Annotated in this window: 54 protein-coding genes and 1 tRNA gene (2 of these 55 only partly in view); 34 read left to right on the top strand and 21 right to left on the bottom strand. The window is 38.8% G+C overall.

What is annotated here, in order from left to right; translation table 11 throughout:
* Together purN and JK629_RS05440 are read left to right on the top strand one after the other, a co-directional pair.
* On the top strand, window positions 1-316 hold the 3' portion of the coding sequence (gene purN / locus JK629_RS05435; RefSeq protein ID WP_202337597.1) for a phosphoribosylglycinamide formyltransferase. It extends 257 nt beyond the left edge of the window; only the last 316 of its 573 coding nucleotides appear in the window; the start codon falls outside the window, past its left edge; the stop codon is at window positions 314-316.
* Complete coding sequence (locus JK629_RS05440) at window positions 309-941, top strand: ribonuclease H1 domain-containing protein (protein ID WP_202337598.1); 633 nt, start codon at window positions 309-311, stop codon at window positions 939-941. Before purN ends, JK629_RS05440 begins: the two co-directional genes overlap by 8 nt.
* Window positions 942-944: 3 nt before the next feature.
* Here JK629_RS05440 and JK629_RS05445 read toward each other — a convergent pair whose 3' ends face one another.
* The gene (locus JK629_RS05445) at window positions 945-2,510 is read right to left on the bottom strand and encodes a hypothetical protein (RefSeq protein WP_202337599.1); all 1,566 of its coding nucleotides are present in this window, start codon (window positions 2,508-2,510) and stop codon (window positions 945-947) included.
* Window positions 2,511-2,658: 148 nt separating this feature from the next.
* Between JK629_RS05445 and JK629_RS05450 the strand changes: the two genes are divergently transcribed.
* Together JK629_RS05450 and JK629_RS05455 are read left to right on the top strand one after the other, a co-directional pair.
* Window positions 2,659-3,582 (top strand): PfkB family carbohydrate kinase, encoded by a 924-nt coding sequence (locus tag JK629_RS05450; protein ID WP_202337600.1) that lies wholly within the window; start codon window positions 2,659-2,661, stop codon window positions 3,580-3,582.
* Window positions 3,583-3,640: 58 nt separating this feature from the next.
* Window positions 3,641-5,539: an amidophosphoribosyltransferase gene (locus tag JK629_RS05455; protein ID WP_202337601.1), complete on the top strand. Its 1,899-nt coding sequence runs from the start codon at window positions 3,641-3,643 to the stop codon at window positions 5,537-5,539.
* Between the two features lie 649 nt (window positions 5,540-6,188).
* On the opposite strand, the gene JK629_RS05460 is transcribed toward JK629_RS05455, so the two are convergent.
* Entirely contained in the window at window positions 6,189-6,797 is a 609-nt protein-coding gene (locus JK629_RS05460) for a superoxide dismutase (RefSeq protein WP_202337602.1), read from the bottom strand.
* 158 nt (window positions 6,798-6,955) lie between these two features.
* Here JK629_RS05460 and JK629_RS05465 point away from each other — a divergent pair, with 158 nt between their 5' ends.
* From JK629_RS05465 to JK629_RS05485, 5 genes are all read left to right on the top strand, one after another.
* Entirely contained in the window at window positions 6,956-10,096 is a 3,141-nt protein-coding gene (locus JK629_RS05465) for a UvrD-helicase domain-containing protein (protein ID WP_202337603.1), read from the top strand.
* 27 nt (window positions 10,097-10,123) lie between these two features.
* Entirely contained in the window at window positions 10,124-11,320 is a 1,197-nt protein-coding gene (gene kbl, locus JK629_RS05470) for a glycine C-acetyltransferase (protein ID WP_202337604.1), read from the top strand.
* 125 nt (window positions 11,321-11,445) lie between these two features.
* Complete coding sequence (locus JK629_RS05475; RefSeq protein ID WP_202337605.1) at window positions 11,446-12,831, top strand: OmpA family protein; 1,386 nt, start codon at window positions 11,446-11,448, stop codon at window positions 12,829-12,831.
* A gap of 73 nt (window positions 12,832-12,904) precedes the next feature.
* Window positions 12,905-15,634 (top strand): PD-(D/E)XK nuclease family protein, encoded by a 2,730-nt coding sequence (locus JK629_RS05480; RefSeq protein ID WP_202337606.1) that lies wholly within the window; start codon window positions 12,905-12,907, stop codon window positions 15,632-15,634.
* Window positions 15,631-16,470, top strand: coding sequence for an alpha/beta hydrolase family protein (locus JK629_RS05485; RefSeq protein ID WP_202337607.1), 840 nt, complete (start codon window positions 15,631-15,633; stop codon window positions 16,468-16,470). The genes JK629_RS05480 and JK629_RS05485 overlap by 4 nt, the downstream gene beginning before the upstream one ends.
* A 29-nt stretch (window positions 16,471-16,499) precedes the next feature.
* On the opposite strand, the gene JK629_RS05490 is transcribed toward JK629_RS05485, so the two are convergent.
* Both JK629_RS05490 and JK629_RS05495 read right to left on the bottom strand, forming a co-directional pair.
* Window positions 16,500-16,573 (bottom strand) — tRNA-Ala (locus JK629_RS05490).
* Window positions 16,574-16,641: 68 nt separating this feature from the next.
* Entirely contained in the window at window positions 16,642-17,436 is a 795-nt protein-coding gene (locus JK629_RS05495) for a universal stress protein (protein WP_202337608.1), read from the bottom strand.
* Between the two features lie 148 nt (window positions 17,437-17,584).
* Between JK629_RS05495 and JK629_RS05500 the strand changes: the two genes are divergently transcribed.
* On the top strand, window positions 17,585-18,919 hold the full coding sequence (locus tag JK629_RS05500) for an MATE family efflux transporter (protein WP_202337609.1): 1,335 nt from the start codon (window positions 17,585-17,587) through the stop codon (window positions 18,917-18,919).
* Window positions 18,920-19,080: 161 nt separating this feature from the next.
* Here JK629_RS05500 and JK629_RS05505 read toward each other — a convergent pair whose 3' ends face one another.
* Window positions 19,081-19,716: a 2OG-Fe(II) oxygenase gene (locus tag JK629_RS05505; protein WP_202337610.1), complete on the bottom strand. Its 636-nt coding sequence runs from the start codon at window positions 19,714-19,716 to the stop codon at window positions 19,081-19,083.
* A gap of 212 nt (window positions 19,717-19,928) precedes the next feature.
* On the opposite strand from JK629_RS05505, the gene JK629_RS05510 reads away from it, so the two are divergent.
* Together JK629_RS05510 and JK629_RS05515 are read left to right on the top strand one after the other, a co-directional pair.
* Window positions 19,929-20,378 carry a 6-pyruvoyl trahydropterin synthase family protein gene (locus JK629_RS05510; RefSeq protein WP_202337611.1) on the top strand — a complete coding sequence of 150 codons (450 nt, stop codon included), beginning with the start codon at window positions 19,929-19,931 and terminating at the stop codon, window positions 20,376-20,378.
* A gap of 26 nt (window positions 20,379-20,404) precedes the next feature.
* The gene (locus JK629_RS05515; RefSeq protein WP_202337612.1) at window positions 20,405-21,166 is read left to right on the top strand and encodes a UDP-2,3-diacylglucosamine diphosphatase; all 762 of its coding nucleotides are present in this window, start codon (window positions 20,405-20,407) and stop codon (window positions 21,164-21,166) included.
* 30 nt (window positions 21,167-21,196) lie between these two features.
* On the opposite strand, the gene recJ is transcribed toward JK629_RS05515, so the two are convergent.
* Entirely contained in the window at window positions 21,197-22,888 is a 1,692-nt protein-coding gene (recJ, locus tag JK629_RS05520) for a single-stranded-DNA-specific exonuclease RecJ (protein WP_202337613.1), read from the bottom strand.
* Between the two features lie 180 nt (window positions 22,889-23,068).
* On the opposite strand from recJ, the gene JK629_RS05525 reads away from it, so the two are divergent.
* The 3 genes from JK629_RS05525 (at window position 23,069) to JK629_RS05535 (ending at window position 25,981) form a co-directional block, all read left to right on the top strand.
* Complete coding sequence (locus JK629_RS05525) at window positions 23,069-24,550, top strand: T9SS type A sorting domain-containing protein (RefSeq protein WP_202337614.1); 1,482 nt, start codon at window positions 23,069-23,071, stop codon at window positions 24,548-24,550.
* Window positions 24,551-24,636: 86 nt separating this feature from the next.
* On the top strand, window positions 24,637-25,227 hold the full coding sequence (locus tag JK629_RS05530; protein ID WP_202337615.1) for a carboxymuconolactone decarboxylase family protein: 591 nt from the start codon (window positions 24,637-24,639) through the stop codon (window positions 25,225-25,227).
* Window positions 25,228-25,240: 13 nt separating this feature from the next.
* Window positions 25,241-25,981 (top strand): toxin-antitoxin system YwqK family antitoxin, encoded by a 741-nt coding sequence (locus JK629_RS05535; protein WP_202337616.1) that lies wholly within the window; start codon window positions 25,241-25,243, stop codon window positions 25,979-25,981.
* Between the two features lie 3 nt (window positions 25,982-25,984).
* Here JK629_RS05535 and rsmI read toward each other — a convergent pair whose 3' ends face one another.
* Genes rsmI through JK629_RS05550 form a run of 3 tightly spaced genes read right to left on the bottom strand, consistent with a single transcriptional unit; the run spans window position 25,985 to window position 27,822 of the window.
* Entirely contained in the window at window positions 25,985-26,659 is a 675-nt protein-coding gene (gene rsmI, locus JK629_RS05540) for a 16S rRNA (cytidine(1402)-2'-O)-methyltransferase (protein WP_202337617.1), read from the bottom strand.
* A 3-nt stretch (window positions 26,660-26,662) separates the two neighbouring features.
* Window positions 26,663-27,019, bottom strand: a complete 357-nt coding sequence (locus JK629_RS05545) for a DoxX family protein (protein ID WP_202337618.1) — start codon at window positions 27,017-27,019, stop codon at window positions 26,663-26,665.
* Between the two features lie 11 nt (window positions 27,020-27,030).
* The gene (locus tag JK629_RS05550) at window positions 27,031-27,822 is read right to left on the bottom strand and encodes a hypothetical protein (protein WP_202337619.1); all 792 of its coding nucleotides are present in this window, start codon (window positions 27,820-27,822) and stop codon (window positions 27,031-27,033) included.
* Window positions 27,823-27,988: 166 nt separating this feature from the next.
* On the opposite strand from JK629_RS05550, the gene JK629_RS05555 reads away from it, so the two are divergent.
* The 6 genes from JK629_RS05555 (at window position 27,989) to JK629_RS05580 (ending at window position 34,141) form a co-directional block, all read left to right on the top strand.
* Window positions 27,989-28,648, top strand: a complete 660-nt coding sequence (locus tag JK629_RS05555; protein WP_202337620.1) for a thymidine kinase — start codon at window positions 27,989-27,991, stop codon at window positions 28,646-28,648.
* A gap of 1 nt (window position 28,649) precedes the next feature.
* Window positions 28,650-29,759, top strand: a complete 1,110-nt coding sequence (alr, locus tag JK629_RS05560) for an alanine racemase (RefSeq protein WP_202337621.1) — start codon at window positions 28,650-28,652, stop codon at window positions 29,757-29,759.
* Between the two features lie 78 nt (window positions 29,760-29,837).
* Window positions 29,838-30,248, top strand: coding sequence for a large conductance mechanosensitive channel protein MscL (mscL, locus tag JK629_RS05565; RefSeq protein WP_045080276.1), 411 nt, complete (start codon window positions 29,838-29,840; stop codon window positions 30,246-30,248).
* 127 nt (window positions 30,249-30,375) lie between these two features.
* Window positions 30,376-31,365 carry an aspartate-semialdehyde dehydrogenase gene (locus JK629_RS05570; protein WP_202337622.1) on the top strand — a complete coding sequence of 330 codons (990 nt, stop codon included), beginning with the start codon at window positions 30,376-30,378 and terminating at the stop codon, window positions 31,363-31,365.
* Window positions 31,366-31,483: 118 nt separating this feature from the next.
* Window positions 31,484-31,864, top strand: a complete 381-nt coding sequence (locus JK629_RS05575) for a DoxX protein (protein WP_202337623.1) — start codon at window positions 31,484-31,486, stop codon at window positions 31,862-31,864.
* A 114-nt stretch (window positions 31,865-31,978) separates the two neighbouring features.
* Window positions 31,979-34,141 carry a prolyl oligopeptidase family serine peptidase gene (locus tag JK629_RS05580; RefSeq protein ID WP_202337624.1) on the top strand — a complete coding sequence of 721 codons (2,163 nt, stop codon included), beginning with the start codon at window positions 31,979-31,981 and terminating at the stop codon, window positions 34,139-34,141.
* A 34-nt stretch (window positions 34,142-34,175) separates the two neighbouring features.
* Here the strand turns inward: JK629_RS05580 and JK629_RS05585 are convergent, their stop codons facing one another.
* The 5 genes from JK629_RS05585 to JK629_RS05605 all read right to left on the bottom strand — a co-directional run bounded on the left by JK629_RS05585 (window position 34,176) and on the right by JK629_RS05605 (window position 38,480).
* Entirely contained in the window at window positions 34,176-35,180 is a 1,005-nt protein-coding gene (locus JK629_RS05585; protein ID WP_202337625.1) for an NAD(P)H-dependent glycerol-3-phosphate dehydrogenase, read from the bottom strand.
* Window positions 35,181-35,418: 238 nt separating this feature from the next.
* Window positions 35,419-36,009 carry a nicotinate (nicotinamide) nucleotide adenylyltransferase gene (gene nadD / locus JK629_RS05590; protein WP_202337626.1) on the bottom strand — a complete coding sequence of 197 codons (591 nt, stop codon included), beginning with the start codon at window positions 36,007-36,009 and terminating at the stop codon, window positions 35,419-35,421.
* Between the two features lie 13 nt (window positions 36,010-36,022).
* Window positions 36,023-36,595, bottom strand: coding sequence for a guanylate kinase (gene gmk / locus JK629_RS05595; protein WP_202337627.1), 573 nt, complete (start codon window positions 36,593-36,595; stop codon window positions 36,023-36,025).
* Window positions 36,596-37,453, bottom strand: a complete 858-nt coding sequence (locus tag JK629_RS05600; RefSeq protein ID WP_202337628.1) for a YicC/YloC family endoribonuclease — start codon at window positions 37,451-37,453, stop codon at window positions 36,596-36,598.
* Between the two features lie 61 nt (window positions 37,454-37,514).
* Window positions 37,515-38,480, bottom strand: coding sequence for a YheT family hydrolase (locus JK629_RS05605; RefSeq protein WP_202337629.1), 966 nt, complete (start codon window positions 38,478-38,480; stop codon window positions 37,515-37,517).
* Window positions 38,481-38,566: 86 nt separating this feature from the next.
* On the opposite strand from JK629_RS05605, the gene JK629_RS05610 reads away from it, so the two are divergent.
* On the top strand, window positions 38,567-39,040 hold the full coding sequence (locus JK629_RS05610) for an acyl-CoA thioesterase (RefSeq protein WP_202337630.1): 474 nt from the start codon (window positions 38,567-38,569) through the stop codon (window positions 39,038-39,040).
* On the opposite strand, the gene JK629_RS05615 is transcribed toward JK629_RS05610, so the two are convergent.
* Genes JK629_RS05615 through JK629_RS05625 form a run of 3 tightly spaced genes read right to left on the bottom strand, consistent with a single transcriptional unit; the run spans window position 39,037 to window position 41,060 of the window.
* Complete coding sequence (locus JK629_RS05615) at window positions 39,037-39,939, bottom strand: DMT family transporter (protein ID WP_202337631.1); 903 nt, start codon at window positions 39,937-39,939, stop codon at window positions 39,037-39,039. The genes JK629_RS05610 and JK629_RS05615 overlap by 4 nt on opposite strands.
* On the bottom strand, window positions 39,936-40,292 hold the full coding sequence (locus tag JK629_RS05620) for an arsenate reductase family protein (RefSeq protein ID WP_202337632.1): 357 nt from the start codon (window positions 40,290-40,292) through the stop codon (window positions 39,936-39,938). The genes JK629_RS05615 and JK629_RS05620 overlap by 4 nt, the downstream gene beginning before the upstream one ends.
* A gap of 9 nt (window positions 40,293-40,301) precedes the next feature.
* Complete coding sequence (locus tag JK629_RS05625; RefSeq protein ID WP_202337633.1) at window positions 40,302-41,060, bottom strand: DUF3298 and DUF4163 domain-containing protein; 759 nt, start codon at window positions 41,058-41,060, stop codon at window positions 40,302-40,304.
* 157 nt (window positions 41,061-41,217) lie between these two features.
* Between JK629_RS05625 and JK629_RS05630 the strand changes: the two genes are divergently transcribed.
* From JK629_RS05630 to JK629_RS05660, 8 genes are all read left to right on the top strand, one after another.
* Window positions 41,218-42,360 (top strand): cystathionine gamma-synthase, encoded by a 1,143-nt coding sequence (locus JK629_RS05630; protein ID WP_202337634.1) that lies wholly within the window; start codon window positions 41,218-41,220, stop codon window positions 42,358-42,360.
* A 131-nt stretch (window positions 42,361-42,491) separates the two neighbouring features.
* A complete protein-coding gene (locus tag JK629_RS05635; RefSeq protein WP_202337635.1) occupies window positions 42,492-42,851 on the top strand; it encodes a hypothetical protein in 360 nt (119 codons plus the stop codon).
* A 38-nt stretch (window positions 42,852-42,889) separates the two neighbouring features.
* The gene (locus tag JK629_RS15485; RefSeq protein ID WP_225626220.1) at window positions 42,890-43,036 is read left to right on the top strand and encodes a T9SS type A sorting domain-containing protein; all 147 of its coding nucleotides are present in this window, start codon (window positions 42,890-42,892) and stop codon (window positions 43,034-43,036) included.
* 94 nt (window positions 43,037-43,130) lie between these two features.
* Complete coding sequence (locus JK629_RS15490) at window positions 43,131-43,295, top strand: hypothetical protein (protein WP_225626155.1); 165 nt, start codon at window positions 43,131-43,133, stop codon at window positions 43,293-43,295.
* Between the two features lie 59 nt (window positions 43,296-43,354).
* Entirely contained in the window at window positions 43,355-43,861 is a 507-nt protein-coding gene (locus JK629_RS05645; RefSeq protein WP_225626157.1) for a hypothetical protein, read from the top strand.
* Between the two features lie 443 nt (window positions 43,862-44,304).
* Window positions 44,305-45,312 carry a recombinase RecA gene (recA, locus tag JK629_RS05650; protein ID WP_202337636.1) on the top strand — a complete coding sequence of 336 codons (1,008 nt, stop codon included), beginning with the start codon at window positions 44,305-44,307 and terminating at the stop codon, window positions 45,310-45,312.
* Between the two features lie 128 nt (window positions 45,313-45,440).
* Window positions 45,441-45,980 carry an RNA polymerase sigma factor gene (locus tag JK629_RS05655; RefSeq protein WP_202337637.1) on the top strand — a complete coding sequence of 180 codons (540 nt, stop codon included), beginning with the start codon at window positions 45,441-45,443 and terminating at the stop codon, window positions 45,978-45,980.
* An 84-nt stretch (window positions 45,981-46,064) separates the two neighbouring features.
* On the top strand, window positions 46,065-47,597 hold the full coding sequence (locus JK629_RS05660; protein WP_202337638.1) for an outer membrane beta-barrel protein: 1,533 nt from the start codon (window positions 46,065-46,067) through the stop codon (window positions 47,595-47,597).
* Between the two features lie 85 nt (window positions 47,598-47,682).
* On the opposite strand, the gene JK629_RS05665 is transcribed toward JK629_RS05660, so the two are convergent.
* Window positions 47,683-48,423 (bottom strand): lysophospholipid acyltransferase family protein, encoded by a 741-nt coding sequence (locus JK629_RS05665; RefSeq protein ID WP_202337639.1) that lies wholly within the window; start codon window positions 48,421-48,423, stop codon window positions 47,683-47,685.
* A gap of 76 nt (window positions 48,424-48,499) precedes the next feature.
* Here JK629_RS05665 and trpS point away from each other — a divergent pair, with 76 nt between their 5' ends.
* Window positions 48,500-49,468 (top strand): tryptophan--tRNA ligase, encoded by a 969-nt coding sequence (gene trpS / locus JK629_RS05670; RefSeq protein WP_202337640.1) that lies wholly within the window; start codon window positions 48,500-48,502, stop codon window positions 49,466-49,468.
* Here trpS and dprA read toward each other — a convergent pair.
* A complete protein-coding gene (dprA, locus tag JK629_RS05675) occupies window positions 49,465-50,568 on the bottom strand; it encodes a DNA-processing protein DprA (RefSeq protein ID WP_202337641.1) in 1,104 nt (367 codons plus the stop codon). The two genes, trpS and dprA, sit on opposite strands and share 4 nt — an antisense overlap.
* A gap of 111 nt (window positions 50,569-50,679) precedes the next feature.
* Here dprA and JK629_RS05680 point away from each other — a divergent pair, with 111 nt between their 5' ends.
* The 3 genes from JK629_RS05680 to JK629_RS05690 all read left to right on the top strand — a co-directional run bounded on the left by JK629_RS05680 (window position 50,680) and on the right by JK629_RS05690 (window position 56,011).
* Entirely contained in the window at window positions 50,680-51,618 is a 939-nt protein-coding gene (locus JK629_RS05680) for an HU domain-containing protein (RefSeq protein WP_202337642.1), read from the top strand.
* An 86-nt stretch (window positions 51,619-51,704) separates the two neighbouring features.
* The gene (locus JK629_RS05685; protein ID WP_202337643.1) at window positions 51,705-52,214 is read left to right on the top strand and encodes an acyl-CoA thioesterase; all 510 of its coding nucleotides are present in this window, start codon (window positions 51,705-51,707) and stop codon (window positions 52,212-52,214) included.
* Window positions 52,215-52,408: 194 nt separating this feature from the next.
* A complete protein-coding gene (locus JK629_RS05690) occupies window positions 52,409-56,011 on the top strand; it encodes a S8 family serine peptidase (RefSeq protein ID WP_202337644.1) in 3,603 nt (1,200 codons plus the stop codon).
* Window positions 56,012-56,045: 34 nt separating this feature from the next.
* Here JK629_RS05690 and JK629_RS05695 read toward each other — a convergent pair whose 3' ends face one another.
* Together JK629_RS05695 and JK629_RS05700 are read right to left on the bottom strand one after the other, a co-directional pair.
* Entirely contained in the window at window positions 56,046-57,338 is a 1,293-nt protein-coding gene (locus tag JK629_RS05695) for a murein hydrolase activator EnvC family protein (protein WP_202337645.1), read from the bottom strand.
* Window positions 57,339-57,671: the 3' end of a DUF4292 domain-containing protein gene (locus JK629_RS05700; protein ID WP_202337646.1), read on the bottom strand. The gene runs 432 nt beyond the window's last position; the window shows 333 of its 765 coding nt (coding positions 433-765); its start codon lies beyond the right edge, outside the window — the gene reads right to left on this strand; the stop codon is at window positions 57,339-57,341. It abuts the gene before it with no gap.

Consider the following 57,671-nt stretch of genomic DNA (forward strand, 5'->3'; position numbering starts at 1 on the left):
GCTGAAATTTCCTGAAATTATTCTGAAGGAATTTCCGAATAAGGTAATCAATATTCACCCGGCATTGCTGCCAAAATACGGCGGAAAAGGAATGTACGGCAACTTTGTGCACGAGGCTGTTGTAAAAAAGAAAGATGCCGAAACAGGAATAACCATCCATTATGTGAATGAAAATTATGACGAGGGCGCAATTATTTCACAAAAAAAAGTAACCCTTTCAGAAAAAGAAACGCCAGAAACCGTTGCTGAAAAGATACATAAATTGGAATACGAGTGGTTTCCGAGGATAATTGAAGAAGTACTTCGCAATGGCTAAAAAACAAAAATTTTACGTAGTCTGGTTCGGAAATCCTGCTGGTATTTTTGGCAGTTGGGAAGAATGTAAGCGTTCCATACAAGGGGTAAAAGGCGCACAGTACAAAAGCTTCGAAACTTTCGCCGAAGCCAAAAAAGCTTACAATAAAGAATACTCAGATTATAAAGGAAAGACTGTAAAAAAAGTACTTTCCAAAGAACAGCTTCAAAAAATAGGCGAACCGAATCTTTATTCCATCGCGGTGGACGCAGCATCCAGCGGCAACCCCGGAAAAATGGAATATCGCGGGGTGGATACCCAAACGCACAAACAACTTTTCCATCAAGGGCCTTTTCAGCAGGGAACCAATAATATAGGCGAGTTTTTAGCTTTGGTTCACGGATTGGCGTTTCTGAAAAAGAACAATAGCGACCGTATTATTTACAGTGATTCGCGAATTGCAATGGGTTGGGTAAAAAGGAAAAAATGCAACACAAAGCTAAAACAATCTGCGAAAAACAAAACGCTTTTTGAATTGGTTGCACGTGCCGAAAACTGGCTCAAAACCAATAAATACGAAACAAAAATAGTGAAATGGGAAACCAAGGCCTGGGGTGAAATTCCTGCGGATTTTGGGCGGAAATAAATTTTACAGATTAATTTTCATTATCCAGATTTCTTTAAAATATTCGAAATATTTATAGGTTTTCCATTTTTCGTAAACAGGTTTCAAAGTATTGTTTTGGGCAACATATACGTAATTCCAGTTATTTCTTGGGTTGATGAAAGTTTGTGGGCTGTAGCTTTTTTCAGTTAAAAATTGTGACCATTTTACAGCATTTTCTTTTACGGAAAATACATTTGTAACCAGGTAATAGCCCGAAGCCAAACCGGGAACTGCCATCGATTGGATTCTGACCTCCTTTTTTATTTTATCCTCTTCTGAAAGAACAATGGGTTTTTTGGCGACTACTTTTTCTTTTTCAAGGGGTTTAATTTCCTTTTTTTCAGTTGAAATAATAGCTATTTTCTTTTCCTCCACAATAGGTTCTGAAACTTCTGTAACTGCAGGGTCACTAACAAGAGGGTCTGAAGCCACATTTATTTTTTCTTCTAAAAAATCCTTGTTAATTTCAGTTTCAAATGCTACAAAAAACAAGTAAAAACGATCTGCTTTTGCTTGAAACCTAAGGTTTGCCTGCGTGCTTGCATTGTCCAAAAGGTCATTGTTTGGGTTTGGGATTTCCATTTTCAATAAATCAAAACCCAATGTGTTGGCGCTGTGTGGGTTTCTATCTGTAAAAAATTCATCACCCATTGTAATAGAACTGTTGAAAAAATTTTTTTCTTTCCTTACTTTATTGCTTAAAGGTTTATAATCTCCAGATTTTTTATCGAATATAAAAAGCTCATCTGTCTTTATTTTCCGGTCACCCTCCATGGCTCCGAGAGCGATGGTAGTATTAACAATGCCTTCTTCTTTGCTTTTAAAACCCTTGAAATCTATATCGATGACTTCTTTATTCACTTCAACCAGGCCATTATAGGTCGTGAAGTATTTTGGGCTTTCCGAAGGGTCCTCATAAATAACATATAAAAGCCAACCGGCAGAGCCGCCGCCCGAAATTTCACCTTCGGTGGCTTTAACGTTGGCAACGGTATAAGTGCCGTTAATAGTTGCAAGATTCTGAAGTTTTGTGGTAACATCGGCATAGCAAACATAGGGGGAATTGGTTTTGAAAACTTCCGTATTGTAACTATCAAAAATTATTTTACCGATTAAGGTTTCATAGATTCCACTAGGTGTTTTAAACAATATTGAATTTACCGCTGCATCCCTTTCGCCACGACCCACGTGTACCATTCTATTGCCAGATTTCCGCAGTGCACTTTTTTCATCAGGGTACAATCCACACCAATAAAGGGCGGCGTATGAAATCTTGGGCTTTACAGGAGTGCTTTTTATAATAGCTTCACTGGAGCTAAATGTTGTTTCATCATTATCAATATCTATATATTTCATTTTTACAACATCGTTGGGAATGCCAATATCCATTAATGGTTCTGTGGGGTCATCGCCCAAAATGTTGTTTCCAATAAGTATGGAATTCCCCTGAAGATAAAATTGTTTGTTTTCTTTAAACGGAACGCCATCTTGGGGATATATAAATTGAAAAAACAGAAAGAACGAAATTAAAAAGCATAAGTTTTTCATTCATAGGAAATTAAAAGTTTCGGAATTTACAATTTTTTTACATATCACGATTTTTTACTTTAAAAATCATCTTATTATTTCTTCAACTTTATAAGTACTTAAAATTGTAAATAATTGATTAAATTTGCACCCTCTTTAAAAACCCTTTATGAGCAAACTCGTAATTGTTGGCACCGTTGCCTTTGATGCCATTGAAACCCCTTTCGGGAAAACCGATAAAATTCTTGGCGGCGCCGCTACCTATATAGGTTTGGCAGCTTCCCAATTTAAAGTTGATGGTGCAATAGTTTCAATCGTTGGTGGCGACTTTCCGAAGAAAGACCTAAAAATGCTCGAAGAAAACGGGATGGATATTACAGGCCTTGAGGTCGTGAAAGATGGAAAAACCTTCTTCTGGAGCGGAAAATATCACAACGATATGAATACCCGCGACACTTTAATAACAGATTTAAACGTACTTGCAGATTTCAACCCACAGGTTCCCGAAGAATATCGCGATGCAGAAGTGGTGATGTTAGGAAACCTACATCCGCTCGTCCAATTGGGCGTGATTGAGCAAATGGATTCACCAAAACTAATTGTGCTTGATACAATGAACTTTTGGATGGATAGCGCTTTAAATGAATTGATGCAGGTTATTGCAAAAGTAGATGTAATTACAATTAATGATGAAGAGGCAAGACAGCTTTCCGGTGAGTATTCACTGGTAAAAGCTGCCCATAAAATTATGGAAATGGGTCCGGAATACGTGGTTATAAAGAAAGGAGAGCACGGCGCATTGCTTTTTAGCGATGATGATGTTTTCTTTGCGCCCGCACTTCCGCTTGAAGAAGTTTTTGATCCAACCGGAGCTGGCGATACGTTTGCAGGTGGATTTACTGGCTATTTGGCAAAAACCGGCGATTACAGCTATGATAATATGAAGAATGCCATCATTAACGGTTCTGCACTTGCTTCGTTCTGTGTTGAAAAATTTGGTCCCGAAAGATTGCTTCAGCTTTCAAACGGGGAAGTGCACCAACGCTTGCAGCAATTTAAGAGCCTAACACAATTTGATATCAAATTAACCTAAATATGCGCCCTGAAATTTCAGGGCGTTTTTTGTACATTTATATAGTTTCAGAAAAAATATGAGCGACGCCTTAAAACACGAATGTGGAATTGCACTGGTAAGATTGTTGAAACCCTTGGAATATTACAAGGAAAAATACGGCACGGCATTTTACGGAGTAAATAAAATGTATCTGATGATGGAAAAGCAGCACAACCGCGGGCAGGATGGTGCTGGTTTTGCAAGCATTAAACTGGATGTAAATCCTGGGGAGCGGTACATAAGCCGCGTACGTTCCAATGCCGCGCAACCCATTCAGGATATTTTTGCACAAATTAACGAACGCATAAATCTTGAATTCAAAAGCCATCCCGAATACAGAGAAGATGTTGCCGCACAAAAAAAGCACATTCCATATATAGGTGAATTGTTTCTTGGCCACGTTCGCTATGGCACCTTCGGAATAAACAGTGTTGAAAACGTCCACCCTTTTCTACGTCAAAACAATTGGATGCACCGAAATTTAATAATTGCGGGTAATTTTAATATGACCAATACCAACGAGCTTTTTGATAATCTCATAAAGCTCGGCATGCACCCCAAGGAAAAAGCCGATACCGTTACGGTAATGGAAAAAATAGGCCACTTTTTGGACGATGCGGTTCGAAAACTCTACAAAAAGGCAAAGGCAAAAGGAATGACTAAACAAGAGGCCTCTCCCTATATTGCCGAAAACCTTAACGTCGCAAAAATTCTTCGGAAATCTGCCGCCAATTGGGATGGCGGATATGCTATGGCCGGTCTTTTGGGCCATGGCGATTCTTTTGTGCTTCGCGATCCGGCAGGAATTCGGCCTGCATATTTTTATCAAGACGATGAAGTGATTGTGGTTGCTTCGGAAAGGCCCGCAATCCAAACAGTTTTCAATGTTCCCTTTGAAGAGGTGAAAGAATTGGAGCCTGGCAACGCAATTATTATAAAAAAGGACGGAAGCATGAAACTTTCTGAAATACTTGCGCCATTGGAACGCAGATCCTGCTCCTTTGAACGTATTTATTTTTCCCGCGGAAGCGATGCCGAAATTTATCAAGAGCGAAAAATGCTCGGAAAATTGATAATGCCGAAAATTTTGGAGGCCATAGATTTTGATACTGAAAATTCAGTGTTCTCTTTTATACCGAATACTGCCGAAACTTCTTTTTACGGAATGCTGGAAGCTGCACAGGACGAACTGAACAAACAGAAAAATGAGGCAATTTTGAATGAAAAGGAGAAATTGACCCCAGAAAGGCTTCAAGAAATTCAAGCACACAAAATACGTACAGAAAAGATTGCCATAAAAGATGTAAAACTCAGAACTTTTATAACTGACGATAGCAGCCGGGACGATTTGGTTGCGCATGTCTATGATGTTACTTATGGTGTTGTTAAAACAGATGATAACCTCGTAATTATTGACGACAGTATTGTTCGTGGAACCACCCTGAAGAAAAGTATTTTAAAAATGCTGGATAGGCTTCGCCCAAAACAAATTGTCGTGGTTTCTTCTGCCCCGCAAATTCGTTATCCGGATTGCTATGGTATCGATATGGCGCGCTTGGAGCATCTGGTCGCTTTTCAGGCAGCCTTGGCACTTCACAAAGATCGTGGAACGTATGATGTTGTAGAAGAAATCTATCACAAATGTAAGGAGCAAGTTGCAATGGAAGATGCGTCAGTAATCAATCACGTGAAAAAACTTTATGCGCCATTTACAGACGAGGAAATTTCAGATAAAATTGCAGAGATAATAAGCGATGAAGATATAAAAGCAAAAGTAAAACTTATCTTTCAATCTGTTGATGATTTACATAAAGCATGCCCTAAAAATCTTGGCGATTGGTATTTTACTGGCAATTATCCTACGGCTGGTGGAAACCGGGTTGTGAACCGAGCCTACATCAACTTTTATGAAGGCAATCCAGAAAGAGCGTATTAAGATTCTAAAATTTTAACACAGCGTTTACCGTTTATCGGAAACCCGCTCCACTTAATCGAAATTGTTGATTAACACTGTTTTACTGCTCAAACTTAAATTATATTTGAGCTTACCATAAGGCGTAAGTAGGTTAGGTCTATGGTAAGATTTGGGGCAAAATAGGCAGACTCTCGTCTGCCTATTTTCATGGCCTGACCGAAGTGTATGATAAGACCTAACAGTTTGTGATCCACTTCCTATTTCTCTTTGTAAAAGATTGCCTCATCCATCTCTTAAATATTTGTTGAAAATAACACATTAGCAATCGCTTAGGAATGTTAAATTTCAGTGTTAAATGCATTTTACTGGCAGAAAAACATTAAAATATGTTTTTCAACGAAAAAATTGGCAATTCATCTAAAAGCATAATTTTGAATGCTTTATTGGCATATATTTGAACATACCATTAGCATAAGTAGGTTAAGTTCATGGTAGATTTGGGGCAAAAAAAGGTAAACGCTAGTTTACCTTTTTTTATGTTTCAAATTTTTTTTAAGTGGCAAATATTTCAGCAGTTACTTTCAAGTTATCAACCCTCCATTTTTTTAAACAAAAAAATCCGCAATCATTTAGACTGCGGATTCTTAATTTAAATTGTCTAATTTAAAATTTACTTGTTTTTGGCATAATTAGCAGAAACTTCTTCCCAATTAATCACATTCCAAAATGCACCAACGTAGTCAGGACGCTTGTTTTGGTATTTCAAATAGTAAGCATGTTCCCAAACGTCCAATCCTAAAATTGGAGTTCCGCCGCAACCTACTTTTGGCATCAATGGATTATCTTGGTTTGGGGTTGAGCAAACGTCTACTTTTCCACCTTTGTGTACGCAAAGCCAAGCCCAACCAGAGCCAAACTGCGTTTTAGCAGCGGTAGAAAATTTTTCTTTAAAATCCTCAAAACTTCCAAAGGCACTATTAATAGCCTCTGCAAGTTCACCCGAAGGTTTTCCGCCGCCATTTGGAGACATTACTTTCCAAAAAAGGCTGTGGTTATAAAATCCGCCACCATTATTACGGACGGCTTTATTTTCCATATCAAGGTTGGTCAGAATATTTTCAATGGTTTTTCCTTCCATGTCGGTGCCTTTTATAGCATCGTTCAATTTATCGGTGTACCCTTGGTGGTGTTTGTCGTGGTGTATTTCCATCGTTCTGGCATCTATGTGCGGTTCAAGCGCATCAAATGCATACGGTAATTTCGGTAATTCGAAAGACATAATTATATCGTTTTTTATTGGTTATTACTAAATTCACTCAAATTTAGACATTCTCACCTCTTTAAAGTGTTATAGATTTTATAAGATTTCTATTCAATTATAGATTATTTTGATTCCAAAGCCATAAAAGAAGTATTTTAGTACAAAATGAAAATTCCTTGGAAAAACAAACCTCCTTTTCAATTTATGATGCCGCGGCCGGAAGCGGAAAAACTTTTACGCTCGTAAAAGAATATTTGAAACAGATACTTTCTTCAAAAAGCGAAGATTACTTTAAACATCTTTTGGCGATCACTTTTACCAACAAGGCGGTAGCTGAAATGAAACAGCGCATTGTAGAAACACTTGTTAATTTTAGTGAAGAAAAAAGCATCGCCCAACCGCTGCCGATGATGCTGAAAATTGCTGATGAAACGGATAAAAGTTTGGTTGAAATTCAAACTCAATCCAAAAAAATCATCAAAAATTTACTTCATAATTACGCAGCTTTTAGTGTAGAAACAATTGACAGATTCAATCATCGGTTAATACGAACTTTTGCGCGCGATTTAAAACTGGCTACAAATTTTGAGGTAACGCTGGAAACAAATGAGCTCTTGGCGGAGGCCGTAGATCTTTTGCTGAGCAAAGCTGGGGAAAACAAGGAAATTACAAAAGTTTTGCTCGATTTTGCCTTGGAAAAAACAGACGACGACAAATCGTGGGACATTTCACGCGATATCGCCGAAGCTGCCAAATTGCTTTACGATGAAAACGAATCAGGCCACGTTTCACTTTTGAAGCAAAAATCGTTGGAAGATTTTCTGGCATTCAAAAAACAATTGATCCTTAAAAAGAAAGAACTTTCGGAAGCAATTGAAGCTATTGCTTCGGAAACACTTCAGCTTATTGCCGAAAGTGGTTTGCAGTTTGACGATTTTAGCGGTAGTTATCTTCCGAAGCATTTTCAAAATCTTTCCATTGGAAGATATGATTTGAATTTTGGTGCAAAATGGCAGGAAACCATGGGCGAAAAGCCATTGTATCCAGGAAGGGTTTCCGCAGCCATTGGTGGAATTATTGATGAATTGACCCCTAATTTTATTGAGAATTTCCAACAAACTAAAGCATTGGTCTTTCAGTTGCTTTTGGTGGAAAATATGCTAAAAAACATCACCCCACTTTCAGTAATAAATCTGGTAAACCACGAAATTGAAACCATAAAGGAAGAAAAAAATGTATTACCAATTTCAGAATTCAATTCGCTAATAAATAAGGAAATAAAAAACCAGCCCGCACCTTTTATTTACGAACGTTTGGGCGAAAAATACCGTCACTTTTTTATTGATGAATTTCAGGATACTTCAAAACTGCAGTGGGAAAATTTAATTCCGCTTATTGATAATGCGCTTTCGCAACAATTAGAGCCAACCTCCGGGAGTCTGTTGTTGGTGGGCGATGCCAAACAATCCATCTATCGTTGGCGAGGCGGTCTGCCCGAACAGTTTATGGATTTGTACGGAAACTACAATCCATTCCAACGTGAAAAGGAGGTGTTTCCTTTAGATACCAACTTTCGAAGTTGTGCCGAAATTGTAAAATTCAACAATGAATTTTTTACAAAGATTTCATCCTATTTTGCAAATGTAGATCACGGAAAACTATATGAGGAGGGGAACAAACAAAAGCTGAATGCAAAGGAAGGCGGCTATGTGAAATTTGAATTCATTGAAAAGCAGAACAAAGCCGAAAAAGAGGAAACCTATTCAAAATTGGTTTTAGAGACCATTCGCGATGTAAAAAACAAGGGTTTTTCAGAAAGTGATGTTTGCATTTTAACCCGCAAAAAAGCAGATGGAATTGCCCTTGGCGCCTTTTTGATGGAGCAGGGTGTTCCTGTAATTTCTTCGGAAACCTTGCTTTTGCAATCTTCAAATTTGGTTCAAATTCTCGTTTTTTCTTTGCAAGTTTGTTTGTATCCAAACAACGACGAAGCCAAAATACAATTGTTGGATTTATTGTACGATCAGCTTAATATTGCTGAAGAAAAACATACTTTTTTCACCAAATTTTTAAATATTTCCGAAGCAAGGTTTTCAGAAAATTTAAGGGAATACGGCGTTGATTTTTCCTTTGCGGAAATGTGCACGGTTTCGCTTTATGAAGCTTTTGAATATTGTATTGAAAAATTCAAAATCGCTGAAGTTGCTGATGCATATCTTTTCGGTTTTATGGATTTGGTCTATGAGTTTGAGCAACAACCGCAGGCCGATAAAATATCATTTTTAGACCATTGGGAAACAAAAAGGGAAAACGCTTCAATTCCAGCCAGCAAAGGCACCAATGCCGTGCAGTTGATGACCATTCACAAAGCAAAAGGACTGGAATTTCCGGTGGTTATTTTTCCGTTTGCAGATATGCAATTGTACGACGGAAAATATGACAAGCTTTGGTTTCCGCTAGAAAATGAAGATTTCAGTTTTAAGGAAGCGCAAATAAATTACAAATCTGAAATTGTAAATTATGGCGAAATTGGTGAACAAATGTACAACGAGCACCGAAGCCAGTTGGAGTTGGACACCATTAACTTGCTGTATGTTACATTAACCCGCGCAGTTGAAAAACTCTTTGTTTTTGCCGAAATGCCCACCGAACCAAAAGATGGAATTCCCTCAACATACAACCATCTTTTTATGGAGTTTTTGAAGCAAAAAAATATGTGGAACGGTGATCAAATGATTTATGAATTCGGAAAAAATTCAGAAAATACTTCAAAGAAAAAGGAAGTCATTTCCCAAATGGAACCGAAATACCTTTCCAGCAATCCCAACACACATGGTTTGAAAATTGTTGCTTCCGAAGAAATGTTTTTGGAAACGGAAACCGTTGCAGCCATTACCGCCGGAAATCTACTTCACGACACAATGGCTCAAATTTATTCGGGGGCCGATGCTGAAAGGGTTTTGGCGGAATTGGAAATGCGGGCGATTATTCCAAAAGAAGAGTTTGATAGTTTGCAGAAAACGGTTTTTCAAATTATTCAACATCCCGATTTAAAAAAGTTGTTTGATGGAACCGATAAAGTTTATAATGAACGAAGCATAATCACGAAGGACGGTTTGGTTTTGAGGCCTGATAGAATAAATATTAATTCTGAAAACGCTTCAACCATAATTGATTATAAAACGGGTAACCCTAAAATTTACCACAATGATCAATTAATTGATTATGCAAATGCGTTGCAGGATATGGGTTTTATAGTTTCGGAAAAAATGCTTATCTATAGCAATGAGGATGAAATAGTGATAAATAAAGTTTAATTTTGAAGCTTAAAATAAAGCACAATTATGTACGGGAAAATAAAGGAACACTTACAGAGCGAATTAGAGGAAATAAAGGATAACGGCCTTTTTAAAAAAGAGCGAATCATTACTTCACCACAAGATGCTGAAATAACTATTTCTACCGGTGAAAAGGTTATTAATTTTTGCGCAAACAATTATTTGGGGCTTTCTTCAAACAAAGAGGTGATTCAAGCAGCGAAAGATGCAATGGACACTCACGGTTTTGGAATGTCGTCAGTTCGTTTTATCTGCGGTACGCAGGATATCCATAAAGAGCTGGAGCAAAAAATAGCTGATTTTTATGGCACAGAAGATACAATACTATACGCAGCCTGTTTTGATGCCAACGGCGGTGTTTTTGAACCCCTTTTGGGCGCTGAAGACGCGATTATTTCAGACTCATTAAACCATGCTTCAATTATAGATGGGGTACGCTTGTGTAAGGCAGCGCGCTATCGCTATGAAAATAGCAATATGGAAGATTTGGAAAAACAACTTATTGCCGCAAATGAAAAAGGGGCAAGGTTTAAAATTATAGTTACGGACGGTGTATTCTCAATGGACGGTTTAGTCGCTCCACTTGATAAAATCTGTGATTTAGCAGATAAATATGACGCTCTGGTAATGATAGATGAATGTCATGCCACAGGTTTTATTGGCGAAACTGGCCGAGGCACTTTAGAAGAAAAGGGTGTAATGGGCAGAATAGATATTATTACCGGAACCCTTGGAAAAGCCTTGGGGGGTGCCATGGGCGGGTATACCACGGGGAAAAAAGAAATTATCGAGATGCTTCGCCAACGTTCTCGGCCATATTTGTTTTCAAACTCATTGGCGCCGGCAATTGTGGGTGCATCTATTAAGGTGTTTGATATGCTTTCAAGTAATACATCCCTAAGGGATAAGTTGGCAGAAAATACGGCTTATTTCAAAAAAGGGATGAAACAAGCAGGGTTTGATATTATTGATGGCGATTCTGCCATAGTACCTGTAATGTTGTATGATGCCAAACTATCTCAGCAAATGGCAGATATGCTTTTGGAGGAAGGAATATATGTTATAGGGTTCTTTTTCCCGGTGGTACCAAAAGGTAAAGCGAGAATCCGCGTACAGCTTTCAGCAGCTCACAGTAATGCGCATTTGGACAAAGCCATAAATGCCTTTATTAAAATTGGAAAAAAATTGGAAGTTATTGGCTAGTAAATCCTTTATTTACGTATCTATAGCAACGACTTTAGGAAAATTTTATTAGATTTGCTTTTGTTTATAAAATTTAACAACTTACTTTTGCTCTTAATTAACACTTAAAAATTAAACAATCGAATATGAAACATCTTAACAGATTATTAGTTGCTGCTATCCTATTTATGGGAATCGGGGTGGCGAACGCACAAGACGAAAACAATCCTTGGGCTGTTGAGGTTGGTGTAAACGCTGTTGACGTTTATCCAGCTGGACTCAATGAGGATCAAGTACGTATCCCAGCTGCTGCTAGAGGGGATATCTTTGACGAGTATTTTAATGCAAATGACCACTGGAATATCCTTCCATCAGTTTCTAGGCTAGCTATTAGCAGATACATTGGTAGTGGTTTTGTATTCACTGCAGCAGGTTCTATTAACAGAATTGACAAATTAGGCGATATTTCTGTTGATGACCTTAGCTACTACAGTGCAGACGGAGAGGTTAAGTATAGCTTCAAAAATGCACTAGGTGGTGGATGGTTTGATCCATCTATTGGTATTGGTGGTGGTTACACTTGGGTTGATGACATCGGCTTTGGTACTGCTAACGCACTTGCTGGTGTTAAGTTTTGGTTCAATGATTATTTAGCTCTTAACCTTCAATCTACTTACAAGCATGCCTTTGAGGATTCTTATGGAATCACTCACTTCCAACACTCTGCTGGAATCGTATTCCAATTCGGTGGAAAAGATACTGACGGTGACGGAATCTATGATAAAGATGATGAGTGTCCAGAAACTCCAGGTCTTCCTGAGTTTAACGGATGTCCTGATACAGACGGTGACGGCATCGAAGATAGAAATGATGCTTGTCCAAACACTCCTGGTTTAGCTGAATTCAATGGTTGTCCTGATACTGATGGTGATGGTATTGCTGATCCACAGGATGAGTGTCCTACTGTTGCTGGTTTAGCTGCACTTAACGGTTGCCCAGATGCCGACGGTGATGGTATCGCTGATAAAGATGATGCTTGTCCAAACGAAGCTGGTCCAAAAGCTAATAACGGTTGCCCTTACCAAGACAGAGATGGTGATGGTGTTCTTGACAAAGATGATCAGTGTCCAGATGTTGCTGGTACTGTAGCAAACAAAGGTTGTCCAGAAGTTTCTGTAGAAGTTATCAAGCAATTGAATGAATACTCTAAAACTATCTTGTTTGACTATGATAAGTCTTCTATCAGAAAAGAGTCTTATGCTGCACTTCAGAGCATTGCTGATATTATGAAAGAATATCCTAACACTACTTTCCACGTAGAAGGTCACACTGACAGCCGTGGTAGTGATGCATATAACATGAAGCTTTCAAAAGAAAGAGCTGCTTCTGTTAAGGATTACTTAACTACTATCGGTATGGATGGCAACAGATTAACTTCTGAAGGTTACGGTGAAGAAAGACCAATTGCAACTAACAATACTGCAGCTGGTAGACAACAAAACCGTCGTGTTGAAATTTCTTTGAAGAAATAATTTCAACAGATAAGTTTTAATAAATAATTTTGAAACGCCTCCGATTTTCGGAGGCGTTTCTTATTTTTAGGATATGCTAACATTTCTTCAAGAGGCCCTAGCCGATATTAAAAATAGTCTTTCAGACATTTCTGAAATTACATTTATACTCCCTAGCAAACGCGCTGGTGGCTTTCTTCTGAATGAGTTAAAAAAAAATTCCGATACTACTTTGTTTGCTCCAAAGATTTGGAGTATTGAGGAGTTTATAGAAGAACTCTCAGGCCTTAAAATTATCGATAATACAGAACTCCTCTTTAAAAGCTATGAGGCTTATTTAAGTACCGATTCAATAAAAGAAAAGGAAGATTTTGAGAGCTACTCAACCTGGGCCATTACATTATTGAATGATTTCAATGAAATAGATAGATACCTTGTGGACCATATACAGTTCTTCAACTATTTGGCCAGTATAAAAACACTGGAAAGATGGGGAGTAAAGGAAGAAAAGACCGAATTGATAAACAACTATTTGCAATTTTGGGAAAGCCTTCCCGGATTTTATGAAAATATTCAGTCGCTCCTGCTAAAGGAACAAATTGGATACCAGGGTATGGTTTACCGAGAGGCTTCGGCGAATATTGAACATTATATTAATAACAATAAAAATAAAATTCACGCATTCATCGGTTTTAATGCCTTAAACCTGGCCGAGCAGCATATTATACAAGAATTGCTGGAAACCGAAAACACAATGATTTATTGGGATGCTGATCGCACATTTTATGAAGATTTAAAACACAGTGCTTCTCATTTCATAAGAAAATATATAAATGAATGGAAATATTTTCAACAGAAAACACCAAAGTTCATCGCTCAAAATTATGAAAAACCAAAAGGTTTTCAATTTATAGAAGTCCAGAAAAATATTGGACAGGCAAAGCATGTGGGTGAAATGCTTTCTACCCGTTCTGAGGATGAAATCAACAAAACGGCCATCGTGCTCGGCGATGAAAACCTCTTGGTCCCCTTGCTCTATTCATTGCCAAAGAATGTAAAAAATATCAACCTTACCATGGGTATTTCCCTCAAGAATTTTCCTGCGGTTGTTTTTTTTGAAAAGCTTTTCGCTATTCACCATAGAGATACGGAAACACTTTATTATAAAGATATTCTTTCCATTTTAAACCATCCATTAGGAAAGGATTTGCTATCCAATGCCAGTGATATTACACAAACATTGATACGTGAAAATAACACACATAATACTTTCGCAGATTTGATCGAGCTATCAAATAATGTGGAAACCGAGATGCTGGAGCTTCTTTTTAAAAGTTGGAAAGACAGTAGCACAACCGCCATAAAATCTTCATTAAAGATAATTGACAAACTTCAAAAAAAGCATACACATGGTGCTATTGAAAGTATGGTGCTCCATCAACTAAAAAAGATTTTTAGTAAGATTGACGCATTAAACCAAAAGTACCCACATTTAAAGTCAGTAAAAAGCATAAGTATACTTTTTTCAGAACTAATTGCAACCACTTCCCTCGATTTTGAAGGCGATGCCTATAGTGGACTTCAGGTGATGGGTGTTCTCGAAACACGGGTTCTCGATTTTGAAAATGTAATAATTACCTCTGTAAACGAAGGTATTTTTCCTTCCGGTAAATCTAACGCATCATTTATTACTTATGATTTGAAACAACAATTTGGTCTTCCACTTTACTTAGAAAAGGACGCCATCTACACCTATCATTTCTATAGATTGTTGCATAGAGCAACAAATATCACACTACTTTACAACAATCATTCTGAAGGCATAAATACAGGTGAAAAGAGCCGCTTTATAAGACAATTGGAAGTTGAAAAACAACCAGCCCATACCATTGAAAAATGCATTCTTTCACCAAAGGTTAAAATTAAGGCACAGTCTCTAAAGCAGATTCAAAAAACCGAAGCTATAATGATGCGAGTACGTGAAATTGCCGAAAAGGGATTTTCGCCCTCGTCATTAACCAGTTATATCCGCAATCCAATCGAATTTTATTTTCAGAAAATTTTAAAACTGAATGAATTTGAGGAAGTAGAGGAAACCGTTGCGGCAAATACCTTAGGAACTATTGTTCACGACACTTTAGAGATTTTTTATAAGCCTTTGGAAGGTTCATTCCTTTCAATTGAAAAGCTTTCGGAAATGAAAAATAAAATTCACGAACAGGTGACTTCTGAATTCAAAAAAACCTTTAAAGGAGGAACGTTTACCAAAGGAAAAAACCTCATTATTTTTGAAGTGGCAAAGCGATACATTTCAAATTTTATTGATCGTGAACTTGCCGATATCCAAGCGGGAAATAGTATAAAAATCATTAAAATTGAAAGCGATCTTACTTTGAAAATTCCTATTCAAGAACTTGATTTTCCTGTAAATATCCATGGGAAAGTAGATCGCGTTGATGAATATAACGGGCAACTTAGAATTATGGATTATAAAACCGGATTGGTAACTCAAGGCGATGTAGAAATCATTGACTGGGAAAAATTAAACCAAGATTACAAATTTAGCAAAGCCTTTCAAGTACTAGCGTATGCGCTAATGATGAATAAAAAGATCCCGATTAATAATGCCGAAGCCGGCATAATCTCATTTAAAAATCTGGGAAGCGGATTTCTAAAGTTTGGAACAAAAACTTCTCCTTACAGCAAAAGAAACCAACAAATAAACAGTGATGTTTTAGAGACATTTACGGTTGAACTGAAGAAATTAATTTTGGAAATTTGCGACCCAAACATTCCATTCACTGAAAAAGAGATAAGTAAATGATCATAAATAAAAACAGAATACTTTCCACAGAAAACAAAAAACCGATTCTTTACGATGTTTATTATACCGAAACGGACAAACCGCAACCGCTAGTTGTTTTCTGTCACGGCTATAAAGGTTTTAAAGATTGGGGTGCGTGGCATTTAGTGGCCAAAGCTTTTGCAGAAGCTGGTTTTTGCTTCGTAAAATTCAATTTTTCTCACAACGGCGGAACCATGGAACAACCTATCGATTTCCCAGATTTGGAAGCGTTTGCAGACAATAATTTTAGTTTGGAACTGGACGATTTAGACAGGGTTTTAAACGAAATTGAAAAAGGAAATGAAAATCTTCCCAAGCAGATTTCAACAATATCCTTAATTGGCCACAGTCGTGGCGGTGGAATTGTATTGATAAAAGCGAATGAGGATAGCCGAATTGACAAGGCAGTCACATGGGCCAGTGTAAGCGATTTTAAAGCAAGATTCCAAGAAAATACTCCAGAGTTCGAAACATGGAAAGAAACAGGCGTAACCCACGTTGAAAACAGTCGGACAAAGCAAATGCTGCCTCACAAATTTCAGTTTTACAAAGATTTTAAGGAGAACGAGGAGCGTTTTTCTATTAAGCGTGCGGTCAAAAACTTAAAAATTCCACAGCTTATTGTTCACGGAAGCGAAGACCCAACGGTTTCCGAAAAAGAGGCAAGGGCAATCCATTCGTGGAATCCAGAAAGTGAGCTGAAAATAATTGAAGGCGCAGACCACGTTTTTAATGCAAAACATCCTTGGGAAGAAAATAGTTTGCCACAAAATCTCGAAAAAACTGTTGCGGAAACGATTGAATTTATTAAATAAAAAAACCACCGCATAACGGTGGTTTTTTGTGGAGAATATCGGAGTCGAACCGATGACCTCTTGCATGCCATGCAAGCGCTCTAGCCAGCTGAGCTAATCCCCCATTGCTGATTTAGGTTGCGAAAATACTAAATTTTTTGATATCGCAGCACCGAAATTACAAAATGAATTTTATTCCTGTACCGGTAAGACCAACAAAGGTTTGCTCGTGTAGAACTCCTTTTTATGGATTTCGTTCTTTTCCCAAAGTTTTTTGAAAAAACCACGCTTCCTTCTAACTACACAAAGCATATCTGGGCTAAATTGTTGGAAATATTCAATTACAGCTTGAAAGGTAGTAGCGGCTTCAACCTGGGTATATGAATTTTGTAAAGCCATTAAATTATGGGTTACATTTTTCATATCTTCCGTAGTTTCGGCCGTTTCAACATGAAGTACGTTTACCTCAGTTTTAAAACTTTGCTTAAACACTCTAACGGCTTCCAACAATTCATCGTGCTCAAAAGTTCCATTTTTAAATGCCATCAACATGGTTTTGGGAGGTTGAAACTTCGCTCCTTCCGGCACTACGAGTATAGGAATATTGGTCTGCTTTAAAAGCTTTCCAGAGGTTTTCCCAAGATATACCTCTTCCTTTATGGAATTACTGCGTGGGGCCAGCACCATCAAATCAATTGGCACTTGTTTGCCAATGCGGTTTATACCTTCCACAACCTCCCCTTTGATGGGGTGCGCAATCACCTGCACTCCTTGGCGGTCCACTTGTGAAAGCACTTCATCCAAACGATTTTCAGATTCTTCCTTTAATATGGTATTTACTTTTGAAAGTCCACCAACTTTTGAAAGTTCCTGAAATACAGAAACCACATACACATTTGCGTTTATTGATTTGGCCAAATCTATGGCATATTGTAAATTACTGATTGCGTTTGCTGAAGACCCTACGGGCACCAAAATATTTTTCATAAGACGAAACTTCTTCTTAGTTTGAAAACAAAATTAACTTTAAATAGTATTTAATCCCTAGCACATTAACATTTCAACCAAATTTAAACATTTCATATAAAACTTTTCAAGTGGCTTTTTACATTTTACGTAGTTTTGCCATTTCAAAATGCGACAGACCGATATTTCCTTTAAGCGCATACAGCAACTCGCCATTCCTGCTATAATTTCCGGAATTGCAGAGCCTGTACTTTCAGCTACTGATGCGGCGGTGGTAGGAAATATAAAAGATTTTGGCATTGAATCGCTTGCTGCCGTAGGCATTGTAGGAACCTTTCTTTCATCGTTGATTTGGATCTTGGCACAAACACGAAGTGCCATTTCCGCAATTGTTTCCCAAAATTTAGGGGCGGGGAAACTGAAGAATCTGCAGAACTTTCCGGCACAGGCTATTTATTTCAATATTGGGCTGAGTATAATCGTTTTGTTCTCCACCTATTTTTTTGTTGAAGATATACTTAAAATCCTCAATGCAGAAGGGATGGTTTTAACTTTCAGTCTTGATTATTACAACATTCGCGTTTGGGGGTTTCCACTTACACTTTTCACTTTTGCTGTCTTTGGATTGTTTCGTGGGCTGCAAAATACCTTTTGGCCAATGGTAATAGCCACCATTGGCGCTACTTTAAATATAGGTCTGGATTTTGTCTTGGTCTATGGAATTGAAGGATATATTTTACCAATGGGAATAAAAGGCGCAGCTTGGGCGAGCCTTATTTCACAGGCAGTGATGGCCATAATAGCGCTGTTTTTTCTTCTAAAAAAAACCGAAGTTTCCCTAAGGCTCAAATTTCCGCTACATCCTGAAATAAAGCGCCTAGTAGCCATGAGCTTTAATCTGTTTCTGCGATCGGTAGCTTTAAACACGGCTTTAATTCTTGCAACCCGCGAAGCTGCTCATTTGGGAAAAGAATATATTGCCGCCCACACCATTGCTTTCAACATTTGGATTTTTACTGCTTTTTTTATTGACGGTTACGGCGCCGCTGGGAATATTCTGGGCGGAAAACTTTTGGGTGAACGCAATTATAGCTCGCTTTGGAAACTTACAAAAAAAGTAAATCTTTATAATTTGGGCGTTGCCGTTTCCCTTGTTTTGATTGGTCTGATTCTCTATGAACCCCTCGGTCTCCTTTTCAATAAAGATGAAAAGGTGCTTTCCATTTTTTACGGCATGTTTTTTATGGCGCTTCTTTGCTTGCCGTTTAATGCATTGGCATTTACGCTCGATGCTATATTCAAAGGCTTAGGAGAAATGCGCTATCTACGGAATGTGTTGTTGGGAGCCACTATTTTCGGCTTTATTCCCGTCCTTTATTTTTCAAAATATATGGATTGGGGGCTTATTGGCATTTGGACGGCGCTTATTGTTTGGGTGGCGTATCGGGCTGTCGCATTAATGATTAAATTCCGAAGAAAATACATTCCGCTAATCGGAAATTAAATATATTTACTCAATACTCAATACTCAATACTCAATACTCAATACTCAACTATGGATTGGTTAAAGTTTATAGGCGGCCCCGGCCTCTTTCTAATATTGGCGGTTTTAGTAATTGCGGTAGTTGCTTATCAAAAAATCAAGAAAAAGTAGCATATTTTACGTTAACGCGTTTTTAGCCAACCGGTAATACTCATACGTTCCGAAGCCTTTACTACTTTCACTTCGTGTTCCAAAACTTGGCTTTCAAAAATAACCACCCGACCCGGAAGTGGTAAAATATCCAGATCTTCTTTTTCGGTATAAATGGTAAGCTCACCGCCATTTTCGCGCAGCCAGTTATCTTCGTTTAAATAACAAACAATGGACAATTTTCGTCGATCATCGTTTTGAAAAGTGTCTAAATGCCGTTTATAAAATGTGCCGGTTGGATATACCGCGTAGTGAAATTCTTTTTGAAGAATTCCTAAAAAACAAGTCTTATTTAAGTAATTGACCAGATCATTTATTTTTTTGAAGAAAAGCAATTCAGCTTCATTTGCATTCTTTTCGTCCATCCAAAGAATAAAATCACCGCGAATGGCTTTGTCAATTTCTTCATTGGTACGGTTGCCGATGGCCGATTTTTTAAAACGGTCTGCTTCGTATTTTGCAAGCAGCGAATTGCGCAAAACCTCCACTTCTTCCGAAGAAAAAAAATCGTTTACAATGCTGTATTGCTGCTGAAGCAAGTCGTCAATAATAGTTTCAAACAGTGGGTTTTCAATAAATTCAAGCTGTTCAAAAAGTTCTTCGGTCATTCTGGATTTTTTAAAAAGTGGGCAAATATAGTGCAGAAATCGATTGGTTTTTTTCATTAGTTAAAAAGATAAGCTTCTTTAGGAAGAAACCACGTGTACTTTTACACAAAACCACGTGTGGTTTTAGAGAAAACAACGCCTGTTTTTTTCAAAAAGCCATATTTTAAAACGTGGGCGTATAAAATTGTATCTTTGTTGCCCAACTTTATACAATGGAGCAGATACGCATTACCAAGATTTTTTCTTTTGAAACCGGCCACGCACTCTACGGTTATGATGGCAAATGTAGAAATGTGCACGGCCACAGTTATAAGCTTTCCGTTACCGTAATAGGCAGCCCCATTGCCAACAACGACAACGTGAAATTTGGGATGGTAATCGATTTTGGCGACCTAAAAAAAATTGTAAAAGAAGAAATTGTGGATGTTTTTGACCACGCCACGGTTTTCAATAAAAACACGCCCCACGTAGAATTGGCAAAGGAACTGAGCGACCGCGGGCACAGTGTATTGCTTGTGGATTACCAGCCCACCAGCGAGATGATGGTGATTGATTTTTCTGAAAAAATAAAAAAACGTCTTCCTAAAAATATAATGCTTCACTCCTTACGGCTACAGGAAACTGATAGTAGCTATGCAGAGTGGTTTGCTGGAGATAATTAAACCGAAACAGTTTCCTATCTTTGAATATGCAAATCCCGCAAGGCAAAAAAATATACTTTTCCAGCGATAACCATCTTGGCGCGCCCACACAGGCCGAAAGTTTGCCGCGCGAAAAGATTTTTGTGAAATGGCTGGACAGCATTAAACACGATGCCGAAGTGATTTTTCTCCTCGGCGACCTTTTTGATTTTTGGTTTGAATACAGAACGGTGGTGCCGAAAGGCTTTGTACGCGTTTTGGGAAAATTGGCTGAACTTCGCGACAGCGGAATACAAATTCATTTTTTTGTAGGGAACCACGATTTGTGGATGCACGATTATTTTGAAAAGGAATTGAACATTCCAGTTTATCACGACCCAAAGGAATTTGTTTTTAACAACAAGCATTTCTTCATTGGCCACGGCGACGGTAAAGGTCCAGGCGACAAGGGTTACAAACGGATGAAAAAAGTTTTTATCAATCCGTTTTCAAAATGGCTTTTTCGGTGGTTACATCCGGATATTGGTGTGCGGGTGGCGCAGCATCTTTCAGTAAAGAATAAGTTGATTTCTGGCGATGAGGACAAAGAATTTTTGGGCGAGGAAAAGGAATGGCTTGCGCAATATTCAAAACGAAAACTGGAAAGCAAGCATTTTGATTACTTCGTTTTCGGGCACCGCCATTTGCCGATGGAAATTAAAGTTGGGGAAAATTCCACCTATTATAATCTTGGCGATTGGATTAACCATTATACCTACGGAGTTTTTGATGGGGAAACCTTTGAGATGAAAACATTTCAAACTTCTTAAGAGAGGTCTCGACTGCTCTTGACCTGTCATTTATTCCATAATATCTTTTAAGCGAAGCTGTAGACTTATATTTCCCTGCCATTCATTTTCATCAATGCAATAGGCTGCTTTAAAGGATTTTCCGCCGCAGGCTATATCCTGTTTGTTTGCCAAGCCAAACCCTATTCCTGTAAATTGATTTGAATTTCCTTGTTTTACTAATACTCGTAAATGTGTTTTGTCTTCCCCAACGCATTTTCCCCAACCCGTGTCCATTAGATTTTGGGTCATAAAAGTAGGCGTCATATTTCCTGGGCCAAAGGGTGCAAACTGTTTTAGAATTCTATAGAATTTTGGAGTGATATCTTCCAAGTTTATTTCGGCATCTATTTTTATTTCAGGCGTTAGTAGATGTGGATCGATGGTTTCGGAAACTACCCTTTCAAATTCATTTTTAAAGTTTTCGAAATCTTTTTCAAACAAGGTCAATCCCGCGGCATACATATGCCCGCCGAATTGCTCAATGTGTTCCGAACAACTTTCCAAGGCATTATAAACATCAAATCCGCTAACCGATCGGGCAGAGGCGGCAAGCTTTTCACCGCTTTTGGTAAACACCAAAGTGGGTCGATAGTACGTTTCCGTCAACCGGGAAGCTACTATCCCGATAACGCCCTTATGCCAATTTTCTTGATAGACAACCGTAGTTTTTCGTTCTTCTTCCTTATTTTGGATTATTTGCTGAAGGGCTTCCTCGGTAATTACTTTATCGGCGTCCCTTCGTTCGGTATTGAAGCTTTCAATTTCCGCAGCATAGGTTTCGGCTTTTTCAGCTTCTGTTTCGGTAAGTAAAGTTACTGCGTGGTTTCCGTGTTTCATCCGTCCGGCGGCGTTGATGCGTGGGGCGATAATGAAAACCACATCGGTAATTGTGAGCGTTTGTTTTTTTATTTGTTTCAGAATTGCCTGTATCCCCGTTCGCGGATTGCTGTTTATTACTTTAAGACCGTAATGGGCAAGAATCCTGTTTTCGCCCGTGATTGGGACAATATCTGCTGCAATTGCAGTTGCAACGAGATCTAAATACAGAAGCAAATCTTCAATCTGTAAACCCCTCTTTTCCGCTAAAGCTTGAATTAATTTGAAACCAACGCCGCAACCGCAGAGTTCTTTGTAAGGATATTCGCAATCTTCCCGTTTTGGGTCGAGCACCGCAACTGCTTTGGGTATTTCCTTCCCTGGGCGGTGGTGATCACAGATTATAAAATCGATATTCTTTTCGGAAGCATACGCAACTTTATCAATGGCTTTTATGCCGCAGTCCAAAGCGATAATCAGTGAAAAACCATTGTCTTCTGCATAATCAATTCCTTTGTATGAAACACCGTAACCTTCATCATAACGATCGGGAATGTAGGTTGAAATATTGGAATAATAACTTTTTAAATAGGAAGAAAGCAAGGCTACGCTTGTAGTTCCATCAACGTCATAATCGCCGTAGATTAAAATATTTTCTTCGTTTTCAATTGCTTTTTCAATTCGGGCAACGGCTTTGTCCATATCCTTCATCAAAAACGGGTCGTGCAGATTATCCAGACTTGGGCGAAAAAATCTTTCAGCTTCCTCAAAAGTTTCAACCCCACGTTGTACTAAAAGCGACGCAATTATAGGCTCGACATTCAAGGATTTTGAAAGTGAATGTACTTTTTCAGGATTGGGTTTAGGTTTTAGTGTCCAGCGCATATACTTCGTAAATTCCAAAGCTTAAAATTACAAATTCCAAAATTCGGTTTGGTTGTGATATTAAATAAAGGGGAGAGGTGTAAAATTACAAAATTAAGATAATTGTTTATGTGCTTTTTGTATTTGATAATTTATTATCTTGTGGAACATTCTCCCCGTTAACCTATAATTTTTAAAATTATGAAAGCACTTTTACTTTTTTTGGCGGGAATTTTATGTTTTGTTTCTTATGCACAGGATGGGAGTTTGGACATTTCGTTTGGGGATGGGGGAATTGTGGTGATGGATATAGAAAACAGTCATGATATGGGATGGTATCTAGCCCAACAAGCGGATGGTAAAATCATAGTTTCTGGAGCCACAAGTCCTGATACAAATAATTTTTATTCCATATTGGTAAGGTATTTACCTGATGGTACTTTGGATACTTCTTTTGGAACAAATGGGGTTGTTACTCAAGATTATGTGAGCTGGTATGGTGACCAAGGGTTTTTATCCATAGATAATACAGGAAACATTATAACAGCTGGTGTAGTATATCAAAATTCAAATACATATTTTATTATTGCAAGGTACTTGGAGAATGGTCAACTGGATTATAGTTTTGGCACTGATGGTATTGTTTCTTTTCAAGGGGTTTATAATATAATTCTTTTGTCAGATGGTTCTTTTCTTTTATTGCTCTTTACAGCTAGCGATGAAATATCTATTTCACATTACTTAAATGATGGTACATTGGATGTTTTATTTGGCACGAATGGTACCGCAGTCTCAACTTTTTCTGGTGAAAGCTTTAGAATTAGGGAAACAAAAGTGGATGGCCAAGAAAATATTTTTCTTTTAGGGACGCGTGATAATAATGCCAATTCGGATATTATTTTAATGAAATTTCAGCCAAGTGGTTATTTGGATAGTAACTTTGGGAATAATGGAGTGGTAACAAAAAATATTGATGCTCTTAATCCGATGAACTTTAGCAGTGCAAGTCTCGATTTTACCCCTGATGGTAAACCAGTGATTGCGGGAAGTTGCGGCGCCTGTGTTGATCTTTTTGAGCCCGTAATGCAGCCTTTTTTTATAAGATATTTAAACGATGGTTCGCCTGATTCAAGTTTTGGAAATAATGGAACAATTCTACTTCCTGTTTCTGGTTTCAGCATCTCCCAACTGTTTGTTCAAGAAAATCAGAGTATGATTGTCAGTGGAAGATTGTTAGATTGTTTTGAGGGAAGCATTTATGTGGTAAACAGATATTTTGAAGGAGGATTTATTGACAATTCATTTAATGGAGCATCACTGGAATTTGATTATTATCAAACTATTTTACAACAAGACGGAAAAATTTTAAGCGTCGGAAATACCTATTGGTATGATGGTCAGGAAGATATTGTTTTGCTTCGTCATAACAACAACCCTTTATCCGTTCCGGAATTTCAAAACCAAATAGCAACCATTTACCCAAACCCCTCAAATGGTATTTTTACTCTTAATTATGAATTGTTTTCTGAAAAAATACCTTATCAAATTTCCGATATTACTGGAAAAGTTATTGCCACAGGCGAATTAACAGAAAAGCAATCACAGCTAGACCTTTCTTCTGCACAAAATGGGGTTTATTTTCTAAAAACTAATAATAGGGTGTTTAAACTTCTGAAGGACTAATGCTTTTTTTGAATTTGGAGCTTATGATTTGGTATTTGCCCTCGGCAATTCCTATCTTCGGATAAAATAATATCTAAACATTACTGATGCCATTAGTCTCTCCCCTTTCTCCAGACCACGACGCTGAAACAAAACAGCTGGCTGAATTTTTCAACGAAACACTCGGGTTTTGTCCCAATAGCGTGCTCACCATGCAGCACCGTCCGGCAATCAGCAAAGCATTTATAAATCTCAACAAAGCCGTAATGGCCAATGAAGGGCGCGTTACTTCGGCTTTAAAAAGAATGATTGCTTGGGTGAGCAGCAACGCCACAGGTTGCCGCTATTGCCAAGCGCACGCCATTCGCGCTGCAGAACGTTACGGAGCGGAGCAGGAACAGCTTAACAACATTTGGGAATACAGAACCCATTCCGCTTTTTCGGAAGCGGAACGTGCGGCGCTCGACTTTTCTTTGGCTGCCAGCCAAGTGCCAAACGCGATAAATGATGAAATTAAAGAAAGACTCTACGCCTACTGGAACGAAGGCGAAATTGTGGAAATGCTTGGCGTTATTTCGCTTTTTGGCTATTTAAACCGCTGGAACGATTCCATGGGAACTACTATTGAAGAGGGCGCTGCAGAAAGTGGGGAGCAGTATCTTGGAAAGCATGGGTGGAATAAAGGGAAACATATTTAATAAAAAGCTAGCGATGGTAAAAAAACTACTCTTATTTGCTTCATTTTCAATACTTCTATTTTCCTGTAATAAAGTGATAGACGCTGTTGATGAGGTTCGGATGAATTCTAAACAGACAATAACTTACGATGATTTTGAGGTTGTTCGGAACGATTATGACATAAAACTTTATTATGACAATGATAAAGAATTGATGACCGGTCATTATGTGGTTGTTTATCAGGGAAAACCTTCAGAGGAATTTCAAACCAAGCGCGGATTTTTAAATGGTGTATATGCTTCCTACAATGCCGATGGACAACTTACAAAAGGGTACAACTATAAAGACGGCAAGCAGGAAGGGCTTCAAAGGGAATTTTATGGGTCTGGCGAATTACTTTCTGAAGCTAGTTTTAAAAAAGGAAAAATGGTTGGGGAGAAAGTGGTTTACGACCAACTGGGAGAAGTGAGGGCGAAACACAAAATAGAGAACGGAGTGGAATACAAACGCTATTTTAAAAATGGAAAGATGGCAATTGCCGAATTTAAAAGGAATTGGGAAGGAAAGGTCCTTGACATGATGGTTTATTATGATGCTTTTGAAAACATCCAGTTTGCCTTTGGAAAAAGCAGTGACCCGAATGAGAAAAATATATTTTATGTTTTTGACGCCAATATGCAACTTTCCGATACCGTTGATATAACGATAGATCCGCAAAAAGCATCTTATTATATGGGTTTAATTCAACGGACAGCCATGGCAGTCATGGAATAGATTTTATTTCTTCCCTGAAACAACAACAACAATTTCCCCTTTCGGCGGCTTATTTTCAAAATGTTTTAAAACCTCTTTGGAAGTGCCGCGAACGGTTTCTTCGTGAAGTTTTGTGAGTTCCCGTGAAACGGAAATTGGTCTATCTGCCCCAAAATATTCTATAAACTGAGCGAGGGTTTTCAGTAGCTTGTGTGGTGATTCATAAAAAATAATGGTTCTGGTTTCTTCGGCTAAAAGTTCGAGTCGGGTTTGTCTGCCTTTTTTCACAGGAAGAAAGCCTTCAAATACAAATTTATCGTTTGGAAAACCACTGTTCACTAGTGCCGGTACAAAAGCTGTAGGGCCGGGTAAACAATCTACTTCTATGCCTGCTTCCACGCAGGCACGGGTCAATAAAAATCCGGGATCGCTAATGGCGGGGGTCCCCGCATCACTAATTAGCGCGATGTTTTCACCATTTTGAATTCGCTTTACAATACCTTCCACAGTTTTGTGTTCGTTGTGCATGTGGTGGGAATGCATTTGGGTGCCAATTTCAAAATGTTTTAAAAGCTTTCCGCTGTTGCGGGTGTCTTCGGCCAGAATTAAATCTACTTCTTTCAGCACTTCAACAGCGCGAAAGGTCATATCTTTTAAATTGCCGATAGGCGTGGGCACCAAATAGAGTTTTCCCGTCATAATTTATGGACGTACCGTTTTTCCGAAGAAATATGAAACCAACAAAAATAAAATTCCCAATAAGGTAAGTGTAAAGCTTGAATCGCCCAAACGGTAATGCGCAAATGAGGCTAATACGAGGTCAAAGAACAAGCCGGCATAGGCCCATTCCATAACCCATTTTGGTTTTCGAAGCAATATAACTGCTATTGCAAAGATTTTCGCAATGGCCATGGGCACGACCAAATAGGAAGGATATTGATAGTCTTGATAATGGCCTTGAATAACGAGCGTGTCTGTTAAAAACAGGAATGCGGAATAGAGAAAGAGCGCGCTTAGCAGCCCTGTGGCTATCCAGTAGATTGTTTTTTGGGCTGTCATAAAAGCAAAGTTTAGTTGAAACGTTTTTCAATAATATTCATAAACCGCTCGGAATATTCTTCTTTATTGAGCCAGTGGTTATAGTCAGGTTTCACTTTAGTTTTTATGAAATTTTGTGCTTCTTCAAAATTTTCCATCGTGTTTATCTGCGAAAGTACACGGGTGTAATCTTCGGTTTGCCCTTCAAAAAGGTGTTTTATAAATGCCAAACGATCGTTCAACCCAATGTTAAGGCCTTTGTTTAACGTGTCGTTGATTGATCGTGCCCGCGATTCGGTCATGGTTTTGCTTGCTTCTTTTCCTTCGATGGACTTGGGGAAAAGTGTTGCGGTTTTTCTTTCAAACTCGGGCATTTGCTGATATGCCGAAGCGAATTCTTCCAAATCGTTGTTAGTGTATTTCTGTGGGTGTTCTTTTGGTGCTTTTTGGGATTCTGTTTCGGTGTTTTTTGGGAGCATTTCATCCAAAAGCTCGTCTATGCGTTCGCTTTCTTCCGGCATTTGGGCGACAATATCTTTTATTTTTTCCATCAGAGGTTCAATAAGATCTTCTTTGTGTTCGGGTTGCGGTACGGGCTCGGGCTCGGTAAACCAATTTTCTTCACGGAAGCTTTTCGAATCCAAGGAAGCCGCAATGGACTTTCCAGCAGGGTCTTCAATTTGATTTTCAAGATATTCAAGAACAGTAAGCTTTTCATAGAGCTTGCTCACCAAACCCTTTACGGAAGCGGCTTTAAACGTTTTTTCTTCTTCAATTAATTGCTGTGCTAGCGCTGTTACCTGCTCACGGATTTTCTTCTTCATATCTTTTTAAATTAACCTGAATTTCTATTTTGTTTTTATAAATTTACGCATCCTTTATGTAAACGTCAACTATTTTTGTTTTCATGTTCAAAACCGCAAACAATCCTCAAGTTGAATACACTTTGTGGATAGCATTATTACTAAATGTCTCGCGTAAAATTAAACTATGTTTCTTGAAAATACCGTAAATCAGAAAGAACAATTTGGCTGGATTGAGGTAATCTGTGGTTCTATGTTTTCAGGAAAGACCGAAGAACTTATCAGAAGGTTGAAACGTGCCCAATTTGCCCGTCAAAAGGTTGAGATTTTTACCCCTTCCTTAGACACAAGATATGCTGAAGATGCAGTAACCAGCCATGACAGTAACCAAATTCGTTCCACCCCCGTGCCAGCTGCGGCAAACATCCCAATTTTGGCTGATAACTGTGATGTGGTGGGCATAGACGAAGCCCAATTTTTTGATGATGAAATAGTAAAAGTTTGCAACGACCTTGCCAATCGTGGCGTTCGTGTTATTGTTGCTGGTTTGGATATGGATTACAAAGGCAACCCATTTGGTCCCATGCCCGCTTTAATGGCTACTGCCGAATACGTTACCAAAGTACACGCCATTTGCACCCGTACTGGGAATCTTGCCAATTACAGCTACCGAAAAGCGAAAAGTGAAGCCCTCGTTTTACTCGGTGAAACAGAAGAATATGAGCCGTTAAGCCGCGCTGCATTTTTTAAGGCACAGTTACGGGACAAAGTAGTGAAACTGGAAGTGAAAGATGCCGAAGAAATAAGAGAAGACAAATCTTCTGAAAAAACCGGAAAACAAGCCTAGCATGCCCAAAGCCACCGAAACTCTATTGGAGATAGACCTCAACGCGCTCGACAATAATTACAAATATCTTACCTCAAAATTAAAGCCCGACACTAAAGTTTTGGCAGTTGTGAAAGCCTTTGCCTACGGAAGCGATTCGGTGGTTATTGCAAAGGAATTAGTTGATTTGGGCGTGGATTATTTCGCAGTTGCGTATGCCAATGAGGGCGAAACGCTAAGAAATGCACATATTGAAACGCCAATCTTAGTGCTCCATCCGTTACCCGTTAATTTTGAGCAGATTGTAAACCGATGTTTAGAGCCCAGCATCTACTCTCGCAAAACTCTTGAAGAATTTATCACGTTCGCGGAAGAAAAAAAACAAAAAAATTATCCAATCCATTTAAAATTCAACACCGGCTTGAACCGTTTGGGTTTCGTTGAAAGTGATCTAGCTTTTATTGCAAAAGCCCTTTCAAAAACCGAAAGCGTAAGGGTGAAATCAGCTTTTTCGCACCTTGCCGCGAGCGAGGATTTAAAGTTGAAAGATTTCACTGCCGGGCAGATTGAAGCATTTCGAAAAATTTCAGAAGAATTAATTTCCAAAATCGGTTATAAACCATTGCTTCACTGTGCAAATACTTCAGGAATCATAAATTATCCCGAAGCACATTTTGATATGGTGCGAACGGGAATAGGTCTTTACGGTTTTGGAAATGATAAAGAGGAGAACAAACATTTAAAGCCTGTTGGCACTTTAAAAACGGTCATTTCACAAATTCATACGGTACAAAAAAATGAAAGCGTGGGCTACAACCGAGGTTTTATTGCCAAAAAAACTACAATGTCGGCAACACTTCCCATTGGGCACGCAGACGGAATTCCACGTTCCTATGGGAAAGGCAAAGGCTGGGTGACCATAAATGGAAAAAAAGCGCCCATTCTTGGTAATGTGTGTATGGATATGATTATGGTAGATGTGACCGATATTGATTGCGAAGAAGGGGACGAGGTAATTGTTTTTGGGCCTACGGCAACAGCTGATGAATTATCGGCTGCGATAAACTCTATTTCTTATGAATTGATAACCGCTGTTTCACAAAGGGTAAAACGGGTTGTTTGTAGGAATTAATCCCTTTTGGGAAATTATTTGAGAAAATGAATTCTTTTTGAGTAAATTAGTGGCTATTAACTTCTAAAACCAATCAACATGTTAAAAGAATTTAGGGATTTTATTATGACCGGCAATGTGGTAGACCTTGCCGTAGCTGTTCTACTTGCCGCTGCAGTAGGCACTGTTGTTTCAAGTTTCACCAATGATGTGATGATGCCCATAGTAGGTAATTTTACCGGAGGTGTTGACTTCGCCGATTTAAAAGTAGTGCTTTCAGAAGCTGTGGTTGCTCCAGACGGAGAGATTACCAAGCCGGAGAATGCCATTATGTACGGAAAATGGATAAACTCTATCATCAATTTAATTATTGTTGGTTTTGTATTGTTCTTGATAGTGAAGGCATACGGAAAAGTGCGCAAGAAAAAAGAAGAAGCCCCTGCGCCAGATCCGGGACCATCAGAAAAGGATTTACTGATGCAGATTCGCGACGAACTCAGAAAAAAATAATTTACAGCCACCGCTGCATTACATATTCTAACCTTAAACCCTCTTCAAAATGGAGAGGGTTCTTTTTTGCTTTTTATTCTGAAAAAATAAATTGGTATAAACTACTTTTGCCTAAAATTTTAGAACTATGAAATTAGCTTTGGTAGGTGCAACCGGAATGGTTGGCGAAGTAATGTTGAAAGTTTTACAGGAACGAAATTTCCCAATAGACGAACTGCTTTTGGTGGCTTCTGAAAAATCTGTTGGAAAGGAAATTTCCTTTAAGGGAAAAAACCATAAAGTAATTGGGTTAGAAGAAGCCGTTGCCGCAAAACCGAACATTGCCATTTTTTCCGCTGGTGGAAGCACTTCACTGGGATGGGCACCAAAATTCGCGGAAGTTGGTACTACAGTAATCGATAATTCTTCAGCATGGAGAATGGAAGCCGATAAGAAACTAATCGTTCCCGAAATTAATGCACATTTGTTGACCAAAGACGATAAAATAATAGCAAACCCCAATTGCTCGACCATACAATTGGTAATGGCTTTGGCACCACTTCACAAGAAATATAGAATGAAGAGGGTTGTGGTTTCCACATACCAATCCGTTTCGGGAACTGGCCTTAAAGCCGTTCAACAAATGGAGAATGAAATGGCTGGAGTGAAAGGTGAAATGGCATATCCGTACCCAATCCACAAAAACGCATTGCCGCATTGTGATGTTTTTGAGGCAAATGGTTATACAAAGGAAGAGATGAAGCTGGCCCGCGAACCCCAAAAAATATTGGATGACCGTACCTTTTCAGTAACCGCAACAGCTGTTCGTATTCCCACTGCAGGAGGCCATAGTGAAGCTGTAAATGTCCAATTTGAAAATGATTTTGAATTAGGCGATATCCGTAGAATTCTGCACGAAACTCCGGGCATAATCGTTCAAGACAACCCAGATACAAACACCTACCCAATGCCAATGTATGCACACGATAAGGATGATGTTTTTGTGGGAAGGATTCGTCGTGATGAAACCCAGCCCAATACATTGAATATGTGGATAGTGAGCGATAATCTTCGTAAAGGCGCCGCTACCAATGCTGTTCAAATAGCGGAATACTTAATTAATAACCAACTGCTTTAGATTTTTAAGAAGAAAGGATAAAATATATTTAAAATTTTGTTAAAAAAATGCACTTTTAATAAAGGTGCATTTTTTATTTTTCAGTATCTTTAATGAGTTAATCTTAAAATTAAAGCTTATGAATTCAACATTTACTAAAATCTTAAGAATTATTTTAGGCTTGGGATTACTTTTTTTTGGAATGAGCAAATTGATAAATTTTAGTATTATGCCCACCCATATCTATACTGGCGATGCAGCTATCTTTATCGACTCCCTTAGCAGTACGGGCTATATTCTAAAAGTTATTGGAATTTTTGAAATCTTCATAGGCGTGCTTTTGCTTATAAATAAGTGGGTTTCCTTTGCGTTGCTGTTATTGGCGCCTATAACGGTAAATATTTTACTGTTCCATTTGTTTTTGGACACTCCGGGCCTCATTGTGGCTTTGATAATAACCATTCTGAACGTTATATTAATCTATAAACATTGGAAGGTGTATAAACCCTTGTTTCATTGAAATAAATTGCTGACCCACACATTAAAGGCTTCCTCACAGAAGCCTTATTATTTTTTATAAAGTTCTCTTTTTTTGCTAAAAACAGTACATTTACACTTCCAAAAAATCAATACTATGAAATTTACAATTGTTCCAGCAATCCTTATACTCGCTTTTGTAGGCTGTAAGGAAGGACCAAAAAAAGAAGTTATTTCCGTGACCTATCCGCAAACAAAAAAAGTTGACACCGTTGACACCTACTTCGGTGTTGAGGTAAATGATCCATACCGATGGTTGGAAGATGACCGCAGTGAAGAAACCGCCGCCTGGGTTAAGGCTGAAAACGAAGTAACCTACGGATATTTAGAAAAAATACCTTTCCGGGAAGAATTGAAACAACGTCTTTCAGATCTTTGGAATTACGAAAAAGTGGGCCCTCCATTTAAGGAAGGCGATTATACCTATTTCTACAAAAACGATGGTTTACAAAACCAATATGTTTTATATCGCTATAAAACAGGGGAAGACCCAAGTTCTGCCGAGGTATTTTTGGACCCCAATACTTTTAAGGAAGACGGGACCATTTCTTTGGGTGAAACAAGTTTTAGTAAAGACGGAAGTAAGTTGGCCTACAGTATTTCTGAAGGCGGAAGCGATTGGAGAAAAGTTCTTGTAATGAACACCGAAACCAAGGAATTGGTTGGGGATACCTTAAAAGATATCAAGTTTAGCGGTCTTTCATGGAAGGGTGAGGATGGTTTTTACTATTCCAGTTACGATAAGCCTAAAGGCAGCGAGCTTTCGGCAAAAACCGATCAGCACAAAGTGTATTACCATAAAATGGGGAGCCCCCAAAGTGAAGATAAGGTAATTTTTGGCGCTACCCCAGAGGAAAAGCATCGTTATATAAATGCAAGTGTTACAGAAGACAATAATTATTTGGTGGTAAGAGCAAGTACCTCAACTTCTGGTAATAAACTTTTTATAAAGGACTTGACAAAACCTGGAGCACCCTTTGTAACTATTTTGGGCGATACGGATTCTGATACATCTATTTTAGAAAATGTAGGTTCAAAACTATATATTGTTACAAACAGAAATGCACCAAACAAAAAAGTTGTTACTGTTAATGCAAATAGCCCAACTCCTGATAATTGGGTAGACTTTATCCCAGAAACTGAAAACGTACTTTCGCCCAGTACAGGTGGTGGTTCTATTTTTGCCAATTATATGGTTGATGCAGTTTCCAAGGTATTGCAGTATGATTATGATGGAAAATTGATTCGTGAAGTAAAACTTCCGGGCGTTGGTTCGGCAGGTGGTTTTGGAACCAAAAAAGAGGAGAAGGAACTGTACTATTCTTTCACGAATTATGTTACGCCAGGTAGTATCTATAAATACGACATTGCAAGTGGTGATTCTGAATTATTTATAAAACCCGAAATAGATTTCAATCCAGAAAATTTTGAAAGCCACCAAGTTTTTTACACCTCAAAGGATGGTACCAAAATACCAATGATAATCACCCATAAAAAAGGGTTGAAAATGGACGGAAAAAATCCAACAATTCTTTATGGTTATGGAGGGTTTAATATCAGCTTAACACCAGGTTTTAGTATTGCCAATGCTGTATGGATGGAGCAAGGAGGAGTTTATGCAGTACCCAATCTTCGCGGGGGTGGCGAATATGGTAAAAAATGGCACGACGCGGGTACACAGATGAAAAAACAAAATGTATTTGATGATTTTATAGCAGCTGCTGAATACTTAATTAAAAACAACTACACTTCCAGCGACTATCTCGCGGTTCGTGGAGGTTCAAACGGTGGATTACTCGTGGGAGCAACCATGACCCAAAGACCAGACTTGATGAAAGTGGCCCTTCCTGCTGTAGGCGTTTTAGATATGCTGCGCTACCATACATTCACTGCAGGAGCAGGTTGGGCTTATGACTACGGTACGGCCGAAGACAGTAAGGAAATGTTTGAATATTTAAAAGGCTATTCGCCATTGCACAATGTAAAGGAAGGCGTGGAATATCCAGCAACTTTAATCACTACCGGGGATCATGATGACAGGGTTGTACCAGCGCATAGTTTTAAATTTGCTGCAGAGCTCCAGTCTAAACAAACAGGAAACAATCCTGTTTTAATTAGAATTGAAACCGATGCCGGTCATGGAGCGGGAACGCCAGTGAGCAAAACCATTGAGCAATATGCAGATATTTTTGGATTTACTCTTTTCAATATGGGTTATAAAGAATTGCCAGAAAATATCAATAAAGAAATAAAACAATAATTGAAAAAGCCCCTCAAATTTGAGGGGCTTTTTTTTAATCCAACTTTTCAGTTAACTTTTTAAATGTTTTCTTGGGGTCTTTATTTTCATAGAGCACTTCATACACTGCATTTATTATTGGCGTCTTGGCTTTTTTCTTTCCTTTTTGTTGGTTCAGTTTGTAGGCGCTCTTAGTTGCATAATACCCTTCCGCAATCATACTCATTTCAAGCTGGGCACTTTTTACTGTGTATCCTTTACCGATCATTGTTCCAAAAAGTCTATTTCGGCTAAATACGGAATAACCCGTTACCAATAAATCTCCCAAATAAGCTGAATCGTTAATGTCACGCTTCATTTTGTGAACCTTCTTTACATACTTCTTCATCTCACGAATGGCGTTGCTCATCAGAACACTTTGAAAGTTGTCTCCATAGCCTAATCCATGCGCAATTCCAGCGGCCACAGCATATATATTTTTGAGCATTGCGGCGTATTCTATCCCCAAAACATCGTCGCTGGTAGTGCAAGTAATATAGTCGCTACTTAAAACATTTGCTATAAGCTTCGCCTTTTCATCATCAGCACTTGCTATAGTGAGGTATGACAACCTTTCCAACGCAACTTCTTCCGCATGGCATGGACCCGAAATGACTCCAATATTGTTGAAAGGAACTTTATAATGCGTATTAAAATGGTCGCCCACTATAAGACTGGTTTCGGGAACAATTCCCTTAATGGCGGAAAAAACTATTTTGTCTTCCAAAGAAACTGTCAGTTTTTCAAGTTCCTTTTGAAGAAAAGCGGAAGGTATTACAAATATGAGGCAGTCTGCACAGCTTATCGTTTCATTAATATCATTGCTTAATTTAAGCTGTTTTAAATTGAATTCTACAGAACTTAAATAATTAGGGTTGTGGCCGTGCTTTTTAATGTGCTCAAGTGCGTAATTGCTGCGCATATACCAACATACTTCATCTAAGTTTTCGCAGAGCATTTTAACAATGGCCGTCGCCCAGCTTCCACCACCAAAGACCGCAAATTTTGGTTTTTCTTGCATTTATTAAAATTATGGATTCAAAAGTAAACAATTCTTATGTTATCAAAACATTTAACAGTAGCTTAAGATTGTGCATACAATCTTTTGCTGCCTGTTTGCGTTATTGGCATTGATTATTGAAATTTAGGTAGTTTCAATGATTTTGGTTGGTTATTTAGTTGAAGCCGCTCCCCAAGTGTTAATTTGGTGGGGCGGTCTTTCATTTCCGTAAAACCTGGATTTTAAATGTAAACCGGAATTATTTATAAAAATTCATCTCATCCAAATACTTCCAAACCTCAGCCGAAAGCATAGGCTGAATATTTTTTCCAGATTTTATTCCTTTTCTGATAAAAGTGGAAGAAAGCTCAATAATAGGCGCATCAACTTTCTTTATCTTTTGGTGATTGTCAAATTGCGTTTCACCAGTTCCTTCGGAAATTCTCGGATAAACGTAGATGGAATAGCGTTCTAAAATTACTTCGTAGTTTTTCCACTTGTGAAGACTTTTTAAATTGTCCTCACCCATAATCAAACAGAAACTCTTTTCAGGATATTTTTCTTCCAAATGCGCCAAAGTATTCACCGTATAATTGGGCTGCGGAAGATCGAACTCAGCATTGCTTGCTTGCAATTTTGGATATTCTTCCACGGCAATCCGCACCATTGCCAAACGGTGGTGGTCTTCCAAAAGCGTTTTTTTCTTTTTATGTGGATTGTGTGGCGTAACCACGAACCAAACTTCATCCAAATCGCTGAACTCCACCATGTGGTTCGCAATAATCAAATGACCCACGTGAATGGGGTTAAAGGTGCCAAAATAGAGCCCTATTTTTTTTGAAGTCTTCAAAATTTAAAACTGTTTATTTTTTGATGAAATCTTCTACCAAATCGTGCGCTTCCTTTAAAGCGGTATCCAAATCGTGGTTTTTAATGATTTTGTCGAATTGCGGCGCAGTAGCCAATTCCACCGAAGCCTTTGCAATACGCATATTGATGCGTTCATCACTTTCGGTCTTGCGTTTTTTAAGCCGGATTTTCAGCTCGTCGATGCTGGGTGGTTTTACGAAAACTGCTAGTGTTTTTTCGGGATATTTCTTTTTAATCCGGAGTCCGCCAACAACATCGATGTCAAAAATCACGTTTTTCCCGTGGCTCCAAATGCGTTCCACTTCACTTTTCAGCGTCCCGTAAAAATTGTCGCGGTACACTTCTTCCCACTCTAAAAAATCACCATTTTTAATGTGCTGCTTAAAATCTTTCAATGAGATGAAATAATAATTCTCGCCGTGCTTTTCATCGCCACGGGGCTCGCGACTTGTGCACGAAACCGAAAATTCCAAGTTGAGGTCCTCCTGTTTCAACAAATGTTGTACGATGGTGGTTTTTCCACTGCCGGAAGGAGCCGAAAAAACAATCAATTTTCCTCCTTCCATCTATAAAACGTTTAGCGCTTGTTCCTTAATTTTTTCAAGCTCATCCTTCATTCGCACCACCACTTGCTGCATAGGCGCATAATTTGCCTTACTCCCAATGGTGTTGATTTCACGGCCAATTTCCTGTGTAATGAAGCCCAATTTCTTTCCGTTGGAATCGTGCGATTTTAAGGATTCCTCAAAATATTCCAAATGGTTTTTTAGTCGAACCTTTTCTTCGGTGATGTCGTATTTTTCGAGGTAATAGATCAATTCCTGCTCAAAGCGGTTTTCGTCCACTTTTTCCTTTAAATCTGCAACCGCCTTGCGCAATCTTTCCTTTACGCCGTCAATTCTTTCGGGATCTAAGGCGATCACTTCTTCCAACAATTTTGAAATGGTTTGGGAACGCTCCAAAAAGTCGTTTTCCAAAACCAAACCTTCATCGGTTCTGTATTTGTTTATGGCTTCCAGCGCTTTGTCAATTCCGTTTAAAATAGCCTTATATTCTTTCTCGTCAATTTCCTCACGCTCTGTTTTTAGGGCATCAGGCATACGAACCGCCATTTTTAATAGTTCCACGGGGTCGCCGTTTACCACGCTTGCCAATTGCTTTATATATTGCTTTACAACGCCTTCATTCAGTTGGGTGGTAACTTCCTCGCCCGTTACTTCAATATAAAGGGAAAAATCCACTTTTCCACGTTGTAATGATTTTGCAAGCAGATCACGGATTTCAAGCTCCTTTTCGCGGTAAGCCGAAGGCACGCGCGTGTTGAGGTCGAGCCCTTTGCTGTTTAAGGATTTTATTTCGATGGTAATGGTTTTCGATGGCAACTGAACAACTTCTTTGCCGTAGCCCGTCATGGATTGGATCATATTCCTGTTTTTGTGAAGGGCAAAGGTAATTAATTCTGATTTCTTAATTCTGAATTAAGGATTATAACGAAGTGTTGTTTAAAAACTCCAAACTTCTAGTTTCACTGTAATACAGTTTATTGGTTTGGTGAAAACCTACGTGCCCGCCGTATTTTGGCGTTTCGAGAAAAAGGTTTTTCATTTTTGAAGCCAATTCCGTTGGGTAACATTCCGAAGATAGAAAGCTATCGTTTTCGGCGTTTAAAACTAGGACGGGAATCTGAATATTCGGGAGAAACTGCAGGCTGCTGTTCTTTTCGTAATAATCAAACGCATCCTTAAAACCGTGGGCCGGCGCGGTGTAAACGTTGTCAAATTCCAAAAGCGAAGTGATTTTTTTATAATATGAAACCGTCATTTTTTCGGGAAAATCCTTCATTTTGGTTTTATATTTTTTCCGAAGATCTATCAAAAAGGAATTTCTATACACCCAATTGTAGAATTGGTTCAAAGATTCCAAAGAACCTTTCAAACTCAGCGGTGTGGAAATAGCGACGGCTTTTTTTATTTCCTTCGGAAATGATTTGCGCTCGCCCAAATATTTCAAAAGTAAATTCCCGCCCAAACTGAAACCTATTAAACAGATTTCGGAATATTTATTTTTTTTCAGAATAAAATTTATAACAGCTTCCAAATCGTCCGTTTTCCCTGCATTGTACGATTGATACGAAAGATTGGCCTGCCCACTGCAACCGCGAAAATTTACGGCCGCTACGTCCCAACCGTTTTGGTTCAGGATTTTTGCCTGTCCTTTCATATACGTTCGTTGGGCATTACCTTCCAGACCGTGGAGCAGGATTGCAACTTTTTGTGAAGATTTTTCCGAAAACGACCAGTCGATATCCATAAAATCGCCATCGGGCAATTGCAGGCGTTCACGCTGTTGCATCAATTTTGGCGACGGACGGAGTTTCGCGGAATAAATAGTAGCGAAGTGTGCGTTTTTAAAAGGAAAATTTGGTTTATAATTGGTTTTTACGAGCGGCATTTCTTTGGAAAAGTTTTAACAGAAACTAAACATATTTACTATGCTTGCATAACAAAGTTACTTTAAATTTGCATAAAAGTTTGAAAATGTACACAAAACAATTTGAAATACGCTGGAGCGATGTGGATGCCAACCGCCACCTGCGCAACAGTGCCTATATAGATTATATGAGCCACACCCGAATGAGTTTTATGCTAGAGAATGGTATGGACCAAAAGCATTTGGCTGAATACAATTTGGGTCCGGTAGCATTTTACGAGCACATGTATTATTTCCGAGAGTTTTTTCCCGGCCAGCCCGTTACGGTTTCATTGCAATTGAAAGGTCTTTCGGAAGACGGAATGTATTTTGAATTCCTTCACAATTTTTATGATGAAAAGGGTAAAAACTATGCCCGTTGCGAAATGATGGGGGCGTGGATTGATCTAACGGAAAGAAAACTGGTAGGCCTTCCGAAGAAATTTTACCAAATATTCAATGCGCTGGAAAAGACGGACGATTTCAGAATTCTCACCAAAGAAAACACCCGAAAGTACAGCCAGCGGCCGCATGACCTTTAATCAATATATTTTTTGGCATGTTTTAAAGTGGAAAGATAAACCCCCAAAAATATTAAAGCAGCTGCGCCTATGCGCAAGGCAGTGAGGCTGTCTGCGCCCACCAGTACTGCAAAAAGTACGGCAATTACGGGTTGCAAATATATAAAGGCGCCTATGGTTGACGGACTCAATTGTTTTAGCGCATATATGTTTAAAAGATAAGTCATAACCGTAGTGCAGATAACCACAAAGGCCATTTTCCAAATATCGCCAAACGCAAGACTGTCCCAAGATACTTCCGTAAATTCTGAAATACCAATAGGTAGGTTTATTAAAAACGCAAAAAGGAAAAGAAATTTCATCAAAGTGATGGAACTGTATTTTCCGACCAATGGTTTTACCAAAATCAAATAGATGGAATAAGAGGTTGCGTTTACAATAAATAACAAGTTTCCCACGGGTATGTTTGGTGCATTGGCTTGCTCCTTGATTCCAAAGAGAATCAAAACCAAAGCTCCGCTAAGGCCTAAAAAGATACCGAGACTTTTCACCCAAGTTATCCGTTCCCGTAAGATAAAAGCTGAGAGTATTAATAATAACAATGGCGAAAGCGTGATTATTACCGAACTGTTGATGGGAGTGGAAAGGCTCAATCCTTTGAAAAAGGCGAGCATATTTAAAGCCATTCCAAAGAATGCGCAAGCCATAAACCGAAACCAATCGCGGCGCTCAACTTTTTCCGAAGGGAAGAAAAGGCTAATAATCCAAAAAACCAATGCTGCGCCAGACACTCGCAACAATATAAAACCAAAAGGTTTAATTACATCTGGCATCAATCCTTTGGCGATGGTGTGGTTTATACCATAGATGGTACTCGCCGTAGTTGCGGCCAAAAGCGCAAAAATGCGTTGGTTGGTCAATTGTTATGAATGGATTTTTTTGCAGCGGCAACTGTTTTTGGGCTGCTGCCTATAAATATTTCGTCATTGTTGACTATCACCGGGCGCTTCAGAAAAGTGTAATGTTCCAAAATGAGCCCTTTGTAATCCTCTTCCAATAGCTCTTCTTCTTTCAAATTTCGTTCTTGATAAAGCTTTGCCCGGCGGCTGAATAGCTTTTCGTAACTATCGGTGAGGTTGAACAGTTCGTCTAATTCTTCTTCAGTAATTCCCTGTACTTTGATATCCTGTTTTATGAACGATGAGGGAATTTCTATTTCGTCCATCACTCTTTTACAGGTATCACAACTGGATAAATAATATACTTTTTGCATAGTTCAAAATTAATGAATACTGAGGAAAGGCTTGGCTTCTTTCATTGCAATTTTTAGCTCGATGGGGCCATCGGCATAACTGGCAATATCGTATTGGTTGTAAATGAAAATAAGGCTATCCTGTGTAAAACCCACACTTTCGGGAAGGTAAAATTCACCATTTTCAAACCAAAACTTGGTGTCGTTGATTGCTTGTTCTGCCGTAATTTTTTGTTGGCTACGGAATTTCTTTTCAGCAAAGGCAATAAATTTTTTATGGTCTGTAAATAGCTCTTTCTGTGAAAGTTCTTCACCCGTTTGTGGATTTATGTTCATAAAGGAAGTAGTGCCGTAACCGTGCGCACCGCCGGTGAAGAGATATTGGCGCATTTCAAGACACAGAAGCTCTTTGGAACTGTAAATTTCATTCACCGATATTTCGGCAAAGTATTCCCCGGCCATGTCAGGAAATTGGGCTTTATCTGCTTGGTAGGCTTCAATGAAACCGGTTGCGGCTTCCTGTATGGTTTTGGCGGTGGGGATTGTGTCTTCCCCCATCAATAAAGATGAAAATATAAAGTTTTTTATTTTCTTATTTATTTTTTCTGAAATTTCAGGATCACCAAATAGCGCTACATAATTGATGGTCACTTCAGGACATTTACTGTTTTCGCACATTTTAAGGTCCTTTTCAGTAAAACTTTCCGAAGCAGTCTCAATGTTCTTTTCTTGGTTGCAACCCACGCCTAGCAGCGCGATTAATGCTACGACCGTAATTTTGTAATTCATACGTTAAAAGGAATAGATGGTTAGCTATCACAAACGAAACACTTACATTTGAATTTCAAAAGTAATAACTTTAAAATCAGCTATTGTGAAAGTTATATTAAAACCTGAAATATAGTTTTGGCGTTTCGGATTCTTACTTTAAAAAAGACCTTTTCTTATGAAATTCAACACAAAAGCAATACACGGCGGGCAGCACAATGTAGATCCAGCCTATGGTTCGGTAATGCCACCTATTTACCAAACTTCCACCTATTCACAAACTACGCCCGGCGGGCATAAAGGTTTTCAGTATTCGCGAAGCGGAAACCCCACACGTGCGGCTTTGGAGCGTGCTGTTGCAAGTTTAGAAAACGGGGAATTTGGCCTGGCCTTCGGAAGTGGTCTCGCAGCAATTGATGCGGTAATGAAACTATTAAAACCCGGCGATGAGGTAATCTCGACCAACGATTTGTACGGCGGAACCTATCGGTTGTTTACCAAGATTTTTGAGGGCTTTGGAATAAAATTTCACTTTGTAGGAATGGAAAACGCCGATAAAATTGAAGACTACGTAACCAATAAAACCAAACTCATTTGGGTGGAAACACCAACCAACCCAATGATGAATATTATAGACATTAAAAAGGCAGTTTCCATTGCCAAAAAGCACAATGTTCTTCTCGCAGTTGATAACACATTTGCAACACCCTATTTGCAACAACCGTTGGAAATGGGTGCTGATATTGTGATGCACAGCGCCACAAAATATCTTGGTGGACATAGCGATGTGGTAATGGGCGCTTTGGTTGTAAAGGATAAAGCACTTGCAGAAAAGTTATACTTCATCCAAAACGCCAGTGGCGCCATTTGCGGACCACAGGATTGCTTTTTGGTTTTGCGTGGTTTGAAAACACTTCACATACGAATGCAGCGCCATTGTGAAAATGGAAAAGCCGTTGCTAAGTATTTAGAGAAACATCCAAAAATTGAAAAAGTGTATTGGCCAGGGTTGGAAGGCCATCCCAATCATTCAATAGCTAAAGAACAAATGAGGGATTTTGGAGGAATGCTTTCGTTTGTTACAAAAGGAAACAATTACGAAGATGCCATTAAAATAATAGAGAACCTGAAAATTTTTACATTGGCAGAAAGCCTTGGCGGCGTGGAAAGCCTTGCAGGCCATCCCGCAAGTATGACGCACGCCAGCATTCCAAAAGAGGAACGTGAAAAAATAGGTGTAGTTGATTCGTTGATCCGTCTTTCAGTAGGTATTGAAGATGTAGGTGATTTAATTGCAGATTTGGAACAGGCAATAGGGTAGTTTTTCATTGTAAGAAAAGGACTTCATAAAAACAGGGGGAATCCCCCTTAAAAAAACAGGGAAAATCCTGTTTTATAGTTAAATATTTTGGCATAATTTTAAGAAATCAACTAACTGTAATCGCTTAAAGTATGACAATAACTGCCCACATGCCGGAAGTTACAAAAACCTATAAACTTGAAATTATAACAGATACCGATGGCTATAAAGATTATGACGAAGTACAGGTTACCGTAAATCCGTACAAACTGGAAAGCATAATACCCAATCCAGCATCATCACAGGTCACCGTAAATTATATTGCCGATGAAGCTTCTTCAGCATGCCTAATGGTGGTTAGCACCGTTACGGGCATTTCAAACAATTATATTTTGGACGTTAATGCAACAGCCATAAATTTGGATGTTTCCACATATACTTCAGGCCTCTATTCCGTAGCGCTTGTATGTGATGGCACTATTGTCGACTCTAAAAATCTTGCTAAACAATAACCCTTAAATCGATACATTATAAAAAAATTCTTATACATATTGAAGGCAAACTGTTAAGCGTCCAAAATGTAACACTCGAAAATCAAACCTCCATAGATGTTTCAAACCTAACAAGCGGCATCTATTTTCTAAACATTGAAGATGAAAATGGCAATACCACCACCAAAAAGTTCATAAAACAATAACCCAATTCACAAATTCACACATTCACAAACTCATAAACTCACAAACCCAAGAACTAAAACTCAATACTCAATACTAACATCTAAATACTAAAAAATGGCATCAAATTCAGAAGTAGGCCACGCTAAAAATGTAGCGAATTTCCAAGACCTTATCGCCTTTGTAGAAGGCTATGGCCCCACCACCCCTCAAAAACCAGCCTCACCGCAGAGCAGCTCACCGCCCTGCACACCACGGCAAACGCCAGCCTCCAAAACGTAATAAACCTAAACACGGCGTATAATGATGCCGTAAACAGCCGCCGGATAGCCTTTTCAGATTTGCGCCCATTAAGCACCCGTCTTATCAATGCCTTGGAGGCCACAGACGCATCCCAAGAAAAAATTGACGATGCAAAAGGCTTCAACCGCAAACTACAGGGCCAGCGCGCTTCAAAAACTGAAGAAGAACCACAGGACCCGCCCCAACCAGCACCACGTAGAATCAGCGCCAGCCAGCAATCCTACGATCAGCTCATCCAACACTTTGAAGGCCTAATAGCTGTCCTGGCATCAGAACCAAGCTACGCCCCAAACGAAACAGAACTGCAAATTACCAGCCTACAGGCAAAGGCACAGGACCTAAAGGACAAAAACAACCAAGTGGCCACCACCTACACAGCAGTAAGCAACGCCCGCCTTGAAAGAAACAGGATTCTCTATCAAGAAAACACAGGCCTGGTAGATACCGCCCTAGATGTAAAAAAATACGTCAAGTCCGTCTACGGAGCCTCCAGCCCAGAGTACAACCAAATAAAAGGCATAAAATTTAAAAAGGAGAAGGATTAACCCCTCTCTTGCTCGGGCAATAATAAGCTCCAAAACGTAAGCAGAAAACAGAATTTTTATACATAGAGCACGAGTTTTTTATATTCTAGTTGCAACTTTTATAAATATTGCTTCCGATTTAACAAATATGCTCCCCGCTTTGTATATAATGGCGTCCGCATTAACAAATCTTGCGTCCCGTCATTTATATTTTAGCCTCAGCTTTAATAAATATCCCTTCCTATTTAACAATTCTCACGTCCGCTTTAACAAATCTAATGTCCGTATTTATAATTTTAGCTACCCATCAAAAATTTTAAAGATGTCTTGGTTCAAAAAGTCTTGGTTCTTGTTTCCATTTATTTGTTAACAAAAATACCTTCCCCCCACATTTTACTTTTGCCCCAAGCACAAAGAAATAGTATCTTAGCTATTTAAAATTTCCATCATAAAACATACTGAAAATGAGCACTGAAAAAGACGCAAAACTAAAAGCATTAAAGCTTACTCTCGATAAACTAGACAAAACCTACGGCAAGGGAACCGTAATGAAAATGGGCGATAGCGCCGTGGAAGATGTGGATGTAATTCCCACCGGTTCACTTGGTCTGGATGTTGCCCTCGGTGTGGGCGGTTACCCGAGAGGAAGAGTAATAGAAATATACGGCCCGGAATCTTCAGGTAAAACTACATTAACGCTTCACGCAATGGCAGAGGCACAGAAAAAAGGAGGAATAGCAGCTTTTATTGATGCGGAACACGCTTTCGATCGTGGCTATGCTGAAAAGCTTGGGGTGGATATTGAAAACCTAATCATTTCGCAACCAGATAACGGTGAGCAAGCTTTGGAAATCGCTGATAATTTAATTAGAAGTGGCGCCATAGACATTGTAATTATTGACTCCGTTGCGGCCTTGACCCCAAAAAGCGAAATAGAAGGCGAAATGGGCGACAGCAAAATGGGGCTACACGCACGATTGATGAGCCAGGCCTTGCGAAAACTTACAGGCTCCATTAGCAAAACAAAATGTACCGTAATCTTCATTAACCAATTGCGAGAAAAGATAGGCGTAATGTTCGGAAACCCAGAAACCACAACAGGTGGAAATGCATTGAAATTTTATGCTTCCGTACGCTTGGACATTCGCCGTTCCACACAAATTAAAGATACCGAAAGCAATGCAACGGGAAATAAAACTCGCGTAAAAGTGGTAAAAAACAAAGTAGCTCCACCTTTTAAACAAGTAGAGTTTGATATTATGTACGGCGAAGGAATCTCAAAAGTAGGTGAAATAATAGACCTCGGCGTTGATTTTGAAATCATTAAAAAAGCAGGTTCTTGGTTCAGTTATGACGATACTAAACTTGGGCAAGGCCGCGATGCTGTAAAAACACTTCTTTTGGACAATCCAGAATTAATGGAAGAGCTTGAAAAGAAAATAAAAGATGCTATTGCCGCAATAAACCAATAATCTTTCGGCAAACCACGCAACCCTTTTAATAATGTGGTATCTACAAAATGTAGGAGCCTTGATTATTACGGTTGCCCTCTACAATAAAGGAGGTATTTACAACGGAACAATAACTCACGGTACCGCATTTGACATTAGATAAGCTCATAGAATTATGCAAAAAGCAGGATGCAACGGCGCAGGGCGAAGTGTACAAACAGTATAACAGAATCCTTTTCGCCATTTGCCTTCGATATTCACCTAATTATACCGAGGCTGAAGACAATTTGCAAGATGCTTTTATAACTATTTTTAAAAAAGTTGAGCAGTATAATGGCAAAGGTTCTTTTGAAGGCTGGATGAAACGGGTTACCGTAAACACAGTTCTTCAAAAATACAGAAAACAGCGCACCTTTGAAATTGTTGATGAAGGACAGATTGAGGATGAAGCGGAGTTAGAAATTGAAAGTGAGGAAATCCCATTGGATTTTCTGCTGAAAATTGTACAGGAACTGCCTGATAGATACCGATTGGTTTTCAGTATGTATGTAATGGACGGCTACCAGCATAAAGAGATAGCAGAGATGTTAGGAATCAGCGATGGAACGTCTAAATCAAACCTGGCCCGCGCCAGAATGATTTTGAAAAATAAAATTGAAGAGTATAATGCTACAAATTATAACACTTAAAGCATTATGAATTGTTTAGATTGAATAAAACTCCCCTGCTTATGGGTAGGGGTTTTTTAAAAATTTCCCTTTTGAAGGGTAAGAATGAAAGAAAAGAAAAACATAGACAACATTTTTAACGAAGGCTTCAAGAATTTTGAGGCCACTCCTTCGCCGCACGTTTGGGAAAACATTCAGGCAGAGCTCAAAAAGGATAAAAAGGAACGCAAGGTTATCCCATTATGGGTAAAACTTGGAGGTGTTGCTGCATTACTTGCACTTTTGCTTACCGTGGGCAATTCACTTTACAACTCTTCTGATATTGTTACTCCCAAAATTACCGATGGGAATGTACAGCAAACGGAAAATCAATTACAAGAAAATAAACCTGAAATTAAAAAACGTGCTATAGATTCGCAAGTAGCTTCAGAAAACAAAACGCTTGATAATGAATCTACTGAAGGCCGCGATTCTTCCAATAAAAATGCTTCAGAAACTAAAGTCGAAATAAAATCTTCAAATAAAGTTTTCAAAAACAATTCTGAAAAAAACAGCGAAACTGTAATTGCCTCCCAAAATTCCTCAAAAATAAAAGACAACGCAACGAAAGATCGGCTTGAAAAGAATACTTCTAAAAATGACTTGAACGAGGGCATAGCTACTTCAAAAAATAATTCTGAAAAGAAAAGTATTGAAAACAGCGCTAAAGAAACAGATAAGGATATTATAGATAAGGGGAAAGTTTTTGATTCCAAAAAAGAAGCGGTCGTTGATGTGAACGAAAGTTTAGAAAAAAACTTGGTAAAAACAGAGGAAGAAATAACACAAGAGCTAAACAACAAAAAATCAATCTTTGACGCTATTGCGGAAAAGGACGAAGAAATTGTTTCTGAAAAGAAAAAGAAAGAAAAGCCAGAACATCGTTGGAATGTAGCCCCAAATGTAGCCCCCGTTTATTACAGCAGCCTTGGCAATGGTTCTTCCATAGATCCCTCTTTTGCTGATAACCCACAGGATGGAGATGTTAATATGAGTTATGGTCTGCAAGTAAGTTATGCAATAAGCAATCGATTGAGTGTGCGTACTGGAGTCAACAATGTAGATTTGGGTTATAGCACCTCTGGCATTGAGGTTGGTACTGGGCCAGTGGCCGTGGCTTTGAGTTCAGTAGATTATGGTTCAAGACAAATAGTAGTTACCGCCGCAGATAAAGGCTCCTTTACAAGTGGAGCGCCTTCTAATGGATTTGGGAATGTTACACCAAAATCTACAAAGGGTGACGCAAAGCTTATTCAAAATATAAATTATTATGAAGTCCCCGTAGAGCTCAAATATGCTGTTATTAATAGCAGGTTTGGTGTAAATTTGATTGGTGGGGTAAGTACTTTGCTTTTAGGAAATAATGAAATTTCGGTGAAAGCTGATAACTTCAATAGTGTATTGGGGGAGGCTAATAATCTCTCCACAGTAAGTTTTTCAACTAACATCGGGCTGGGACTGGACTATAAACTGTCCAAAAAATTTACGTTTAATATTGAGCCAATGTTTAAATACCAGCTCAACCCTTATACCGATTCATCTGTAAACTTCAACCCATATATCTTGGGCGTTTACAGTGGATTGAGTTTCAAGTTTTAGGTTAGTTTTTAGTTGGATGTGTTTGATATACTTCAAACAAAAATGAAAAACCGTTCTGCGCCATAGGACGGTTTTTTATTGGAGATTATACAGTTGGATTAATCAATTCATTTAAAATTACCTTTCGTGCTTCGTTTTTCAATTCTTTTCTATTTTCCAAAGTCATGCTTGTGGTGGGGATCAGCTTATGGACTTTGACCCGCATCTTGCCTGGGCCACCCTTGAAAAAGGAATACGGAAATCGTTTTTTATTGTCGTGAAAGGTCATAGGTGCAATAGGAATTTGATGCTCAATGGAAAGCCTGAAAGCGCCGTCCTTAAATTCATCCAACAGCAGTGAAAGATCATCCGGCACGCCGCCTTCCGGAAAAATACATACACTCAAACCTTCATTGAGACGTATTTCCGCTCTTCGGAAAGCCTCTACCCGGCTTTTCGTGTTTCCACGATCCACCAAAATACAGGTGCGTTTGTAAATATATCCGAACAGTGGAATCTTTGCCAATTCCTTTTTTCCTACAAAAACAAATGGATTTTTTGTTGCGTAAAACATCAGCATAATATCGGTCATAGAGGTGTGGTTGGCAACAAACATGTAGCTTTTGCCCTTTTTATAAGCTATTTCGCGCTTTATGATAGGGTAACAGCCTATGCCGTAAATGATAAATGCAGACCAAGTTCGTGCAACCTTAAAGAAAAAAGGGTACCAGGAATACTTTAAAATGCTAATAACGAGAAAGGGAAAAAGTAAAATTGTAGCCAATGCTATAACCAAATAGAACCAAATACGGTAAAATGCCGCAAATATTTGTTTTAGTAATTTCATCAAGATTCAAAAGTACTAATTTGAATGATGGGAATAAATCAAAAAAAGTACCTTTGCAAAAATTTTTTTAATCACCATGTCTAGAATACTCACAGGAATACAAAGTACAGGCACACCCCATCTCGGAAATCTTTTGGGAGCAATAGTTCCTGCCATTGAAATGGCCAACGATCCTAATAACGATTCTTTTCTTTTTATTGCAGATATGCACTCGTTGACGCAGATTAAAAATGCAGATACCCTTCGTGCAAACACTTACAGTGTAGCCGCAACCTGGTTGGCTTTTGGGTTGGATATTAACCGTGCGGTTTTTTACCGCCAAAGCGATGTGCCGCAAACTACCGAGCTTTCCTGGTATTTAAGCTGTTTTTTTCCGTTTCAAAGGTTAACGTTGGCCCATTCCTTTAAAGATAAGGCAGACCGTTTGGAAGACGTGAATGCAGGACTTTTTACCTATCCAATGCTAATGGCAGCCGATATATTACTGTACGATGCCGAAATTGTTCCCGTGGGGAAGGACCAAATGCAGCATATTGAAATAACCCGTGACGTGGCTTCACGTTTTCACGCACAGATGGGTGAGACCTTTGTGATGCCCGCTGGAAAAGTGCAAGAGGAAACAATGTATATTCCTGGAACAGACGGCACCAAAATGAGCAAGTCCAAAGGCAATATTATCAATATATTTCTGGATGATAAAAAACTGCGGAAGCAGATCATGGGCATTGAGACGGATAGTACACCACTGGAAGATCCTAAAAATCCTGATACTTGTAATGTATTTGCGCTTTATAAAATTTTGGGCACAAAAGAAGAAGTTGGCCAAATGCGAAAAAACTACGAGGCTGGAAACTATGGTTACGGCCACGCAAAGCAAGCCTTGTTTGAATTGATAACCGAAAAATTTTCGGAAGAACGAATTCGCTATAATTATTTTATGGAAAACCTTACTGAAATTGATGCCGCATTGGCAACTGGTGCTGAAAAAGCCCGAAAAGTTGCAGATGGGGTTTTAAAAAGGGTTCGGGATAAAGTAGGATATTAAACCAATTGAAACAATTTCCCAGGCAACGGGCGAACAACTCCTTTCAGTTCCATATTCATCAAAACGCTTGCAGTTTTATAAGCTGGAATTTTACATTCCAAAGCAATTATATCTAAAAGTTCTTTTTCCTTTTCCTTTAAATAACGGAAGACTACTTTTTCATCTTCGTCCAATTCTACAAAAAGTTGGGTCTGTTTGGGTTTTTGGACTTTCTCCAATTCCCAGCCCAACATATAAATTATATCTGCAGCACTGGTGAGCAATTGGGCCTTTTGTTGTTTTATCAAATTATTGCAACCCCGACTTTGGTTGTCTGTGGCTCTTCCGGGAACTGCAAAGACTTCACGGTTGTATGAATTTGCAATGTCTGCCGTTACCAAACTTCCCCCTCTTTCGGCAGATTCAATAACAATTGTTGCCTCGGAAAGCCCAGCGATGATTCGGTTGCGTTTTAAAAAATTGTTTCTATCAAAGGCATCACTGCTCCAAAACTCAGTAATCAATCCGCCATTGCTTTCAATTTCCTGAATATATTTTTTGTGGGTTTTTGGATATATTTGATTAAGTCCGTGAGCCAAACAGGCTATGGTTTGCAGTTTGTTGTCGATTGCTGCCTTGTGCGCACAGATGTCAACCCCGTAAGCTAAGCCTGAAACAATTACGGGGTTTAGGGGTGCAATTTCTTCAATTAAATTTTCGCAAAAAGCGTTGCCATAACTGGTAATTTTTCGGGTGCCAACGATGCTTATTATTTTCTTTCCTGCCAAATCTATATTTCCGCTGTGAAAGAAAAGTATGGGTCCATCCAAACAATGCTTTAATTTTTCGGGATAATCTTTGTCTTTGAAATAACAAAATTGAATATTATTTTGTTCAATAAACTGAAGTTCTTCATCTGCTTCCTCCAACTGTTTATTTAGATTGATATCCTTTAGACGCAAAAGACCGATGCCGTCAATTTTGGCAAGGTTGCTTTTTTTCTCCTTGAAAATTGCTTCCGCAGCGCCCATTTTCCGCAGTAATTTTTTCGCTGAAATATCACCCAGATTTGGAATGCGCTGCAAAGCAAGCGTATAGCGTAATTCGTTTTTCGAAAGCATGGTTTAGAAATTAAAAACGGGGGAGATTTTAAAAATACGAAATTTTTAAGTTGTTAATAAATTACCAAAGCAAAAATTGGATTACCCTCAAAAAAAGCTAATTTTGTTTATATGCAACTTACAACCTACATAGCCGACCTGCTTTACCGATACGAATGTGTTATTGTTCCTGGGTTTGGGGCGTTTTTAACCCGCTATAAATCTGCCCAGATTGATGATGCTACAAATACGTTTCATCCTCCTTCCAAAATTGTTTCGTTCAACAAACAATTGCAGGCGAACGATGGTCTGTTTGCCAATTATGTTGCTTCTGTAGAAAAATGCAGTTACGAAACTGCATTGCAAAGAATTCGGAATTTTACAGCTGAAATTTCAATGGCGCTTTCAGAAGGAAAAACCATTTCTTTTAAAAATATAGGAACGTTTTCCTTGAACGAAGAAAAATCCCTTCAGTTTGAACCATTACCGCAACAGAATTTCAGCACTTCCGCTTTTGGTCTATCATCTTTTGTCTCGCCACAAATAAGTCGCGAAGTTTACAAGGAAACTGTGGATGCTTTTGAAGAAAAGGCACCGATACACTTTACGCCCGAAGGAAGGGAAGTCAAACCTTACCTTAAATATGCCGCTATTGCAGTTTTAGCTATATCAGCAATAGGTTTTGGAAGTTTAAAGCTTTATGAAAATCAGGTTCAAAAATTCAACTATGCGGAAAGGGAAAAGGCTAATAGCTTAGTTGAAAACCAAATACAGGAGGCAACATTTGTAATTGAAAATCCCCTGCCGGTGGTGAACCTACAAGTTCCAAAACATACCGGATTGTACCATATTGTTGCTGGAGCCTACCGCATGGAAGAAAATGCTGAAAAGAAGGTTTCACAATTGCGCGAAAAGGGCTATTCTCCTTTAAAAATGGAGGTTAATAGATACGGGCTTCATCAAGTTCTTTATGCAAGTTTTAATGATAAGTTAGAAGCACAGCGAAAACTTTATGAAATTCAGAAATCTGAAAATCCGGATGCTTGGCTATTAGTTCAGGAAATTCATTAAAATTTCTTCCACATCCCTTTTTTTCTTTCCTCATTTTTCACTCCCCATTGTTTGGAACTTAGGTATCTTTGCAAAAATTTTTACAGATGCAATCTAAGACACCGCAACAATCTTTAACCGTTTATACAGATATGGTATTGCCCAGCGAAACAAATCCTATTGGGAATATGTTTGGGGGTGAATTGCTGGCAAGGATGGACCGTGCCGCAAGCATTGCTGCTCGTCGCCATAGCCGTAGAATTGTAGTTACTGCATCTGTAAACCACGTGGCGTTCAATAAAATGATCCCCTTGGGGAGTGTTGTAACAGTTGAAGCAAAGGTTTCCAGGGCTTTTAGCAGTTCCATGGAAGTTTATATGGATGTTTTTATTGAAGACCGTGAAAGTGGCGAAAGAAGCCTTTCAAACGAAGCTATTTACACGTTTGTAGCTGTGGATGAAATGGGCAATCCTGTTCGGGTTCCAGAGCTTGTTCCCGAGACAGAACTGGAAAAAAAACGTTTTGAGGCGGCCCTTCGCCGAAAACAATTGAGCCTTGTACTTGCAGGAAAAATGAAACCAAAAGATGCTACAGAGTTGAAGGCACTATTTCAATAATTAATATATCATTTCATAAACCATTGATTGTGTTGATTTTTCGCTGGAATGATTTTATGTTAAAATGTAATATTTTCCCCAATTCATGATTATTTTAAAGTAGGTATTAAATATATTTGGAAACATTTCTTGAAAAATTCTCAGAAATTTTTGAAAAAAGATGCATCTAAATATATGTTCAAATCTATCAAATCATGAAAAAAACTACTTTCCCGACTCTCCGGAGTATCTGCTTTTTGGCAATTGTGCTTATATTTTCAAGTACATTTGGCCAAAATCCAAACAATATTAAATTTCAGGACGAAACGTATGCAATGCCTGAAAACATTAATACATTCCAATGGAGTTCAATGCCAGAATCAGCAGAACTTCAAAACGGTTACATAGGCTGGGTCCAATTTTACGAAACTCCAAGCCAAGCGGTTCAAGATCTTTTTAAGCAAAATAAGATGGAATTGCTGGAGTATATTCCACATCAAACCTATCTTTTTTATTTCCCTAAAAACACTTCGGTGAGTTTTTTAAGGAATAAAGGGGTTCGAAGTATTGTACCCGTATACGGAAACTCAAAGCTTTCGCGAGATTTAAAAAATCCTCCTTTTGATAGTTGGGCGATGGACGGCAATAATATTTTAGTGACGTTGCAATTTCACAAATATGTATCTGCAGATTATGTGATCCAGCAATTGGCAGAAAAGCAAATAGCTGTAAAGCAGACCTACAAGGGCTCAAATAATATAGATCTATCCATCCCCAATAATTGCTTGGAAGACCTCTCAAACCTTCCTTTTGTGAAATGGGTTGAACTTATCGTGGCGCCCTCTGTGCCGGATGATACAAGAGGCAGAAGCTTGCACCGTTCCAGTAACTTGGACACTCAAACCTCTGCAGGAAGAAACTATACCGGATTAAATATTGGCGTACTTTGCCGTGATGATGGCATAGTAGGGCCCCACATTGATTTTCAGGGAAGAATAGACAATTCCATGGCTAGTGGAACTGGACAGTCCCATGGTGATGGTGTTTCTGGAATTATGGCTGGTGCGGGCAACCTAAACCCTTCCAATAGGGGAATGGCTGCGGGCTCTTTGTTATATGTTTCAAATTACGAACCTTCTTTTTTAGATTCTCCTACTGTTACCTTAATTAATAGTGGAGATGTAGTGATAACCAATTCATCATACAGTAATGGTTGTAACGCAGGTTATACTACTATTACCCAAACAGTAGATACGCAGGCGCAAACATTACCAAATCTTCAACATACTTTTTCCGCTGGTAATTCCAATGGAAACAATTGTGGATATGGTGCAGGCAATCAATGGGGAAATATTACCGGCGGCCATAAGCAGGGTAAAAACGTAATAGCGACCGCAAACGTATTTTTTGATGGTTCGTTGGTTAACTCTAGTAGCCGTGGCCCTGCCCACGATGGTAGAATAAAGCCGGACATTGCTGCAAATGGCCAAAACCAAATTTCGACCAATGAGAACAACACCTATCAATCATTTGGCGGCACCTCTGGTGCTTCTCCAGGTATTGCAGGTGTTGCTGCACAATTGTATCAAGCATATTCTGAAGCAAATAGCAATGTATTGCCTCCAGCAGCACTCATTAAAGCTACTCTATTAAATACCGCCAATGAAGCTGGCAACATAGGGCCAGACTTTAAATTTGGGTGGGGTATTGTAAACGGTCTTCGAGCTGCAAAACTTATTGAGGATGAACGATATTTATCTAGTTCAATCTCACAAGGAGTTTCTAATAATCATATTATAAATGTACCCTCAGGTACTAAGCAAGTGCGCTTTATGGTATATTGGAGTGATGCTCCGGCTACTCCTGGCGCAAATCCAGCTTTGGTAAATGATTTGGACCTTGTTGTAACTGGTCCTTCCAGTAACAATTATCTACCGTGGATATTGGATGAAACCCCAGACCCTATTACACTTAATAACCCAGCTACCAATGGTCCCGACCATTTAAATAATATGGAACAGGTTCTTATAAATAATCCTGCATCTGGAAATTACACCATCAATATTAATGGATTTAATGTGCCAATGGGACCACAGGAGTACTTTGTGGTTTATGAAATTATTGAAGATAACGTAACGGTTACTTACCCAAATGCGGGGGAAAGCTTTGTTCCCGGTGAAACTGAATCCATTCATTGGGATGCTGTGCCGGCAAACACTACTTCAAATTTTGTTTTGGAATATTCTACAGACAATGGTAGCAGTTGGAATCCTATTGCAACAGTTTCAAACACTACCACTAATTACGGTTGGAATGTGCCAAATTCAGTAACGGGAGATGCATTAATTAGGGTTAGCAATGGGGCTTCACAAGATATTAGTGATGAAAATTTCTCTATAGCTCCTTTGGTAACCAATGTTCAAGTTACGCAGGTTTGTCCAGACGAAGCAACCTTTTCATGGAACGCTGTAACTGGTGCAGAATCTTATGACTTATATCTATTGGGAGAAAAATATATGGAAGTGGTTGGCACTTCTTCAACAACTACCATAACTGTACCCATAGCAAATGAAACTGATCCTCTTTGGGCAGCAGCAGTTGCGAAAAATGCAACTAATGGTTGGGAAAGCAGAAGAACTATTGCTACGTTTTATCCAGGAGGATTGTTAAACTGTTCATTAACAAATGATGTTTCTATACAAAATAATAATGAGCCTAGTGATTTCAACCTAATTTGTAATCCTGACCCAGCAATTGTTTCTGCAATAATAATGAACTCAGGTGTTGCGCCACAAAGCAATTTTGAAGTTTCATATCAATTGGATAGCAATCCCGCGGTTACTGAAACTTATGCCGGAACGCTTAATTCAGGCCAACAAGTTACTTTTGATTTTGTGGAGCCTTTAGGCATTTCTTCTTCCGGTACATATACCCTTACTGTATCTGTTGATTTATCGGGCGATGAAAATCCAAATAACGATACTGACTCCTTAACATTCTTTGCAGCTACTGAAGCTACTCCGTTAGATTTTGAGGAGCCTTTTGATGTAAATGGAATGCCACCTCCAGGGTGGAATATATTAAACCCTGATACCGAGGATACTTGGGTTGAGAGAGACAATATTACTGGAAGTGATGGCTCGCAAACAGTAACAGCTTATATTGACAATTTTTCATATAATGCTGCAGGTGAAGAAGATATAATTGCGACTGAATACTTTGACCTTGTATCTGCAAATTCCGCACAATTGGATTTTGATTTGGCGAAAGCTCAATATTCTGCTGGTTTTTCGGACGCTTTTAGAGTAGATATATCTACAGATTGCGGAGCTACTTTCACCCAAATATATTATAAGGATGGTTTGGATCTTTCCACCTTGCCAGGATATGAAACGGGGAACTGGACTCCAAATTCCGCTTCTGACTGGCGAACAGAAACAATAGATCTTGCGGCCTATTTGGGAGAATACATACAGTTGCGTTTTGTGAATATTAACGGTTATGGAAACAGTACGTTCATTGACAATATCAATGTAAGGGGTGTACTGAGCGTTGCCCAGGCAGATTTGAACAATATTAGAATGTATCCTAACCCTGCTACAAGTGAAGTATTCATCAATTTCAACAATGTTTTACTTAATAATGTTTCCATTACATTATTTAATAGCTTGGGACAGCGATTGAGCTATATTTCAGAAGCTGAAATGGCGGGAAAAACTCAAACTGTCCTAAACGTTTCAGGCTTCACCAGTGGAATTTATTTTGTGAAAATAAAAGCAGGAAATAATACTACAACCAAAAAACTAATAGTAAAATAACCATTAAATTAAGGGAGCTGTTTGGCTCCCTTTTTTACATCCTATAAATCCAATCGGCGGGGTTTATCTTGGTTTTGTTCTGATAGATGTAGAATTTTAAGACCGTTCTTCCTTCAGTAGCACTCTTTGCAACAGTTCCAATAGTTTGTTTTGTGGATACTTTGTCACCTTTTTTTACAGAAACAGTAGCCAAGTTACTATACACTGAAATGTAGTCTCCGTGTTGAATAAAAACAACTTTATTTGCCCCTTTTATTATTTGGATAGACATTACCTGGCCTTCAAAAATAGACCGTACCTCCGCATTATCTTCGGTAGCAATCTCGACCCCACTACTATTGGTTGTTACATTTGGAAACTGTGGGTGCTGGTGTGTCCCAAAACTTTTTACTACCATTCCTTTTTCAACGGGCCAGGGCAATTTTCCTTTGTTATTGGTAAAGCTTGCGGCAAGCGCCCGGTCTTCAGCAGTTAATGCAAATTCTTCAGACTTTGCGGGTTTGGTTATGGTATTTTTTGTTGTGGTCGTTATAGTTGTGTTACCCTTTGCTTTTTCAGCTGCAAGCGCCTTTTCACGCGCTATTCTATTTGCCTCTTCTATTGCGGCTTTTATAAGTGCGTCAATTTGGCGGTCTATTTCGTCTGCTTGTTTCTGTTTTGTTCTAATTTGTGCTGTAAATTTGCTTTCATCCTTTTTCAAGGTAGCCACGAGTGCTTGTTGATCTTTTCGCTCACTGGTCAATTGAGATTTTGCCACTTCGTTTTCAGCAATCAACTTTTGCTTGGTCTTTTTCTGTTCAATCAAATCTGCATTTAGTTTTTGAAGCTCTTCGGTTTTTGCTTTGATGCTCTCGCCTTGTTTCTTTCTAAACTTGGCATATTGCTTCATGTATTGCACCCGTTTATAGGCCTGTAGAAAATTCTGGGAGGACAACAAAAACATAATCCTACTCTGTTGGTTTTTGCTTTTGTATGATTTGCGAACCATTTCTGCATAATCTGCCTTCATTACCTTAAGCTCTTCACGTAGTGTGCTTATCTTATCAATGTTGTCATTAATGTTTCGGGTAAGTAAATTGGCTTGCTGGTTGGTAACACGAATAAGGTTTTCGCTGGCAGCAATGCGCTGGTTGAGATCTTCAACTTGCGAAAGCACTGATTTTTCCTCCTTTTTTGTTTTAAAAAGAAGCGAATTTATCTGCTTTATTTCTTCCAGAATGGCCTGTCTTTTTTCCTCAAGTTCCTTTTGTTTGTCAACTTGCGCAGAAACTGTTGAAATCGTAATTAAACCAATAAATAAAAAAAGATATGTGCGGAAATGCTTCATTTAGTTAAGTTGGATTTCTTCGTAGCCTTGTGGAATTTCAAACGGAAAACTCACGTCTGCATTCAAATCTATTTTTTTGAAATTCATTTCTATTTTTGTTTTTGAGCCTTTTTCCGAAGTGTCTATTGAAATTATTGATGGAAAATATTGCCCGCCAATCTCTTGGTAATCGCCATAACGGATGCTCAATAATCTATCCGCATTGGGCTGGGATAGGGTTTCCAAAGCAATTTTGAAATTTTCTGGGTTCAAAAATAGTGAATGTATAAAATCTTGCGGTTGCTGTTTGGGCTGCATTTTAAATTTATTCTGAAAAACCTCTGATTTATACTC

Source organism: Aequorivita iocasae (assembly GCF_016757735.1).
GTDB lineage: Bacteria > Bacteroidota > Bacteroidia > Flavobacteriales > Flavobacteriaceae > Aequorivita > Aequorivita iocasae.

Bases quoted from the DNA above. Each gene is read 5' to 3' on its own strand.
- JK629_RS05440 (WP_202337598.1), top strand. From the start codon at position 309: ATGGCTAAAAAACAAAAATTTTACGTAGTCTGGTTCGGAAATCCTGCT.
- JK629_RS05445 (WP_202337599.1), bottom strand. From the start codon at position 2,510: ATGAAAAACTTATGCTTTTTAATTTCGTTCTTTCTGTTTTTTCAATTT.
- JK629_RS05450 (WP_202337600.1), top strand. From the start codon at position 2,659: ATGAGCAAACTCGTAATTGTTGGCACCGTTGCCTTTGATGCCATTGAA.
- JK629_RS05455 (WP_202337601.1), top strand. From the start codon at position 3,641: ATGAGCGACGCCTTAAAACACGAATGTGGAATTGCACTGGTAAGATTG.
- JK629_RS05460 (WP_202337602.1), bottom strand. From the start codon at position 6,797: ATGTCTTTCGAATTACCGAAATTACCGTATGCATTTGATGCGCTTGAA.
- kbl (WP_202337604.1), top strand. From the start codon at position 10,124: ATGTACGGGAAAATAAAGGAACACTTACAGAGCGAATTAGAGGAAATA.
- JK629_RS05475 (WP_202337605.1), top strand. From the start codon at position 11,446: ATGAAACATCTTAACAGATTATTAGTTGCTGCTATCCTATTTATGGGA.
- JK629_RS05480 (WP_202337606.1), top strand. From the start codon at position 12,905: ATGCTAACATTTCTTCAAGAGGCCCTAGCCGATATTAAAAATAGTCTT.
- JK629_RS05485 (WP_202337607.1), top strand. From the start codon at position 15,631: ATGATCATAAATAAAAACAGAATACTTTCCACAGAAAACAAAAAACCG.
- JK629_RS05495 (WP_202337608.1), bottom strand. From the start codon at position 17,436: ATGAAAAATATTTTGGTGCCCGTAGGGTCTTCAGCAAACGCAATCAGT.
- JK629_RS05500 (WP_202337609.1), top strand. From the start codon at position 17,585: ATGCGACAGACCGATATTTCCTTTAAGCGCATACAGCAACTCGCCATT.
- JK629_RS05505 (WP_202337610.1), bottom strand. From the start codon at position 19,716: ATGACCGAAGAACTTTTTGAACAGCTTGAATTTATTGAAAACCCACTG.
- JK629_RS05510 (WP_202337611.1), top strand. From the start codon at position 19,929: ATGGAGCAGATACGCATTACCAAGATTTTTTCTTTTGAAACCGGCCAC.
- JK629_RS05515 (WP_202337612.1), top strand. From the start codon at position 20,405: ATGCAAATCCCGCAAGGCAAAAAAATATACTTTTCCAGCGATAACCAT.
- recJ (WP_202337613.1), bottom strand. From the start codon at position 22,888: ATGCGCTGGACACTAAAACCTAAACCCAATCCTGAAAAAGTACATTCA.
- JK629_RS05525 (WP_202337614.1), top strand. From the start codon at position 23,069: ATGAAAGCACTTTTACTTTTTTTGGCGGGAATTTTATGTTTTGTTTCT.
- JK629_RS05530 (WP_202337615.1), top strand. From the start codon at position 24,637: ATGCCATTAGTCTCTCCCCTTTCTCCAGACCACGACGCTGAAACAAAA.
- JK629_RS05535 (WP_202337616.1), top strand. From the start codon at position 25,241: ATGGTAAAAAAACTACTCTTATTTGCTTCATTTTCAATACTTCTATTT.
- rsmI (WP_202337617.1), bottom strand. From the start codon at position 26,659: ATGACGGGAAAACTCTATTTGGTGCCCACGCCTATCGGCAATTTAAAA.
- JK629_RS05545 (WP_202337618.1), bottom strand. From the start codon at position 27,019: ATGACAGCCCAAAAAACAATCTACTGGATAGCCACAGGGCTGCTAAGC.
- JK629_RS05550 (WP_202337619.1), bottom strand. From the start codon at position 27,822: ATGAAGAAGAAAATCCGTGAGCAGGTAACAGCGCTAGCACAGCAATTA.
- JK629_RS05555 (WP_202337620.1), top strand. From the start codon at position 27,989: ATGTTTCTTGAAAATACCGTAAATCAGAAAGAACAATTTGGCTGGATT.
- alr (WP_202337621.1), top strand. From the start codon at position 28,650: ATGCCCAAAGCCACCGAAACTCTATTGGAGATAGACCTCAACGCGCTC.
- mscL (WP_045080276.1), top strand. From the start codon at position 29,838: ATGTTAAAAGAATTTAGGGATTTTATTATGACCGGCAATGTGGTAGAC.
- JK629_RS05570 (WP_202337622.1), top strand. From the start codon at position 30,376: ATGAAATTAGCTTTGGTAGGTGCAACCGGAATGGTTGGCGAAGTAATG.
- JK629_RS05575 (WP_202337623.1), top strand. From the start codon at position 31,484: ATGAATTCAACATTTACTAAAATCTTAAGAATTATTTTAGGCTTGGGA.
- JK629_RS05580 (WP_202337624.1), top strand. From the start codon at position 31,979: ATGAAATTTACAATTGTTCCAGCAATCCTTATACTCGCTTTTGTAGGC.
- JK629_RS05585 (WP_202337625.1), bottom strand. From the start codon at position 35,180: ATGCAAGAAAAACCAAAATTTGCGGTCTTTGGTGGTGGAAGCTGGGCG.
- gmk (WP_202337627.1), bottom strand. From the start codon at position 36,595: ATGGAAGGAGGAAAATTGATTGTTTTTTCGGCTCCTTCCGGCAGTGGA.
- JK629_RS05600 (WP_202337628.1), bottom strand. From the start codon at position 37,453: ATGATCCAATCCATGACGGGCTACGGCAAAGAAGTTGTTCAGTTGCCA.
- JK629_RS05605 (WP_202337629.1), bottom strand. From the start codon at position 38,480: ATGCCGCTCGTAAAAACCAATTATAAACCAAATTTTCCTTTTAAAAAC.
- JK629_RS05610 (WP_202337630.1), top strand. From the start codon at position 38,567: ATGTACACAAAACAATTTGAAATACGCTGGAGCGATGTGGATGCCAAC.
- JK629_RS05620 (WP_202337632.1), bottom strand. From the start codon at position 40,292: ATGCAAAAAGTATATTATTTATCCAGTTGTGATACCTGTAAAAGAGTG.
- JK629_RS05625 (WP_202337633.1), bottom strand. From the start codon at position 41,060: ATGAATTACAAAATTACGGTCGTAGCATTAATCGCGCTGCTAGGCGTG.
- JK629_RS05630 (WP_202337634.1), top strand. From the start codon at position 41,218: ATGAAATTCAACACAAAAGCAATACACGGCGGGCAGCACAATGTAGAT.
- JK629_RS05635 (WP_202337635.1), top strand. From the start codon at position 42,492: ATGACAATAACTGCCCACATGCCGGAAGTTACAAAAACCTATAAACTT.
- JK629_RS15490 (WP_225626155.1), top strand. From the start codon at position 43,131: ATGGCATCAAATTCAGAAGTAGGCCACGCTAAAAATGTAGCGAATTTC.
- recA (WP_202337636.1), top strand. From the start codon at position 44,305: ATGAGCACTGAAAAAGACGCAAAACTAAAAGCATTAAAGCTTACTCTC.
- JK629_RS05660 (WP_202337638.1), top strand. From the start codon at position 46,065: ATGAAAGAAAAGAAAAACATAGACAACATTTTTAACGAAGGCTTCAAG.
- JK629_RS05665 (WP_202337639.1), bottom strand. From the start codon at position 48,423: ATGAAATTACTAAAACAAATATTTGCGGCATTTTACCGTATTTGGTTC.
- trpS (WP_202337640.1), top strand. From the start codon at position 48,500: ATGTCTAGAATACTCACAGGAATACAAAGTACAGGCACACCCCATCTC.
- dprA (WP_202337641.1), bottom strand. From the start codon at position 50,568: ATGCTTTCGAAAAACGAATTACGCTATACGCTTGCTTTGCAGCGCATT.
- JK629_RS05680 (WP_202337642.1), top strand. From the start codon at position 50,680: ATGCAACTTACAACCTACATAGCCGACCTGCTTTACCGATACGAATGT.
- JK629_RS05685 (WP_202337643.1), top strand. From the start codon at position 51,705: ATGCAATCTAAGACACCGCAACAATCTTTAACCGTTTATACAGATATG.
- JK629_RS05690 (WP_202337644.1), top strand. From the start codon at position 52,409: ATGAAAAAAACTACTTTCCCGACTCTCCGGAGTATCTGCTTTTTGGCA.
- JK629_RS05695 (WP_202337645.1), bottom strand. From the start codon at position 57,338: ATGAAGCATTTCCGCACATATCTTTTTTTATTTATTGGTTTAATTACG.